The organism is Candidatus Marinarcus aquaticus (assembly GCF_004116335.1).
Taxonomy (GTDB): domain Bacteria; phylum Campylobacterota; class Campylobacteria; order Campylobacterales; family Arcobacteraceae; genus Marinarcus; species Marinarcus aquaticus.
The window spans coordinates 173,014-230,684 of record NZ_PDKN01000001.1; the positions used below are offsets into that span (position 1 = coordinate 173,014).

The window sequence follows — 57,671 nt, forward strand, 5'->3', positions numbered from 1 at the left end:
TGGAAGAAGTCCTGTGGCTTTATAAACTCCATTGCCCATATGCGTAAAAGGTAATTCATAATCGCCCATCATCATATTCGTAGAATAAATATGCAGTTTGAGATCTTTTAACTCTTGATTGGAACTTTTAAGCGTAAACGTCAAGGGTTTCATCAATGGAATCTCTTTAGGGGTGACTTCAAGTTCAAATAGCGTACCATCTTGTATGGTGACTTGACATGCAGACTCTTTTAAATTGCAATTTTTATCTTGCAATACAAATTCACCTTCTCCCCGTAATGAGTTATAAATGGCATTGTAATCAATTAAAAAGTAGCTCAATACAATGGCAAGGACAATGGTAACTTGAAGCAACAGTTTCATTTTATTTCATATTTCCATGAGACATATTTTTGTGATTCATCATGCCATTCATAACTGTTTTAACTGGAACAGTGATGGTTTTTTCATCGCCATTTGAGAAGCCAAGAGTCAATGTTACTTTATCTCCCTCTTTTAATGGTTTTTGTTTTAAATCAATAAGCATGATGTGATAACCACCTGGTTGAAGAAGTGTTTCTGAATCTGCTTTGATATCAATTTGTGGTACTTGGTACATTTTCATGACACCATCTTTCATATCATGTGTATGCAACTCTACAACATTGGCTGCATCTGATTTTGCCCATAAAAGTGCCACATCTTGTTTTGTGTCATTTTCAATTTTCATAAACGCAGCAGAGTTTGGAAGGTTGGGTGGAGTTGCTCTTACATAAGCATCATCAATTTCAATGCCAGAAGCAAAAAGTGAAGCGGTTGCTAACAATAAACTAAAAACAGTTTTTTTCATAGGGATATCCTTAGAGTTTTATTTGGTTGATTATACTTCTCTTGTGTTAAGTAAGTGTTAATTTCTACAAGCAGGACAAATACCTTTTATAATAATATTTTCAACGGTATATCCAGGCAGTTGAATGTTTTGCTCTTTAATGCACTCTATTTTAGAACATGAAGAACAAATAAAGTGAGCATGAGGTGTTTTATGCATTTCGTAGTATCTTTTTTTATCATTGGATTCAAAAGAGTTGATGATACTCTCCTCTTCAAACTTTAAAATATTTCTATAAAAAGTCGCTTTGTCCATTTTCAGTTTGGCTTTTATGTCTTCATAACATAAAGGTCGATTCGCTTGTGTGAGCAGTTCCAAAATGGCAACACGAGCGGTGGTCATTTTTAAATTGCTGTTATCAATGAGTTCTTGTAGTGCTTCCATGAAAAAAGTATAACCAAAGATTGTTTAATTGCAACTAAGTTGCGTTAAAGGGGAAAAGGATTATGATTCAATATTATAATGCAACATAGTTGCAAGGAGTAAATATGAAAAAAATTTCAGTTATTGTTTTATTAATGTTGAGTTTCATCTCACTGCATGCCCTTGAAGTAACCACAAGTATTCTTCCACAGAAATATTTTATAGAGAAAATTGCACAAGACAAAGTCAAAGTCAATGTGATGGTAAAAAAAGGTTTTTCACCTGCTACATATGAACCCAAAACTTCACAAATGAAAAAATTGGCTTCTTCCACACTTTACTTTTCAATTGGTGTGCCGTTTGAACAAGTCTGGTTAGAGCGATTTAAATCGGCAAACAGTTCACTTGTAGTCATTGATACTGCAAAAGGGATTCAAAAACGAACCATGCCAAAGCATACTCACCATGAAGAGGATGCTCATGAAGAGGATGCTCATGAAGGGCATGACCATGATGAACATGCGCATGAAGAGGAGAAAGAGCATCATGATCAGGAACACCATGAAGACGAAGAAGAACATCATGATGCACATGAACATGGTGGTTTAGATCCACATGTGTGGTTGGATCCTATTTTGGTCAAAGTGCAAGCAAAAAATATCTATAAAGCCTTGGTGAAATATGATGCAAAAAACAGTGCGTTTTATCAAAAAAATTATGAAGACTTTATTCAAGAGTTGGACCGACTTTACAGCGAACTTAAAAACGTTTTAAAACCTGTAGAACACAAAGCATTTATGGTCTTTCATCCTTCATGGGGATATTTCGCACAACGGTTTGATTTGGAACAAATTGCCGTTGAAGTTGAAGGAAAAGAGCCTAAACCAAATCAATTGGTTGAACTCATTGAAGAGGCCAAAGAGCATGAGATAAAAATTGTATTTGTGGCTCCTCAATTTTCACAAAAGAGTGCAAAAGTGATTGCTCAAAACATCAAAGGCAATGTGGTTGTAATAGACCCGCTTAATGAAAGTTGGTACACCAGTATGATTGAAACGGCTCAAGCCATTGTTAAATCCTATCAATAGTTTATGTTAAAACTTTTTATTGCTTTTATTCTTACACAAAGTATGCTCTTTGCGTGTGCTTTGTGTAACATGTACTCTCCTGAAACCAAAGTGAGTGTGGAGGTTGTCTCAACCGATAATACTATTGAAAATTTAAAGTTCAATTGGGAGTTCTCAGACCCTTTTACTCAACAACTTATTGAGATATATGACAGCAACTTAAATGGTATGCTTGAAGCAAAAGAGTTGAAGCTTATCGAACAAGCATTGATTGATTATATTCAACCCAAATCTTTTTTAACACATATCTCGTATGGCAACATAATTAACAAAGAAAAATCAGACCCATTCAAAGTGGTTTCGCACCATCTTTATATGAAAGAGAATCTCTTGCAGTTTGCGTACTCATTAAAAGTGAATTATCCCATCTTAAATGATTATGTTTTATTTATAAAAGTCAATGATGATGAAGAGTACTTTTTATTGATAATGGATCCTCATACTCAACGGTTTGAACACACAAGTTCTATCAATCAGATAGTAAGCAAACAAGCCGTACTCTTCTCTATATCGCAACGTACTGCTGTACAAAATCAAACAGCAGCAACAATCAGTGATGAAAAAGTGAAACAAAAACAAGCAGCTTCATCGCAAACGTATCTGGACTACTTTACTAATATCGTCAAAGCCAATCTTCAAAAAGTGAAACAAGGAGATCTCTGGGCACTCATAACTTTAATGTTCATCTCTTTTATTTATGGGGTGGTCCATGCCATTGGACCAGGACATGGAAAGGCATTGACTTTTGCTTATTTCAGTGCCTATAAAAGGTCCTATTTCAAAGCTTTTGTCATTTCACTTTGCACTGCTTTTGTGCATATTGTGGGCGCGATTATATTGGTGATGGTGTCCTATTTTATTTTGAATACATTTTTAAACCGTTTTGTAAGTGACGCACTCTTTTGGTTGACCAATATTTCTGCTGTGATGATTATGGTATTGGCTTTGTATATATTTGTTCTTAAATATAAAAAAAACAGTTGCAGTTGTTGTTCATGTGCTTCACATACGCATGGTGAGAATAAAAAAAGAGATCTCTACTTTGTCTTAACAGCAGGTTTGATTCCTTGTGCAGGTACCGTGATACTATTTATTTATGCTTTTATTTTAAAAACTTATCTGGCAGTCATTTTAGCCGCTGTGTTTATCAGCTTGGGAATGGCGGTGGTGATTTTTGCCTCCTCTTTTTTGGGAGTCAGTCTTCATAAGTTGAGCAACCAATCTCATAAAATCACACGAATTTTAGAGATGGGTTCACCTGTTGTAATGTTTATCTTAGGTATGTTACTGTTGCTTTCAACGTTGCTTTAAAGTGCGATCTCTAAAGCAACAGGGCAGTGGTCGCTTCCAAAAATATCGGGCATGATGTAGGCATTTTTGATTCTGTCTTTTAAGTCATCACTGACAAAGAAGTAATCAATTCTCCATCCCACATTATTGGCTCGAGCATTCGCACGATAACTCCACCAGCTGTAGTGATTGGGTTCATTGCCATTGATGTGTCTAAATGTGTCCACATAACCGTGCTCTAAAAGTTTGTCAATCCAAGCTCTTTCAATGGGTAAAAAACCAGAGGTCTCTTCATTGGCTTTTGGGCGAGCGAGGTCTATTTCGGTATGAGCGGTATTGACATCCCCACACACAATGATAGACTTTCCTTCTTTTCTTAAAGTGTTAATATATTCTAAAAATCTTTCATAAAATTCTAACTTATAGACCAAACGCTCTTCTTTGCTTTGACCGTTGGGGAAATAGACATTAAAAAACGCGATATTCTCAAAATGAAATTCGTTGATTCGTCCCTCATTTAAAATATCTACATGGGGTGTTTCACTTATAAATGTGGGGGTGATATCTGTAAACAGTGCCGTTCCAGATTGTCCTTTTCTGCTTGAAGAGTTGACTTGAATGTGCGCATACTCTTTATTGAAAATAGTCTTGGGTATCTGCTCTTTTTCTGCCTTTATCTCTTGTAGGGCTAAGATATCAATTTGGTGTTCATCAATCCATTTCAATGCCTCTTTCTTATCAACCGCACGAATACCATTGACGTTCCAAGAAACCAGTTTTAAATCCATTATTTACCTTTTTATCTTTTTGCTGTATTATAACAAATGAAGATAATAATCGTGTAAAGGCATATAAATGGACATTAAAAACATTGATAAAATTGAATTAGAGTATTTAAAAGTTGAAGACCATCAAAGCATATGTGAACTGATGCATCACGAGTATCGACACTTAGATGATTCCTCTTGGACACACGAAGAGTTTTCCGCCTTAATCAATAAGTTTCCCAAAGGGCAAGTAGGGATTAAAATTGATGGTGAGTTTGCAGGATTTGCTTTGTGTATTATTGTGAATTACAGTGATTTTGAAGACACACACTCTTACAAGGAGATTACAGCAGATTATACATTTGAAACACATGATGATGACGGAGACATGCTTTATGGTATTGATATTTTTATCAGTAAAAAGTTTCGAGGCTTAAGATTGGGACGACGTTTGTATGATTTTAGAAAAGAGTTGTGCGAAGAGTTGAACTTAAAAGGGATAATTTTTGGAGGACGCATTCCAAATTATGGAAATTATGCCCAAGAGATGTCGCCTAAAGAGTATATTCAAAAAGTAAAAGATAAAGAGATTCATGACCCGGTATTAAACTTTCAACTCTCAAATGACTTTTATGTGAAACGAGTCATTAAAAACTATTTGGAAGGGGACATACAAAGTTGTGAATTTGCTGTTTTATTGGCATGGAATAATATCTATTATACCAAACCACATAAAAACCCCACTTCTCAAAAAACGGTCATACGTTTAGGACTTATCCAATGGCAAGTACGACCTTATAAAGTCATTGATGAGGTACTTGAACAAGCCGAATATTTTGTTAATGCCGTTTCAAACTATCGAAGCGACTTTGCCCTGTTCCCAGAGTTTTTTAATGCCCCACTTATGGCTGCATACAACCACATGGATGAAGCCGATGCGATTCGAGAGTTGGCAAGTTATACGGAGCGTTTTAAAAATGAGTTCTCCGCACTGGCCATTAAATACAACATCAATATTATTACTGGAAGTATGCCTGAACTCATTGATGGAGAGCTATATAATGTTGGGTTTTTATGTAAACGAGATGGAGAAGTAGAGAAGTATGCCAAACTGCATGTCACGCCTGATGAACAAAAAGTATGGGGATTGAAAGGGGCCAATATTCTTAAAACCTATGATACCGATTGTGGAAAAATAGGTGTGCTTATTTGTTATGACAGTGAGTTTCCTGAACTGAGTCGATTGTTGGCCAATGATGGGATGGAAATTCTGTTTGTACCTTTTTTAACCGATACTCAAAATGGCTACTCCCGAGTCAAATTGTGTGCCCAAGCACGTGCCATTGAAAATGAGTGTTATGTTGCCATTGCTGGATGTGTGGGGAATTTGCCAAAAGTTCAAAATATGGATATACAGTATGCTCAAAGTGCGGTTTTTACGCCGTGTGATTTTGCTTTCCCTGCCAATGGAATTAAAGCTGAATCAACGCCAAACACCGAGATGATTCTTATTGCTGATGTGGACTTAGAGCTTTTAAAAGAGTTGCACAGTTTTGGAAGTGTGAACAACTTAAAAGACAGAAGAGAGGACTTATATAAGGTCATACGAATAGAAAAATAAAATCATGAAATTAACTTTATAAGCTTAAAATGGGTTAATTTCTGCTGTGTATAATGCATGAAAAACAAAGATATATTATGAAGTTACATGAATTAAAAGCAGAGAATGATTATTTTAACTTCTCTGATAAGTTTTATCAACAACTGCAAGCCACACCTTTGAACCACGCTCATCTTATTTCATACAACAAACACGCTTTTGATGAGATTGGTTTAGATGAGTCGGAAGGAGACACCAAAGAGTTTGTAGAGTTTATTAATGGAGAGCGACTTTTAGAGAACTGTCAACCTTATGCCATGGCGTATGCGGGGCATCAATTTGGTTATTTTGTGCCACAGTTGGGTGATGGACGAGCGATAAACTTAGGTCGCGTCAAAGGTTGGCATTTGCAAACCAAAGGTTCAGGTCTGACCCGTTACTCACGACAAGGCGATGGACGTGCTGTGTTGCGTTCTAGTATTCGAGAGTATATTATGAGTGAAGCGATGCACGCTTTAGGTATTCCTACTACGCGAGCTTTAGCACTTATTGGTTCAAAACATCGAGTTTACAGAAGTTATGAAGATGTTGAAACGGGTGCCATTGTTATGCGTATGTCACCTTCATGGATACGTTTTGGAAGTTTTGAGTTCTTCGCTCGCCAAAAGGATGCCCAAGAGCATTTGACTCAATTGGCTGAGTATGTGATTGAGCATACCTATCCTCACTTAAAAGAGGAAGAGAAAAAGTATGAAAAACTCTTTTTTGAAGTGACCGATAAAACAGCACAACTGATGGCTCTGTGGCAAACGTATGGTTTCATGCATGGAGTAATGAATACAGACAACATGAGCATTGCTGGATTGACGATTGATTATGGTCCCTTTGCTTTTATGGACTATTTTGATTTGGAGTGTATCTGTAATCACACCGATGCAGAAGGACGATACTCCTATATCAACCAACCCTACATTGGTCGATGGAACCTTGAAGTTTTGGCACACTCTTTGGGAAAAATATGTGATCATGAAGCACTTTTGGAGTACTTAAATACCTATATGTTCACCTTTAAAAAAGAGTATTGGCATCGCATGAGTCTGCGACTGGGATTGGATGATACACAAAGTTCCAACAGTTATTCAACTTTGATTAAAGAGCTTATTGGTGCTTTACAAGAAGCGAAAATGGATTACAACTATTTTTTCTATAAATTGACCCATTTAAGCAGTTTTGAACAAATATCTGAAGTGGTGGACCATGCTGTTTTTCGTGAAAGTTTGACCATTTGGTTTGAGAGTTATAAAAAGGCACTGGAGGCTGAAAACATTACTCTGAAGCAAGCACAACAACGTATGAAAAAGGTCAATCCTTTGTATGTGATTAAAAACTATATGTTGCAAGAAGCCATAGAAAAAGCGACACAAGGAGATTTTTCATTGGTCAATGATCTGTTACACATCGCGCAACATCCATTTGATGAGCATGAAGGGTTTGAGCGTTATAAGAAACCAACGCCTATAGAGTTTGCTAATTTACAGCTGAGTTGCTCATCATAACTCAAAAAGGATAAAGATTACTCTTTATCCCAAGAAATTCGACCTGCACCCATGAACATGATGACAATAGCAGTACCTAAATAGAACATTTGAAGTTCTATGGCCCACGCACCTGTTTGTGTCAATGTTAGAAGATCATTGGCATGCACTAAATAAATAGCAAACAGCATGGTAACAGCAACGATAAAGGCAGCAAAACGTGTTTTTAATCCTAAGATTAACAAAATTGGAGCAATGATTTCTCCGACATATACTCCATACGCTAAAAACTCTGGTAGACCGGCTTGGGTAATTCTTCCCATAATAAAAGCAATACCATGATTGACTTTTGCAATGCCGTGAAACAGCATTAAAGCACCAAGTAAAATTCGCAGTAATAGTTTACCAATGTCAGAGTTTGTAGTCATTCTTCACTCCCCTAGTAGATTATGATGAAAATGTTACCATCTTTTTTATTAATAAAAAGATGATACGTATTATCACTATGTAAAAGTGCTCACATTTTTCTTTTTTTTAAACAATCTGTAAATACGTAAAACTTTTTATTGACCATGGGTCAATATTTATAATAATTTAAGGAACAAATGAGTAAAATTTTTATTGACTGACGGTCGGTCAAGGAATAGTTGAAAAGGATTTTAGTGGCACCAAAAGTAGTAAATAAAGATGAGAGAAGACGAGAAATAGCACTCTCTTGTATCAGTTTAGTTAATCAAGGTATTCGTAAAATCACCGTTTCACAAGTTGCAAAAACAGCAGGTATCGGAAAGGGTACGGTGTATGAATATTTTGAAAATAAAGAAGATATTATTTTTGAAATCATTAATATTCATATTGAAGAACATCATAAAGCATTTTTAGAAACCATTAAAACAGTACAAAGTACTCGAGAAAAAATATTTATTTTTTTACACTTTGTGCTTGATGAGAGTGATGAGACAATGCAACATTTTAAAGGGTATCAAGATTACCTCTCTATAGTGCTGTCAGATAACAATGACATTATGAAAGATTTTAATAGTAAATGCAGAGAATTTTTTACGCAACAACTTAAATTTTTAATTGATGAAGGTATTCATAAAGGGGAATTGATCCCTCAATCAGCTTCAATGGTAAATGGCTTGATCTGTTTTGAAAAAGGAGTTGCTCTGTCTAAAATGATCCAAAAAGATTTTGATGCAAAATCGGTTTGTACCACTTTTATTGACACTTTGTTTAATCTTATTGAGGTCAAACATGATTCCTAAAAAGTTACACAGAGTTGTGTTTGCGTTTATAATGTCGATGTTCATGAGTTTTATTATGAGCTTCATTATTACCTATATCAATATGGGATTTGTTGAACATTTTATTGAAATTTGGTTGGAAGCATTTATAAAAGCGTTTGTATGTGCTTTTCCTTTGGTATTTATTTTTGCACCAATTGCAAATAAACTTGCATTGAAGTTAATTAAGGACGAGAAATGATAAAAAAAATTGGAAGTGGTTTACTTATAGCACTATTGAGTTCAACGCTGTATGCTCAATCATTGGTTGAAGTAACAACGGTAAAAAAAGGGGAAGTAAATCCTCTGCAAACATTTGTAGGTACGCTGTTATTTGATAAAAGTTCAACACTGGCTGCACAAAATGCGGGCGTGGTTAAAACGATTAATTTTGAAGTGGGGGACGAAGTGAAAAAAGGAGAGGTCTTAGTGCAGATTGATTCTGATTTATTGGATGCACAAATCAATGCAGCAAAAGCCAACCTTACAAGTGCGTTGAGTCAAGAGAAAAACTCTTCAAAAGATTTTGCACGTTATGCAAAACTTTTGGAGAGTAAATCTATCACACAAAAAGAGTATGATGATGCGTTAACTCAATCAGATGCTTCATCCAGTAGTGTGAAAGCATTAAGGGCTCAACTCAAAGAGCTTCAAATTCAAAAAAATAGAAAATCGATTAAAGCTCCTTATGATGGTGTGGTTGTTGAAAAATTGATCGATTTAGGGGAGTGGGTTAATGCTGGAACGGCCGTTGCTAAGATGGTGAATCCAACACTGGCAGAAGTGACGTTTAACACTCCTTTGAATATTGTTCAAGGCTTACAAAAGGAGCAAGAGTATGAGATTGTTGTGGGGGATGCCACATTAAAAGGGCGACTGCTTGCAGCCATTCCAAGTGGGGACAGACTCACTCGAACGTTTCCTGTAAAGTTTCAAGTGAAATTGAACAATGGATTTTTCTATGATGGCCAAGAAGCGAAAGTCTCTTTAGCAAAACAAGGCAAAATGGAAGCTTTTATTGTGCCGAGAGATGCCGTGATTAAACGATTTGACCAACAAGTTATTTTCTTGGTCAATGAGCAATCCCAAGCAGCCATGTTGCCTGTAAAAGTAGTGGGATATTTGGGTAAAGATATTGCTATTCTTGCTGAAGGTTTAACGCAAGGTGCAACCGTTGTGAAAAAAGGGAATGAAAGAATTTTCCCCAATTCACCATTAACAATTATCAATAACAAATAGGATATTCAATGGATTTAATTAAATTCTCAATTAAAAATCCTGTCACGATTATTGTGTCGGTTTTAATTGTAGTGATTTTTGGTTTACTGGCATTAACAAAACTGCCATATCAACTCACTCCCAGTGTGACCAAACCTGAGATTAAAATCACAACAATTTGGCCAGGAGCAACACCATACGAGATTGAACGAGAAGTCATTGAAGAACAAGAAGATGTACTGAAAAGTTTGAATAACTTGGTGACGTATGAATCTTCTTCGCAAGATAATCAAGGTGAGATTACTCTGACATTTAAATTGGGTACAGATTTACGTGCGGCATTGCAAGATGTCTCCAATAAACTCAATGAGGTCAGTTCCTATCCCAATGATGCGGAAGAACCCATCATTGAAACAGCAACGGCCAGTCCAGTTATTTGGATGATGTTACAAACCAAAGAGGATAACCCTCGACATATTGATGAGTATAAAACATTCTTTGATGATGAAATTGTACCTGTGATTAAACGTGTAGATGGTGTTGCTGGTACCATGGGCGGAGGTGGACGAGAACAAGAGATGCAAATCGTTTTTGATGCCAATGCCCTTGCAGCTTATAATCTGACCATTAACAGTGTGATTAATACACTGCAAAGTGAAAATGTCGATATTTCTGCAGGGATACAAAATCTAGAACGACGTTCTTATCGTATTCGTACGGTGCATAAATTTAAAACCATTAAAGATATTGAAGAGGTTATTTTAGTCTCTAATAGAGAACAACGTGTACGGGTTAAAGATGTAGCGACTGTTAATTTTGGCTATGAAACCCCAAGTACTGTTGCCATGTTTTTAGGTCAAGATGGGATATTTTTAGGGGTACAACCCAACAGTGAAGCCAATATTGTGGCTTTAACCAATGAAGTAGAAACAGTAGTAAAAGAGCTGAACAGTGGTATTTTAAATGAGAAACAGCTTGAAATTCAATGGATATATGATCAACGACCATATATTGTCGGTTCGGTTGATTTGGTACAACAAAATATCATTATTGGTGGTATTTTGGCTGTGATCATATTAATCACCTTTTTACGTTCAATTTCACCAACGGCAGTTGTCTCTGTGGCCATTCCCATTTCAATCATTGGTACATTTATTATCTTACAAGCATTGGGACGAAGTTTAAATACGATTTCTTTAGCAGGAATCTCCTTTGCCGTAGGAATGCTTGTGGACAGTGCAATTGTGGTGTTAGAAAACATTGACCGACACAGAAAAAATGGAGATTCGATTTCTGAAGCAGCGTATAAAGGTGCCAGTGAAGTGTGGGGTGCGCTTATTGCAAGTGCTTCAACCACGATTGCGGTATTTTTACCCATTGTATTTTTAGAAGATGAAGCGGGGCAACTTTTTAAAGATATTGCCATTGCAGTAACTTCAGCTGTTACTTTTTCTTTGTTTGTTTCCATTGCGGTCATACCAATGTTATGGAAAAAATTTGCAAGCATAAGTGGGAAAGAGCCCAAAGATGCAGGAAAAATTGCCAACTTTGGACACCAAATGGTGGAACTCATTATGTCCATTGTAGAGCGGTCATTAAAAGACACCAAATCCAAAATTATCACCATTGTCTCTTTGGCTCTTTTTTCTGCAGGAACGATTTTTGTGCTTTTTCCTAAATTGGACTATTTGCCACAAGGAAATAAAAATTTGATTTTTAATATTTTGATTACACCTCCGGGTCTTTCATATCAAGAGCGGTATGACATGGGTGCATATTTAATGAAACAGGTTGAACCTCACGTGAATAAAGACGTGGATGGAATCCCTGGTCTTAATCGAGCGTTTTTTGTCTCTTTTGGCGATTTTAACCTCTTTGGAGGAACTTCAATGCATGAAGACAGAGCCAAAGAGCTTATTCCCATGTTTCAGCCTATTATTAACTCTATGCCCTCTATTTTTGGGGTATCGATTCAATCAGGTGTGTTTGAAGATGGTGTTGGGGAAGGAAACACCGTAGATATTGATATCAGTGGTGAGAGTATTAAAGATATTGCCGATACGGGTGCTCAACTTTTTGGAGCAACAATGCAAACACTCAAAGGTGGACAAGTAAGACCCGTACCCTCTGTCGAGTTACTTTATCCAGAAGTGAGAATTCATCCTAACCAAGATGCACTTAAAGCATTGGGAATGAGTTCACGAGAGTTTGGAGTGAACATTGATGTACTCATGGATGGTGCAAAAATTGGTGAATTTGAAGAAGAGGGTAAAAAGAAAATCGACCTTGTTTTAAAAGGGGATGATACCCTTTTAAAAACACCACAAGATATCATGGAAGCTCAAATTGCGGTGAGTGATTCAAGAGTGGTACCTGTATCTGTGTTATCAAGTTATGAAAATACCACAGGTATTTCAGAGATTCGACATTATAACGGAAAGCGAACCATCACCCTTCAAATCACACCACCACAAGGAATGACGATTGATGAAACCATGAAAATTATAGGGGGTATGCTTCAAGGCATGAAAAGTAAAGGTATGATTTCTGACAGTGTTGAGATTGGTATTTCAGGAACTGCAGATAAACTCAGTGAAACCATTGGCATGCTTTCAGGAAACTTTATTTTGGCGTTGTTGATTGTTTATTTACTTATGGCAGCACTCTTTGGAAACTTTTTATACCCAATTGTCATTATGTTTACTGTACCTCTTGCAACGGCGGGTGGTTTTATTGGTCTTGGACTGACCAATCTTTTTATTGCGCAACAGCCTTTGGATGTTTTGACCATGTTAGGATTTATCATTTTAGTGGGAATTGTTGTAAACAATGCCATTTTAATTGTGCATCAAAGTTTGAACTATATTCATAATGAAAACATGGAGCACAAAAAGGCAGTCATAGAAGCAACTAAAACAAGAATTCGTCCAATTTATATGAGTTCCTTGACCTCTATTTTTGGAATGTTGCCATTGGTGCTTGTGCCAGGTCCAGGAAGTGAGTTTTATCGCGGATTGGGTTCTGTTATTACAGGTGGATTGGCTTTTTCAACCATCTTTACAATTTTTGTAACGCCCGCATTGTTGATGTTCTTTATTAAATTGGAACAACGCGTTGCAAATAAGAACAACACGTTTGATGCCAAAGCATTAAACAAAGCATAAAGGAGAATTAAATGTTAAAACAGACAGTTTATGCTTCCATGATTGCATTAAGTATGCATGCATATGCCATAGATTTGAAACAGAGCATTGATATTGCATTGAATCAAAACTATGATATTAAAGAGCAACAGTATGTCAAAGAGGAGAAAAATGCCAATAACAATGCAGCATTTGCTCCATTTTTACCGAGTGTTGATTTGGCGTACAGTTTTGAAAGAAGAGATGAAACGATTGTCAATCAAAGCAAAGAGGACTCAGTGGGAAGTGCAACCGTATCTTATAATTTGTTCAATGGATTTTCAGATATTTTTTCATTGCTGAGTTCAAATTATGTCTATAAGTCATCAAAATATACCTATGAAGCAACCAAACAAGATATTATTTTACAAACCAAACAAGCGTATATTACGGTTTTAAAGCAACAAAAGAATTTAGTGACCAAAGAGGATGCGTTAAAACTCTTTAATAAACAGTATGAAGATGCACGTAATAAGTTTGACCAAGGATTGATTGCACGTAATGATTTATTGGAAGTTGAAGTACAAATGCTTCAAGCCAAACAAGAGGTTATTCGTGCAAAAAAAGAGCTTAAAGTGGCACGATTGAGTTTGAATAATATTTTGAGTAATGCATTGAAAACGGATGAAAAACTTGAAGAACTTCAATATGAAGAGCTTCAATATAACACTACAAAAGAGGACTTTATCAATAAACGAAGTGAAGTGGCGGCATTAAAGATGCTTATGGATAGTTATAATGCGCAAGAGAACTCAGATGCTGGAGCATTTTTACCAAGCATCGATGCTTCTTTTGGTTATTATGAGTATGGGGACGATCGACATATTGATGGCAAAGAGGGATATCCTGAAAATCAGGAAATTGCTAAAGTGACTGCTTCGTGGAATCTATTTTCTGGTGGGAAAGATATCAATACTGTCATTGCAACACATAAGAAGAAGAAGCAAGTCTATGCACAATTGGAGAAGTTAAAACTTCAAATTCAGTTGCAGTATGAACAAGCTTTAGAGGAGTTAGAAGTTGCTAAGCTGAATTACGAAACAGCTCAAGTGGCATTGGAACAAGCAAAAATCAACTATGATATTGTGAACAACCGTTTTGAACAAGGGGTCTCTAAAAGTTCTGATTTGATTGATGCTAACTTTTTACTCAGTCAAGCCAAACAGAATTTTTACAGTGCATATTATGATAAATTCTTAGCTGTGGCAACACTGCAAAGGGTCATGGAGAACGATTGATGTCAGGTTGGACATATTTATTATTAGCAGGTGTTTTAGAGATTGGTTTTGCCTCAACTCTTAAACTCACTGAAGGCTTTACAAAGTTAATGCCCTCTTTGGTTTTTCTGTTTTTTGCGGTATTCAGTTTCTATTTTCTAACCAAAGCCACACAAACTATTCCTGTAGGAACAGCCTATGCTGTTTGGACAGGTATTGGTGCAGCAGGAACAATCATTGTGGGGATATTTTTTTATAATGAACCAGCACATTTGTGGAGACTCTTTTTTCTTTTTACCTTAGTGGCCTCAATCGTTGGTCTAAAACTGGTCTCTTAAAACCAATATGTACATTTCTTGTACATATTGGTATAAGAGTGAAAATGGACGTATCAATCTGTAACAGAAAAATAAAATTGTTATATCTGACTTTTAGATGCAAACAAACACGTATGCTACCATTTACGGCTTCTATATTCACATTATTATTTTTTATGGCTTGTTTGAGCCTCTTTTTTTCTTCGTATCCTTATATAGATTTTGATATAATTTTTACAAATTTTTAATAGAAGGTTTAAATATGGGAAAAATTACTGAAAAAGATATTATTGACAGTATCGCAGATGCCTGTCAATACATCTCATTTTATCATCCTGAAGATTTTGTTAAAGGGATGGTTGAGGCGTATGAAAAAGAGCAAAGTGAATCAGCAAAAAATGCAATTGGACAAATTTTAATCAACTCTAAAATGTGTGCAATGGGACATCGACCACTTTGTCAAGATACAGGAAGTGTCAATATATTTATCAAAGTGGGATTAAAAGCCGATCTTGATATTTCAAGAGATTTAGATGAAATTTTAAATGAAGGTGTTGCTAAAGGGTATACCGATCCAGATAACACACTACGATACTCTGTTGTTGCAGACCCAGCAGGGGCAAGAACAAATACAAAAAATAACACACCGGCAGTTATTCACTACTCAGTTGATGCAAACAGCGATAAAATTGATATCACCGTTGCAGCCAAAGGTGGAGGAAGTGAAAACAAATCTAAATTTACTGTATTAAACCCATCTGATTCAGTCTATGACTGGGTTATGGAAAACGTTAGAAACATGGGTGCAGGGTGGTGTCCTCCTGGTATTTTAGGTATTGGAATTGGTGGAAACCCAGAAAAATCTATGCTTTTAGCTAAAGAGGCATTAATGGGTCATGTTGATATTCACGAACTTAAAGCAAGAGGGGCTCAAAATGCCATTGAAGAGTTAAGACTCAGACTCTATGAAGACATCAACAAAATTGGTATTGGTGCACAAGGTTTGGGAGGACAAACAACGGTTTTAGATGTTAAAATTTTAGATTACCCTTGTCACGCAGCATCACTGCCAGTTGCAATGATTCCAAACTGTGCAGCAACACGACACATTCACTTTGAACTTGAAGGAAGTGGACCAGCTGTATTTAATAAACCAGATTTAGACCTTTGGCCAGATATTGAACTGCCAATGGATACCATCAAACGAGTCAATATTGAAGATATTACACATGAAAATCTTTCACAATTCAAATCAGGGGATACACTTCTTTTATCTGGAAAAATCTTAACAGCACGTGATGCCGCACATAAAAAAATTGTTGAGTACAAAAATGCAGGGAAACCACTGCCAAATGGTGTGGACTTAAGAGACAGATTTATTTATTATGTTGGACCAGTTGATCCAGTTCGAGATGAAGTAGTAGGACCAGCAGGGCCAACAACTTCTACAAGAATGGACAAATTTACCAAAGACATGATGGAAATTGGAATCATGGGTATGATTGGTAAAGCAGAGAGAAAACAACCGACCATTGATTTAATCAAAGAGTATGGTTCTATTTATCTTATTGCTACAGGTGGAGCAGCTTATTTGATTTCTCAATCAATCAAAGGAGCTAAAACATTGGCATTTGAAGAGCTTGGAATGGAAGCAATCTATGAGTTCGAAGTGAAAGACATGCCAGTTACCGTTGCTGTTGATAGTTCAGGTGAGTCAATTCACACAACAGGACCAGCTAAATGGAGAACAATCTAATTACAAAGGCTTAGGCCTTTGTAACTCTCGATTTAATCAAAATATTTAAAATCTTTATCTTCACTGCCATCTTTTTTTCTTTTTTTAAATTTCCACATCGTCACCCCATATTTAATGGTTTGATATGACAATATAATAAAAATTGCAACAAGAATAAATTGAGCAATGATAAAAAGAACTTCCATAATGGTTTACTTCTTTTTATCCATAAAGAAAGGTTCGTGCCAAATAACACGTGTAGGCATGGATGAATTCAATGAGTTTTTATCGGGATATTTATACGCTCCAAATGCACTGTTCTCTGCTTTTTGTTTTTCAAATGAGAATGTATGAGGAGCAAAAATAGCCAATGAAAAAAATGCAACAATAATTGCCAAAAGAACCACAGTTGCCTTATTTTTCTTTATATATGTTTGCAAATCAAACTTTTCTACAGTGAGTGCACCTCGGTTATTTTTAGCAGCTTTTTTCAAAACAGTACCTCCTAAACGGGAGAGTTCCCTAGTTATTTTTATTATGGCGTAAAGATTATTAAATATAAATTAGGTGACAAAACTAGATGATTTAACCCATTACTGAGCAGAGATAGATTATAATATATAAGGAGTAAATAGATGATAACAGATTTTTTGCAAGGTGTAGTTTTGGGCTTTGGAGCGGCAGTTCCATTGGGACCCATTAATATTTTAATCATGAATGAAGCTTTGAAATTTTATAAAAATGGTGTGGCTGTTGGTGTAGGTGCGATGAGTGCAGACACCACATATTTATTAATTATTTTATTTGGATTGACTTATTATATCAATAATGAAACAGTATTGGCATGGTTGGCTTATTTGGGCGCCATTTTTCTACTTTATATGGCTTATTTAATTTATAAAAACAGGGATCGATCGATTAAACGTATTCAAACAGACACCAAAGGCTCTTTGATTAAACACTATATTAAAGGGTATGCGCTTACACTTTTAAGTCCATATACGATAATATTTTGGATCAGTGTGTCAACTTTTAGTGTACAAAGCAGGTATCCGCTTGTAGTAGTGTGTGGAATGCTTTTTGCAATATTAGTTTGGATAACCGTGATGCCTTATTTTATACATAAGACCAAACATCTTATTTCAAACACGCTCTATTCAAAAGTGGCAGTTATCTCGGCATTGATTATGGCTTTTTTTGCTGTGTCAATGGTTGTACATGAGGTTTTCAAAAATTGAATTTTAATTAACAAAATTAATTAAGACAATTTTTATCCTATTTAAAGTACAATTTCAAAATAAAATACTAAAGGTGCCGTAAACCTTTATTATAGGACATGAAAATATGGAAGTATATTTAGACAATAATGCAACGACAATGGTGGACCCAGAAGTTTTTAAAGCGATGGAACCATTTTTTTGTACCATTTATGGGAATCCAAACTCTCTGCATAAGTTTGGTGCAGGCACACATCCAAAGATGGTGGAAGCTTTAAACTATTTGTATGAAGGTATCAACGCTGCTGATGAAGATGACATCATCATCACAGCCAATGCAACAGAGAGTAACAACACTGTTATAAAAGGTGTATGGGTTGATAAAATTTTAAATGGCAATAAAAATCATATCATCACGAGTGAAGTAGAACACCCATCAATCACTGCAGTATGTAAGTTTTTAGAGACACAAGGAGTGAGTGTAACGTATTTGACTGTTAATGAAGAGGGTATTTTAGATGCTCAACAAGTTAAAGACGCGATTCGAGAAGACACGGCTTTGGTTTCAATTATGTGGGCAAACAATGAAACAGGTAAAATTTTTCCAATTGCTGAAATTGGAGCTGTTTGTAAGGAAGCGGGTATTCCATTCCACACAGATGCGACTCAAGCTATTGGAAAAGTTCCTGTGAATGTACAAGCGTGTAATGTAACCTATCTCTCTTTTTCAGCGCACAAATTCCATGGACCAAAAGGGGTTGGTGGTTTGTATGTTCAAAAAGGATATGAATTGACTCCATTGTTACACGGTGGTGAACAAATGGGTGGACACAGAGCTGGTACAGTAGATGTAGCTTCTATGGTTGGTATGGGGCTTGCGATGCACTTAGCAACAAAACCTGAAGCATTGGAGTTTGAAAACACAGAAGTAAAACGACTCAGAGATAAATTAGAAGATGCAATTTTAGAACTGCCAGAAACAGTTGTGATTGGTGGAAAAGATAACCGAACACCAAACACAACACTGATTTCTATTCGAGGGGTAGAGGGTGAATCTATGCTTTGGGATATGAACCAAAAAACAATCGGTGCAAGTACGGGATCGGCGTGTGCAAGTGAAGACTTGGAAGCAAACCCAGTAATGAATGCATTTGGTAGTGACAGTGAATTGGCTCATACAGGGGTTCGATTCAGCTTAAGTCGATTTACAACTGAAGAACAAATAGATTATGCAATTGAAGTGATTAAAAATGCAGTGAAACGATTACGAACAATTTCAAGTTCATATGCGTATACTCCAAAACATCATGTTTCAGAATTATAAGAAGAAAGAGAAAAGGATTTAAATATGGCAAAAGGTGATTTAATCAGCGGTTCAATCTGGGATGAATACTCAAATCAAGTTATTAGAAGAATGGATGAACCGACTCATCAAGGTGAAATTACAGAAGAAATGGCTACAAAAGCGGGTGGTAAATTGATTGTTGCAGATTTTGGTGCAGAATCGTGTGGGGATGCAGTAAGACTTTATTGGGTCGTTGATGAAAAAACAGACAAAATTGTGGACTCAAAATTCAAATCGTTTGGATGTGGTACAGCAATTGCCTCTTCAGATGTTATGGCGGAACTTTGTATTGGTAAAACAGTAGACGAAGCTATTAAGATTACCAACATTGATGTTGAACATGCGTTAAGAGATCATCCAGATGTTCCAGCAGTACCACCTCAAAAAATGCACTGTTCAGTTATGGCATACGATGTAATTAAAAAAGCAGCGGCACAATATAAAGGTGTCGATATGGAGAGCTTTGAGACGGAACAGATTGTATGTGAATGTGCACGTGTTTCACTCTCAACAATTCAAGAAGTGATTCGCTTAAATGACTTAACAACGGTTGAACAAATCACAGACTATACTAAAGCAGGTGCATTTTGTAAATCATGTATCAAACCAGGTGGACACGAAGAGAAAGATATCTATTTGGTAGATATTTTAGCCAATACTCGTGCTGAAATGGAGCATGACAAACTTAAAAATGCAGCGGATGCAAGTGAAGCTGGAAATCTTACATTTGATAAAATGACAATGGTTCAACGAATCAAAGCTCTTGATGAAGTACTTGATGCAGACGTGAGACCAATGTTAATCATGGATGGTGGTAACATGGAAATCATTGATATCAAAGAGAATATTCCTCATTATGATGTCTATATCCGATATTTAGGTGCATGTAATGGATGTGCCTCTGGAAGTACAGGAACACTTTACGCAATGGAGTCTATCTTAAAACAAAAAGTGGATGAGAACATTCGAATCTTACCAATCTAAGTAAGATTAAACATCAAAAGGGAGAATTGAAAATTCTCCCTTTTTTATTGATTTAAATCTAGAAAAAAGAAAATTTTTTGCAGTATACTTTTTTAAATATTGATAAGGAGAGTGTATGCAAGATACAATCAGTTCATTTTTAACTCAAGATCATCGAAGTTGTGATGAGGCATTTGCTGTAATGGAACAAAGCGTTGCAAAAGAGGATTGGCAAGCAGCCAATAAAACTTTTAATGCGTTTGTTGATGATTTGATTCATCACTTTGATATGGAAGAGAAAATTATGTTTCCTGTTTTTGAAGAAAAAACAGGTATGCATAACACAGGGCCAACGGCTATGATGAGAATGGAACATGACCAGATGAGAAGTGTGGTATCACAAATGAAAGAGGATCTACAAACTCAAAATAAAAACCACTTTTTTGGTCTGTCTGAATCTTTGATGATGATTATGCAACAACATAACATGAAAGAGGAGCAGATGCTATATGCTATGGCAGATGCACACATTGGACCACAAGCAAGTGAAGTGGTCTCACAAATGAAGGCATTAGAGAGATAAAATGTTTAACCAAGGATTATCATTAGATCAAGCTCCACCCATATCAGTTCCGTTTCGATTTTTTTTAACGGCACCCATATTTGGTATTTTGCTTGGATTGGTTTTTTTTATGTTCCCCGTTGAAAGTATTATGAATCGTTACACTGCTGTTTCAGTGGGTGTCATACATCTGTTTACGTTGGGCATTTTAACCATGATAATTTTTGGCGCCATGCAACAAATGATGCCTGTGCTCGCAGGTGCAGTGATTAAAAAGCCCAAACTTTTTGCCAATATCGTACATACTTCATTGACACTGGGAACACTGCTTTTCTCAGGCAGTTTTATCTTTGGTATCAAATCTTTTTTGCATGTAGGTGCAACTTTATTGGCGATTGCTTTTTTTACTTTTTTTATCACGGCAACCTATTTGTTGTTTAAAGTAAAATTTTTAACTTCTACAGTTAATTCCATGAAACTCTTTACCTTCGCAGGATTAGTGACTTCCTCATTGGGAATTTATTTGGCGTATGCGCATATCGCAAACGACATCGAACCTTTTCATTATGATGTGGTAAATTTGCACTTGGCCTTTGGTCTTTTTGGATTTGCAGTATTGCTTGTTATGGGTGTTTCCTTTCAAGTTATACCGATGTTTTATGTGGCTTTGGATTTTCCTAAATTTATTCAAAACAGAGCACCTATTTTTGTGGTGGGTTTATTGATTGCATTGGGGATGTTTTTTCTTCTAGATTTAGATATTTATGTTTTAAAATTGCTCTTTACATTGGTGTTTGTACTTTTTTGTTTGCATGCACTGAACAGTTTGAATAAACGACAACGACCTGTTTTTGATGTAACGTTATGGTATTGGAAACTTGCATTGTACTTTTTTATGTTTTCGATGTTAAACTGGCTTTTTGTACCACAAGATTCTTACTTTTTATTGGCCATCATGTTTGGTTTTGGATTTCTTTTTTCGCTGCTTCAAGGTATGATTTATAAAATAATCCCTTTTTTAAGCTGGTTTCATTTAAGTTCAAAAGGGCATATGATGATTCCTACTATGCGTGAAATGATTCATGAAGATATGATAAAACTGCATTTCTTTATTTATGTCTCATCACTTTTTTTCTTTTTATTGGCACCTTTTTTAAATGAGGTATTTTTATTTATTGCGGCACTTCTTTTTATTGTCTCCAATTGTATTTTTCTCATCAATTGTATCACTGGAGTAAAGAAGTATTCAAAAATTGCTCAAACCAATCCCATGGATGCATTTACCCAAGTAAACCCAGAGAAATAAATAATATGTTATAATACGCCAAATTATGAGAAAGGCTTATTATGACTGCATTGGATAAAGAGATCGAACAAATCAAAGGTGACATCTATTCAGATGTACTTACACTTGTAGATAAATATATGAGTATCACAGGATGGGATGTACCTGAAAACGATGAACTTGAAGCGAAAAAACGAATCGTTGAGATCATAAAACAAGCTGTCAATGAAATAGAGGTAGAGTAGTTAATGTCGCAGAATAAAGAACAAATTTTAAAAAACACTAACGCTCAGATTTTAGATGAGTTTAACGCCTCTGTGATGTTTGATAAAGAGTTATATGATCAAGATATTCGAGCTTCCATCGCGCACTCAAAAATGTTGTATGCTCAAGGTATTTTAACGCAACAAGACCAAGCAGATATTGAAAGAGGACTGTTGCAAGTTAAAGCAGAGATAGAATCAGGTCAATTTGAGTTTAAAATTGCCGATGAAGATATTCACATGGCAGTAGAGAGTCGTTTGACTGAAATCATTGGGGATGCAGGAAAAAGATTGCACACTGCAAGAAGCAGAAATGACCAAGTAGCAACAGACTTTAGACTCTATGTCAAAGAAAAAAACATTACTATCATGGCGCAACTTAAAGAGATAGTTGAAACTTTTGTTAAGGTGGCTTCACAACACACTGAATCTTTGATTCCCGGTATGACTCACTTGCAACACGCACAACCTATTAACTTTGGCTATCATATGTTGGCCTATGCCAACATGTTTAAACGAGATTTCGAACGATTTGAAAGTTCTTATAAGCGAAACAACTATTCGCCCTTAGGAAGTGCTGCTTTAGCTGGTACGCCACACAATATTGACCGATTTGCTTCGTGTGAACTGTTGGGATTTGAACAACCAACTATCAGTGCTTTGGATACCGTAAGTGATCGAGACTTTGCATTGGAAATTTTGTTTAATATCAGTACAGCAATGATGCACATCAGTCGTATCTCAGAAGAGTTAATTTTGTGGTCATCGTATGAGTTCCAATTCATTAAAATGAGCGATGAGTACGCTACGACTTCATCAATTATGCCTCAAAAGAAAAACCCAGACGTTCCTGAACTTTTAAGAGGAAAAACAGGACGAGCGTTTGGAAACTTGATGTCACTGCTTACGGTGATGAAGGGTTTGCCATTGGCTTATAACAAAGATACGCAAGAAGATAAAGAGGGCGTTTTTGATTCTGTTAAAACGATTGAGATTTCATTGTCTATTTTAAATGAAGTGATTAAAACCATGAAAGTCAATGTCCAAAACATGGAGAGTGCTTGTAAAATAGGGCACTTAAGTGCAACGGATTTGGCAGATTATTTGGTACAAAAGCAAAACATGCCATTTAGAACGGCATACTATATCACTAAATCTGTGGTTTCCAAAGCAGATGAGCTTTCTAAAGATATGAGTGAACTCAATATTGATGAAATCAGAAGTGCGCATACGGACATTGCAAACATTGATGAAGAAGTTGTTGAGTTCTTGAATTTAAGAAACTCAATGAATGCACGAAACTCTTATGGAGGTACATCCTCCCAACAGACGAAAAGTCAGATTGAAATATTTGAAAAGTGGTTGGAGAGTATAGAATAATCAGGAGAAAGTTCTCCTGATGATACGAGTTTTTAGTTCTCTAAGAACTTCTTCGTCATGGCGTACATTCTTGGAATATCTGTTTTTCCAATGAATCCGTCAACACCAATGGCATTCATTTTACCTACAACTGCATCGGTTGTCATCGAAGAGTTTACAATCACTGGAATTGAGGCAAATTTACTGCTGTCTTTTACAAACGTTGCTACTTGATACCCATCTTTTTCTGGCATTTCAATATCAGTAATGATCAATCCCACTTCATTTGGATCTACAGTATTCAGACGGTTAATAAGCTCTTGACCGTTGTTGAAAATCTCAAATCGTACTTGTACTTTTTGTAAGAATTTTTTAACAATCTCTCGTGCAACTGCAGAGTCTTCAGCTACAAGAACAAGCTTATCTGTGTGGATAGGTTCATTCACATATTTGTTGACTTCATCATCTCCACTGCTTGTCCAACCAATGTCTCTTAAGAGTTGTTCTGCATTAAATACGGTACAAAGTTTATCTTCGTTGTTGACTTTTACATAGGTTGTATAAGTAATCTTAGAGTTTTGTTCTTCAGAGTTTCGTAACTCTTCGGTTGTTTTTTCAACAATATTAATCATATCTTTGATTAAGAATCCCACTTTTTTATGGTTGAATTCACAGTAAATAATCAGTTTATAATCTTTTGTAGATTCAGGTGGTTTTTTACCCAACCAAATATCTAAGTTGATGAGAGTAACAGGTTCCCCACGAATAGTAGCAATACCAGCAACTATGTCTGTATCGGTTGGCGTATCCGTAATAGTTACCTCTTCAGTGATAATAAAAGCTTTGATTTTTGCAATGTTGATTGCGTAGACACTTCCAGAACCTGTATAAAATACTGCAAGTTGCTGAACATTTCTCAAATGCGCTTGCGTCATTTGCTCTACATCTTTACCTATACTCATATTATTCCTTTTGTCATATTAGTTCAATTATATATCTTTTTATCTTATAAATTACTTTTGTTTTTTATTTTATTTTCGAGCCAAGAGTTTTTGAATCGCTATCGATGCCATCATCAATCCAAAAGAACCTGTCACACCTTCAAAACTCCCTTTTTCAATACAATTAGGGGTTTCACTTGAAAAAATAACTTTGAATTTCTTTTTAAAGCCTTGAGCTTTGAGTTCATTTCTGATTTTTCGTATAAATGGGTCATTATAGGTATCCCAAATTGACTTGTACTCAATTTTTGATGGGTCAATTCGTTTGGCACCGCCACTGGTACTGATAATTCGGTTGTAGTATTTTTTGATTAAATGCACTTTGGGTTTAATATCATCAATGGCATCTAAAATCAAATCGTATTGTTTAAAATCGTGTGCATCAATCCAATCTGCATCGAGCTTGGCATGAATGGCTGTTACTTCAGGGTATTTCTCTTTGAGTGCTTCTACTTTGACTCGCCCAATATTGCCTTCACTTCCCAGTTGTCGATTGAGGTTTGACTCTTCATATGTATCAAAATCCACGATGGTAATATCCGTAATACCTGTTCTATAAAGTGCATCCAGTGCAAAACTGCCAACACCACCCACACCTAAAAGTATGAGTTTACTGTTTTGAAATTTTTTGAAATTATCTTCACCAAAAAGTTTTATCGTTCTATCGTATTTTGACACGTTCTATCTCTCTTAAAGCAAATTTAGATTTGCCCTTTATTAATTTTTCGGTATTATATCATAAATAGTTTTGGAGACAGACATGGAAAAAGAACCAATGACGAGAGTCGGATATGAAAAAATTACAACTGAATTAGAATTTTTAAAAAATACAGAACGACCTCAGACAGTGATTGCTTTAGATGAAGCAAGGCAATTGGGAGATTTAAAAGAGAATGCAGAGTATCACGCCGCAAAAGATAAATTAAAATTGCTTGATATACAAATTGCGGAGTTAGGTGCATTGATTTCTAAAGCAGTGATTATTGACCCAGAAAATTTGCCACACGACAGAGTAAGCTTTGGTTCAACAGTCAATTTAATCGATGTTAAAACAGATGAAGAATTCCAATACTCAATTGTAGGTGGAGTTGAGAGTAGTGCTGAAAAGGGATTAATCTCTTTTAACTCACCTTTAGCAAAACAGCTTTTAGGAAAAGAAGAAGGTGATGAATTCACGGCTGAACTTCCTGGGGGAAAGAAAAAATTTGAAGTATTGGACGTATTTTACAAGGAGTTAGAACTATAATGAATGTAGCCATTATTGGTGCCACAGGTTATACGGGCTTAGAACTCGTAAAGATGCTTGTGAACCACCCAAAATTTAATATTACGTATATTGCCAATTCAACAGGAGAGCAACGAGTAGATGAATTGCACCCGTGTTTACAAAATGTAATCAGCATGGATGTACAAAAAGCACAAGCCAAAGATGTTGCAGAAAATGCAGACTTGGCATTTCTTGCACTTCCTCACCAAACCTCTATGGGCTTTGCCAAAGAGCTTTTAGAATTAGGGGTAAAAGTGGTTGATTTAAGTGCAGATTATCGACTTGAACTTGAAACCTATGAGAAAAATTATTGTGCCCATGAAGATAAAGAGCATCTACCACAAGCAGTCTATGGTCTTCCTGAGTACTATAAAGAACAAATTAAAACCACAAATCTAGTGGCCAATCCAGGGTGTTATCCAACAGCAACACTCTTAGGACTTTTACCGTTTGTTCCTTACTTAGATGAAAACATTCCTGTATTTGTGGATGCAAAATCAGGAGTAAGTGGAGCAGGTAAAAAACTGAGTGAAGTAACGGCATTTTGTAATGTCAATGAGAACATCTTTGCATACAATCCGTTCAAACACCGACACATGCCTGAAATCATTGAGAAAGTAAAAAAACTGGGGAATAAAGAGTTAAACATCAACTTTGTACCACACTTAATCAATGCTACACGAGGAATGTTAGTCAGTACTTATGTGACCTTAAAAGAGGATATTGATCCTGTTGAAGTGTTGAAAAATGCCTATAAAGATGCGCCATTTGTTCGAATCAAAGATAAACCAGTGGACATCAAATCAACAGCAGGTACCAACTTTTGCGATATCTTTGTTGCTAAAAATGGAAATGCACTCTTTATCAACACGGCCATTGATAACTTGCTTAAAGGGGCATCCAGTGCAGCAGTTGCTAATGCCAATATTATGTGTGGGTTTGATGAAGCTTTAGGAGTACCTAATATTGCCTATGTGCCTTAATATAGAGGAGAATGCTGTTTTTGTAGCAGATGCACACTTCAACGCTTTGCGCCATGATTTCTCTGTGTTTTTACAAAAAGTAAAAGAGGGAGAAATCAAAACATCTCAACTCTTTTTGATGGGGGATATGTTTGATTTTATCACACAAGAGTCTTTTTATTTTATCAAACAAAACCAAGCCTTGATTGACACTATCAATGAACTTTCACAAAGCATTGAGATGTTCTATTTAGAGGGGAATCACGACTATAACTTAGAGAGACTGTTCCCCAATGTTCAAGTCATTGCTCGAGAGAACCAACCACTTCTAGGCACCTATGATGGTAAGAGTGTAGCGCTTTCACATGGAGATAATTTTGAAAACACTTCGTACAATATTTATTGTGCAATTATACGAAATCACCCGCTTCTGAAATTTTTAAATATGATTGACTTTTCACATTGGTTATCAAAAAAAATTGATTATGCCTTACGTGAAAAGATGATTTGTAGAACCTACACAGGCTTTGATAAAAAGGTGCAAACACGACTAGAAAACTACAACAGTGACATCGTTGTTGAGGGGCACTTTCACCAAGGCAAAGAGTTTGAGTTTAACAACAAACGTTATGTCAATATCCCTTCACTTTTTTGTTCCAAAGAGTATGTGGTATTACAATTACATGAGTTTAAAAAAGTGGCACTGAACTAAAGGAGAAATCATCGCTAAATTTGAAGTAGTCAGTAAATATGAACCTGCTGGAGATCAACCACAAGCCATTGAGTCATTGAGTAACTCTATTTTAGAAGGCAATCAATACAACACGCTATTAGGGGTCACAGGAAGTGGTAAGACCTACACCATGGCAAAAATTATTGAAAAAACTCAAAAACCAACGCTCATTATGACGCACAATAAAACGCTTGCAGCGCAACTCTACAGTGAGTTTAAACAGTTTTTCCCAAAAAATCACGTAGAGTACTTTATCTCATACTATGACTATTATCAACCTGAAGCCTATATTCCAAGAAGTGATTTGTTCATTGAAAAAGACAGTTCAATTAATGCAGAGCTTGAACGTTTGAGACTGAGCGCCACAGCTTCACTGCTATCATTTAATGATGTTATTGTGATTGCTTCAGTATCAGCAAACTATGGGTTAGGAAATCCTCAAGAGTACCAAGCCAATGTTCAAAGACTTGAAGTGGGATTTGAGTACTCCCAACGGCAACTTTTACTTAAACTTGTAGAGATGGGATACAAACGAAACGATAAGTTTTTTGACCGTGCAGATTTTAGAGTCAATGGTGATGTTATTGATATTTTCCCTGCGTATTGGGAAGATGAGTTTTTACGTATTGAGTTTTTTGGAGATGAGATAGAAAGCATCACCAAACATGAGTATTTGACCAATACCAAACTCAAAGATTTAGAAGATATTACGATTTATTCAGTAAACCCTTTTATCGTTTCACAAGATCGATTGGCCAATGCTGTTAAACAAATAGAGAATGAACTGGATGAGAGATTGGCTTATTTTAAAGAAAATGACCAGCTCGTAGAGTATCAAAGATTGAAACAAAGAGTTGAGTTTGATATTGAGATGATAGAGAGCACGGGTATGTGTAAAGGAATTGAAAACTATGCACGTTTATTAACGGATAAAAAACCGGGAGAAACGCCATACTCACTGCTTGATTATTTTCAAATGCTTGATGAAGATTTTTTACTCATAGTTGATGAATCTCATGTATCATTGCCGCAGTTTCGAGGAATGCATGCAGCCGATAGAAGCCGTAAAGAGGTATTGGTTGATTATGGATTCAGATTGCCAAGTGCATTGGACAACCGACCTTTGATGTTTGATGAGTTTATCAATAAAGCACCCCATTATCTCTTTGTGTCTGCCACACCCAATGAGCTTGAAACCTCTATGAGTTCAGTCGTAGCACACCAAGTCATTCGTCCAACAGGTCTGCTTGACCCTATCATTGAAATCAAAGACAGTGAGTATCAAGTTGAGACCTTGCATGATGAGATTAAAAAAGTGGTGGCTAAAAATGAACGAGTGTTAGTGACCGTATTAACCAAAAAGATGGCAGAAGAGTTGAGCTCTTATTATGCGGATTTAGGCCTACGAATTAAGTACATGCACTCAGAGATTGATGCCATTGAACGTAACCAAATCATACGAAGTTTGAGGTTAGGGGAGTTTGATATTTTAGTGGGGATTAACTTGCTTCGAGAAGGGTTGGATATCCCTGAAACCTCATTGGTCGCAATTTTAGATGCGGATAAGGAAGGGTTCTTACGAAGTAGAACGTCACTAATACAAACCATTGGTCGTGCGGCACGTAACCAAAATGGCCGTGTACTGTTGTTTGCTAAGAAAATCACAGACTCCATGCAGTTTGCCATTGATGTTACCAATGAACGACGTGAAATACAAGAAGCTTTTAACAAAGAGCATGGCATTACACCCAAAAGTACGATTCGCTCTTTAGATGAGAATTTGAAAATGGAAGAGTATGACGATGTGGCATTGAAGAAAAACAGACTCGATAAGATGCCAGCAAGTGAGCGTAAGAAGTTGCTCGTGGAACTCAATAAGCAGATGAAGAAGGCGGCAGGCGACTTGAACTTTGAAGAGGCGATACGACTGCGAGACGAAATTGAGAAAATAAAAAAATTATAGGTAGAAATATCCTCTTTTTCAAAATCTCTGCGTTATTGTAAAAATCAAGAGAGTCATTTACTACAAGTAAACTCCTCCCTCGGTTTTTACTGCTGGCCTTGACCTTTTAAAAAATAGGATATTATGTAAGATTAGCTTTTTCTTTTAATCCTTTGATTATATCTATTCTTGATTGGGTCATTTTTGTTTCATCGTACATCTTAGGAATAAATGTTTCCAATGCATATGATAAAACATTTGCACGAGTAGTTTTCATTTTTGAGTTAATTTTTTTATCAATATATGGAGTCAAAGGTACTATTTTTTCTGCATATTTTACTATAGTATCAATTGTTAATGAATTTTTTATAATGCTGTTTAATAGAGCCTTCTCCAGAGCTTCTTCTTCTTCGTACTCTGGAAAATAATATTCTAACAATGCACTTAATGTATCAATATTTAATTTGCTACCAGTAAATTTACCTACTTTCTTAGATTCTTCTACAGTTTTCTGTTGATAATTCTCAGCCTCATTTTTTATTTCTTGGAATTGCATATCTGCATTCTCTAAAAGAGCACTCATCAAATATAGTTTTCTAATAAGATTTGTTGGAAGTTCTTGATTGTTTTTATAACCTAGTTTATGTTCAATTGCAGCCCATGTATGCATTAATGCTGTGCGTATTTGTATTTCTATTTTAATGTCATCTAAGCCTTTGTAATTTGGAGTTACACACCATTCAGGTTTAATTTTTATAATGATGTGGTTTGAACGATAGCCAAACTCATTACTTTCAAGTTTTTCAGATTTATTAACTTTTTCTTCAATTAAAAAATTTTCTTCAATAATGTTCTCTAAATGTTTTATATCTTCAAGATGATATAAAATAATTCTAATTCCACAAAAATCTTCATTTTCTTTAAAAGGGTTATCATATTGTTTTCTTGATATTTTTTCAAAAAATGAATCAAATTTTTTAATTCTAGATTCTATGTTAACAAATGGAATATTATTAGTTTTTAAAAACTCTTTAATTGCCTCACTAACATTTTTTTCTGCACGTTGATAAAGTGGCAAATTTTTATTATATTTATTTTCAATTTCATGTTCTAACATTCTATTCCTTTTGTCACTTTATTGTATTCTAATCTATCTTAAAGAATGTATTTAAACCAGTTTTCAAAATAATACACTAAAATATTCCTCATGAAAAAAGCAACCAAAAAAGAGATAGAAATCATTAAAGAAGCATTTATAGAAAAATACTCTGATGCTGTCACCGAATTGCAGTACAGAAATGACTTTGAACTTCTGATTGCCATTATTCTTTCTGCTCAATGCACCGATAAGCGTGTGAACATTATTACGCCAGCGTTGTTTGAGAAATATCCTACTCCCTATCATTTAGCAGATGCCTCTTTAGAGGAGGTGAAAGAGTTACTGAAAGCCTGTTCATTCTTTAACAACAAAGCTAAAAATATTATTAAGATGGCACAAAGTGTTGTCACATTGCATGATGGAGAAATTCCACATGACACGAAGCAGTTAATCAAACTAGCAGGTGTGGGAAATAAAACAGCCAATGTCTTTATGATTGAAACCGAAGGGGCAAATGTCATGGCAGTAGATACGCATGTATTTCGAGTCTCTCATAGGCTTGGGTTAAGCGATGGTAAGACTGTTGAGCAAACAGAAGCACATTTGGTTAAAAAGCTTAAAGGAGACTTGCATATCTTCCACCAAGCGATGGTTTTGTTTGGGCGATATATCTGTAAAGCAGTCAGTCCAGATTGTGATAATTGTCTTTTCCCTCATGTATGTAAATCTAAAAGTGGGTTCAAACCTCAATAAGACCCACTCTTACTCTAAAAAAATTATTTGAAGCAAATTTTTATCCAAAACTTAAAATATAAAAATTAAATTTCAATGTTTATGGTGCATTGTTCATAATAGTGTTATGATGAAAATGAAACTATGAAAAGGAGTTTAACATGTCAGAAGTAACAAAAATCAAATCTATTCATTTAGCACATCATTTAAGTGAAGATGAAATCGACGTCTCCTATGTAGAAAAACCATATGGGGATTACAGTGACCCAATTATTAAACTGGATATTAAAGAGTTTGATGGAGAAGTTGAAGTGAAAATACCATATTCTAAAGTAGATGAACTCATTCAAGCTCTTAAACGTTCTAAACAAGTTTATGATAAAACAACACATCCCGATGTTCACGCTGAATTAGGTGCAGAAATTGGTGGTGGACAATAATATATGCCTTTTGAGGCATATATTTAGTCAAGCAATTTATGTAAAAATATATCTTTAATGGTCTGGTTCAAACCATTGCAGTTGAACATGATCAACTCACGATAATATTGTTGTAAATGTTGTGTGATAAGTATCGATTTTCCTCCATTTTGAATCATTGCCGTTGTAATGATTTTTTGTAAGAAGTGAAAAAGTTCTACTCTTAATACATCAAGTTCTTCTCCACTGTTGGAAGTTATAAATTGCTGTTTATACTCTTTAAGATGTTGGTGTGCAAAAGATTTTAAAGTAGTGTTGTCTATATGTTTGATGACGCCACAACCTAATCCATATAGACTGTAATGAATTGTTTTTGAAACCGATTTGTTTTTAGTGTAGTTGCCAATAGGGTTAGAAGAGACAATGTTTTTTTCTTTAACAAAATACTCTTTGAGTTGAATGTTGACGGTGTTTAAGCCAAAGCCTACAAAAGTTTGTGGCGCTTCGCTTAAGATAAACCCTTTTTGCGGTTTGAATTTACTCATCACTTCATACTCTTGTCCATTAAAATGAAAACCAATTAAAAGACGCTCAAATATGTTATAACCACTGGCCCATGTGAGTGTACCATTGAGTCTGTAACCTCCGCGACATTTTGTTGCTTCAACTAAAGTTTCAGGTGCTCTTAAATGGTTGATGGCAATGCCACACTTTTTGTGAAAGTAGTGTTTTTTTCGTTTAAAATCATTTTTATTCATGATAGCATTGGCTGCTAAGATTTGTATGGCTAAAAAGGAAAGACTCCCTGAAATGGGTGTGAGTTTTTCAAAGAGTTGGAGTTTGAGTTGATGTTGCTCTTTGGTTTCAAAACCATACAGTGCAAAGAGTCTGTTCTTATACGCAATATCAAAAGCGAGTTTGAGTATTTTGGTATTTGTATCAAGTTGTTCTATTGGCAGTTGCTTGATTTGTTTGAGGGTTTTCTCAATCTGTTTTAAATACTCTTTGTGTGTCATTGTTCCTTACAATTTTCCTCATATTTATCAAAAACATAGGTGTCTTCAATTTTGTTTATGGTTACACCATTTGCTTCACACAGATAACTTTTGTCTTCTTTGTGAATGAGGTATGAAAAGTTATAGATAAACTTATCTTTTGCATTTAACTGTTGGTTGTTTTGCAGTGTATAAGAAAGCTTGTCTATCTCAATATTGTGTGTTTGAAAATAGTGCTCTTTAAAGAGTTTTGGAAAAAACTCCTCTTTTTTATGGTCGTAAAAATTATAGCCCACAATGGTTACAACGACGATCATCATGAGTATCGTAAACTCTTTTTTTTCAAATCGGTCATTGATTTTATAAAGAACAAACACCACCAGTGCCAGTAGTATAATAAAGCCTAAAATATATTGCATCAGTTTTTTCCTGTTAATCTTTTTTTGAACTCTTCGGGTGAGAGGTAACGTGAACGGCTCTTTTGTATTGGAGTCGCTTTGGGTCGGTATTTTTCATTTTGTGGCAGGGAAGAAGAAATAGGTTGAATCGTTGAATCTTCTGTTTGAACTTTCGTAATAAGTTCAGATTTCAGACTCTTTATAACATTCAAAACATTGTTGAGGTGATTATCGGGTACATCCAAAATAATCTTTGCCATAACTGCTCCTGTATTTTCGTGATTATATCATAGAACGATTTAATCCAACATAGAGAAGAATTAACAAACAATTAACATACTTTTGAAATAATTGTCCAAATTATTCAAAGGAAGAAGATGAAAAAACGAGTCTATTTATCTCTCATTTGCACCTCCATATTAAGTGCCAATGAGATTACAACACCAACAGTAAGTGTAAATGAAACAGTGACAAGTGAAGTGGTCAGTAATGTCAGCAGTGAAGATATTAAAAGTGCCGATTTAGCAGAGGCATTAAGTAAAAACCTACCTTCAATCTCTTTGATTCGACGAAGTGGGATTGCCAATGATATTTTGCTTCGAGGACAAAAACGAGATAACATCAACGTGACTATTGATGGGGCTAAGATTTATGGAGCGTGCCCAAATAGAATGGATCCACCAACTTCTCATGTGCTAAGTAACAACGTAGAGAGTGTCGTGGTATCAGAAGGTCCTTTTGATGTAGAAAATTTTGGTACATTAAGTGGGATTGTAAAAGTAGAGACCAAGAAGCCTAAAAAAGGGGTTCAAGGAGACATCAACTTCAACATGGGAAGCTTTGATTATAGAAAAGGAAGTGCTACAGTCAGCGGGGGAAATGATTTTGTAAGAGCTTTAGTATCTGTATCTACTGAAAGCAGTGATCAATATGAAGATGGGAATGGTGATACGCTCTATGAACAACAAAAAAAGCAAGATATAACGAATACTCGACGTTATAGTAAAGATTATGAAGATATGGAAGCGTATGAAAAAAGTACACTTTTAACTAAACTCTATTTTAATCTTACGGATAATCAAGAGATTAATTTCTCATACACAGCTAACCGAAGTGACGATGTATTGTATGCCAATACTCCAATGGATGCTTTGTATGATGATTCTGACATCTATACTATTGGGTATAAAGCAGTTGATTTAGGTGCATTTTCAAAAGAGTTAAATATAGATTACTACTATTCTAAAGTAGACCACCCTATGGCAACGACATACAGAAATAATGGTGCCATGGAGATGACGAACCACATGAAATCAAAAATGCGTGGGTTTAAAGTTAAAAACAGCACGGAGATTTCTGAGTCTTTGTTAACTTATGGGATTGATTTAAGTAAACGAACATGGGAAGGGGAGTACTATAACAAAATGAACCCATACATGGGGGACAGTATTCCAAGCACCGATACTAAAAACAAAGCTTTGTTTGCAAAGTTTGAGACACAATTTGGTGATTTAAGCGTGACAACGGGTGTTCGATATGATGATACAGAGATTGAAACGGCAGGCAATCAAGATGATAATGATTACGATGGATTCTCAGGATACATCATGTCAACGTATGAAGCCAATGAAACCACAAAATATTTTGCAGGAATCGGAAAATCGATGAGAGTTCCAGATGCAAGAGAGTTATACCTCTTAACCAGTGCAGGTGGAGTGACTGGAACACCTGATTTGGATGAAACAAAAAACTATGAGATTGATTTAGGATTTGAAAAAATCATAGGCAATTTCACGATTAAAACCAAAGCATTTTACTCTAAGCTTAAAGATTACATCTATTTGAACACTTCAAATGCAAGCAATAAATTCGAAAATATCGATGCTAAAATCTATGGTTTAGATATCAGTGGGGCGTATTATGCAACCGATGAAATCTCTATTGATTATGGTTTAGCATATCAAAGAGGGAAAAAAGATGAAGCCTTTGATGGTCAAAGTGATACAGACTTAGCAGATATTACACCACTTAAAGCCAACATCGCATTTAATTATGAGTATGAGAAATCAAAATTTTCTGCTGAGGTTGTTGCTGCAAAATCATGGAGCAATTATGATGAAGATAATGGAGAACAAGCATTAGGTGGATATGGAATTTTAAACTTAAAATATAACCAAGAGTTATCAAAACATTTTGATATTACTTTAGGAGTAGATAACGTATTGGATAAAACCTATGCAGTTTCAAATAGCTATGCAGACTTGACGCTTATCAGTGCAGGAACAACAGAAGCAATGCTTCTAAATGAACCAGGACGATACGCTTACTTTAACTTGAAATTCAAGTTTTAATAGAAGCTATCTTGACTAAAAGAGGTTTGCTCTTTTAGTCAAAGTCAATACGCGCTTGCGTTTGACCTGTGGTACCAAAATAGTGGTCCACATCACTTCCAATGGCTTGGAAATCAACGGTTTCAATGGTTTTAAGCCCTTTTACAATCTCTTTTTTCCCTGTAATTAAATCATTGGATTTAATTCCATGTGAAATAGAGAGACTTGCTTCCACAAAAGCAGAGAGTTTATCACACTGTTTGAGTGCTTTTCCATCAATCCCATTGTACTTATCAGAATTATACGCAGCCAAACCATTGTCAACTACTTTGATTCCATTTTGATTAATCTTATCCAAAAACTCATCTTTTACGCCATCATACAATCCTAAATAATAAGCAAATTCTGGACGTATTTTTTCAGGAACACACGGCATGATGTCATCTTCAATTTTGATGATTTCATACTCACTGATGATATCTGAAAGCTCATCTACACTGTATTTCACTGGTGAAATGATGTCTCGTGTGAGTGCTTCTGGAAGGTCATGAAAGAGTGCAGTGAAAAAGTTATTCTCTATTCGTTTATCACAAGCATTCACTTCCAGTGAGTAGAAGTATCCAAAGAGTGCCACAGTGAGCATGTGCCCAAGTACTGAAGTCTCTGGGATTCTTGGTGTTTGTGCCCAACGCTTTTGAAATCGTAAACGTCCACTTAAATCAATAAGCCTAGAGAGCTTTTTATTCAGTGCAATTTTACGTACACTGATGAGTTCATAATAGTCTTCAATCTCCTCTTCAACACTCTTTTTAACATCTTCAATGTCATTTAAAAAAGCACTGGTTTGATAGACAATTGAGAATTCCCATTTTGTAGAGATATATGAAGCGGCTTTTAAAATAAAGCGCTCTTTTTCATACATTTTTGGATCATTGAGATACTCTTCAAACTTATTTAAAAAGTTACCGCTGTCAATATCTTCAATGGAGTCTTTCAGTTTTGAAATCACCCATGCATTGATTTCAGGTGCTTTTTTTTGTAGTGCTTTCCTGAAAACATCGGGTCTGATATCTGTAACAACCACACGTCTTAAGAATTCAAAAATACCTGCTTCAATCAGGTGCGTCATGTTGACACCATCTTCTAACTTAGCAATAAAATAAGCGATGATAAACTTGTGTGCTTGTTTGTCCAACTCAACAAGTTCAACCATTCTTGGATAGTCATTCCACCGTTGAATGGAAGCAGAAGAAAATATATAATCAATAATTTTAGGGTTAAGCATTACTCTTCATCTTCTAAAGGAGCTGAATCTTTTGCAAAAAACATCATCTTCTTACCTAAAAGCATTAAGCCAACAACGGTAAAAACGACTAAATATGCCATCCAATCTTCTCTCATGGCGTGTCCTTTTTTTATTTTCATTATCACATAATATTGATAAATAGGCGCTTACAATAAATTTTTTTTATTTTTGACGCAAAATGAAAAAAATGATGTATTATTCCAAAAAAATATAAGGAAAAAAATTGGCATCTATTCAAATAGGTCAACACACATTAAAAAGTTTTGATATCACAACCAAAGAGACCATGCAACACTATTTAAAAGAGCTCTCTTCAGATATCAGTGACTATACATTTGCCGCAAACTTTATCTGGTTATCAAACTCAACTGGGTTTTTTGCCATCATTGAAGATTGCTTTTGTCTTTTTGCTTTAAGTGGCGGAGAACTTGCAATGTTGTTGCCACCTATTGGTAAAAAAGAGTATCAACACAAAGCAATTTTAGAGTGTTTTAAAATCATGAATGAAAACAACAGTTCCCTTTATTACTCAAAGATTGAGTATGTGGATGAAAGAATGCTTGAAAATTTCGTGGAGTCATTAGAAGAGGGTACGGTTATCTTTGATGCATTGCAAGATTATGTTATTGAGAAAAAGCTGGTGGATTATATTTACAGCAGTGATAAACTCATTGAGCTTAAAGGAAAAGCGTTTCACTCAAAACGAAATGAGATTAATAAATTCAATATTGTCTACTCAGATTATGAGATTGTACGCTTAAATGCTCAAGAGCATAGTGTGCAAATCATGCAACTGTTTAACAAATGGGTCAGTGATAGGATTAAGTATATGCCAAAAGAAGAAGCTGATATTTTCTTAGATGGTATTTTCCAAGAGAAACATGCCGTACAACGAATGTTGAAGTTTTTTGATGAGTTAAACTTGATTGGAATTGTCATTTATATCAATGGTGAGATTAAAGGGTTTACCGTGGGTGAGAAAATCAACGAAACCACTTCAAGTGTGATCATTGAAAAAACAGACTTTGAGGTTCTTGGGTGTGCACAGTTTATTTTCAGAGAGTTTTCAAAACTCTTAAAAGAGTATTATGGAACAGAGTATATCAACATTGGAGATGACATGGGATTTGAAAACTTGAAAAAAGTAAAAATGTCATACCGACCAGACCGATTGATTCCTAAGTATACCATTTACCAAAAATGATAATAGAAAAAACGTACGCTTATGATGTACAAGCGTTACATCAAATTGAGCAAGAGGTGTTTTTAAACGAGCCTTTTGCTTTGAGTCAAGCCTCTTTTTATTATCATGTGAAAAAAGGCATGCTCTATAAAGCAGTATTGGATGGGGTAATCGTAGGATATATTTTATGGTTACGACGAAAAAACTCTTATCGTCTTTATTCTTTGGCCATTAAACCTGAGTATCGAGGTCAAAATATTGCTTCTCAGTTATTAAGTGAAAGCTTAAAAATGTTGGATAAACACACATTTACTTTAGAGGTTCGAAAGAGTAACAGTAAAGCGATTGCTTTGTATGAAAAGTTTGGATTTAAAATAAAAAAAGAGTTGAACTCTTATTATGACAATGAAGATGGATTGTGGATGAAACTAGAGAGATAAAATCTCTTTAGTTTATGCTCTACAACTTCCAAAAAGGTTATTGATTTTCTCTACACGTTTTGTGTGTCGTCCCCCTTCAAAAGAGGCTTTACACCATGCATCAACAATGGCTTCAACCATGCCATAACCACTCACTCGTTCACCTAAGCAAATAACATTGGCATCGTTGTGTTCTCGGGCCATTTTTGCTGAGTATTCGTTATGGCAAAGGGCTGCTCGAATACCATCAAATTTATTCGCAGCCATAGACATACCAATTCCAGAACCACAAATTAAAATACCTTTGCTTCCTTCATTGGCTAAAACTTCTTGACATACTTTTGCAGCAAAATCAGGGTAGTCCACTCTATCTTTTGTGTTGGGACCTAAGTCGATCACTTCATGACCTTTTTTTTCAAAAAGTTCTTTTACATAAGCTTTGATATCAATACCTGCATGGTCTGCACCAATATAATAAGTCATTAATATATCCCTTCTTTGTGTTCTATTTTTATCTCTTTTCCGAACATCTCATCTTCGATGCCCTCAATGCTTCTAAAAATTCGGTTCCATCTGATCTCTTTGTTCTCATCCCATGAGAAGTAGATAAACCAAGGTTTTCCTACAATATGTTTGTATTGTACTGTACCCCAAAATCGTGAGTCGTTAGAGTGGTCACGGTTATCACCCATCATAAAGTATTCCCCCTCAGGTACTTCCACAGGCAACATATCAAAGAGTTGATACGGTGTTAAGCCATCTTTAACCACACTTGGGTCATTGTGAATCCCTGGGTGCTCTTTTTTATATGGGTCCACAATCCACATTTTTCCCATGATAGAAAGAATGCTCTCTTTGTCATAGTTTTTAAGCACATACTCATTTCCCTCTTTTGGGTGTAAAAGCAGATGTTTGTCTTTCATTGCAATCAAGTCTCCACCTGTTGCAACCAGACGTTTAACATAGTGAATGGCTTCATTGTGCGGGTATCTGAAAACTACGATATCTCCTCTTTGAGGTTTATCACCTTCAATTAGGTGTCCATTGTCATTAAAATCAGGCAGTACTTTGATTTCAAGCCAAGGAATTCGTGGTGTTGGAATCCCGTATGAAAACTTCTTTACAAACAACATGTCTCCAATAAGAAGTGTGTTTTTCATACTTCCACTTGGGATAACAAAAGCTTGAGCAACAAAGAAGATGATGGTTAATACAATGATTATCGTCCCCGTCCAAGAAGAGGACCATCGGTAAATTTTATTGAGCATTATTTTTCTCGGCTTTCTCTCATTTTTGCAGCTTTAATGGTGTTCTTTAAAAGCATGGCAATGGTCATTGGTCCCACTCCACCAGGTACTGGAGTAATGTATGAACATTTAGGAGCAACGTTTTCAAAATCAACGTCACCTACAAGTTTACCATTGTCTAATCGGTTAATACCAATATCCACAACAATCGCTCCCTCTTTTACCATGTCCTCTTTAATCAAGTTAACAACCCCAGCTCCCACACAAATAATGTCGGCTTTGCTTGTATGAGCTTTTAAATCTTTTGTGTAAATATGGCAAGTGGTCACAGTGGCATTGGCATTTAATAAAAGCGTTCCCATTGGTTTTCCTACAATATCACTGGCACCCACAACACACACATCTTTTCCTTGTGGGTCAATGTTGTACTCTTTTAAAAGTTCCATCACTCCATAAGGCGTTGCAGGAACAAACGCATCCAATCCAGATGTCATTCGTCCTACGTTGTATGCATGGAAACCATCCACATCTTTTTTAGGATCAATGGCTTCTAAAATTGCAGTTGTGTCAATATGTTTTGGAAGGGGCAATTGCACTAAAATACCATCAATATTTGGATTTTTATTCATCATTGAAAGAATTTCTAAAATAGATTCTTGAGAGATCGTTTCAGGCATTTCATGAACAATAGAGTAAATACCTGCATCTTTACATGCCTTACTTTTCATACCTACGTATGCAGCACTTGCAGGGTCATTCCCCACTAAAATTACAGCAAGTCCAGGTGTGATATTCTTTTCAGCCTGTAGTTTTTGTGTCTCTAGTTTGACCTCTTCTTTGATTTTTTGCGATAATGCTTTTCCATCAAGTATATTCATTCGTTTAAGACCTTAAGTTTTGTTTTTAAGGCAATATATTAACGAAAAAGAGGTTATGAATAGGTTAATAAAATCTTGTGTTAATTTTTTTGAAGTTATAATAGCACTTATCAAACATAACCAAAGGTTCCAATGTATAAATTATTTATGCTGTTTCTGTGTTTACCTTTTTATCTGCAGGCATACTCTGTTATTGATTATTCGTTTATTACCAAGTATGAGTATGGACAAATGTTGTATGAAAATCCAAGAGGAATAGGGTGCAACAAGTGTCATGGCGAAAAAGGTGAAGGAAAACTTATTGCGACGTATAAAGGTGATAAAGGGAATGAGAAACAACTTTATGGTCCTAAAATCAGCAATGTAACATGGGAACAGTTTAAACACAGTTTGAGTCAAAAAGAGAACAAATCTTTGTTCATGCCCACATACTTCTTAACCAACGAAGAGTTGGTCTCCATTCACTACTATATCACCAATTTGAAAAAATAATCACTCATCTGAAAGTTCATCTAAAAATTGTGTGGCTGTTTTATATCCATACAGTGCGTAAATTTCTTCTTGACTTTTTGGATCAATTAAATAGGTTGTTGGAATAAATCTGGGGATAAACTCTTTGGGATACTCTCCTTTTTCACGGTTTATTTTCACAAATACAAAATCTTTTTGAATAAATGCAACTACTTTTTCATTACTCAGAGTTTTTTTTTGCATCTTTTCACACCAAGAACAGTAATCAGAGTATATGAGCATTAAAACACGTTTGTTCTCTTTGAGACCCTTTTTAATTGCTGCATCATAAGAGCTTAGTGTTTCAAGTGGTTGTGCAAACAGTGTTGAAAATAATAGAAACAGAAGAATGAAACCTTTGTACATAAGTTACTCCAATAATAATTATAAATTATATTTCTATCATAGAAAAAGTGAATAAATTTACAGCAATTTTTATAAAATAATGATAAAATCACTTATGAAAAAACGAATGCTCTACTTTGGAATCATCTTTTTTATCATCAGTTCAATTGGATTGTATAAAATCAATGAAACGATTTTTCTCAATGAACAAAAGACGGTGTATGACAATGTGAGTAAAGTTTTAACTTCTACAACGAATAATATCAAACAAGATTTGATTACCATCAGTTCAACGTTGGCTCAAACGACACTGTTACAAGAGTCCATCTTACAACAAAAAACAGAGGTGCTCAATGCCTTTTTAGAGCAAATGAACAATACCTTACGTACCAATTTTCAAAGCAATAAAGTGTTTGTTCAAGTATTAACAAAAGAGTCTTTGTATTGTGCTGCAAACAGCGATGCATATTTTAAAACTCACTTTAAAAGTTATTATGATAAAAATCTTAAAAGTATAAAAAATTCAAAGAGTTCGATGGTAGATATCAATGTTAGAAACTACCTGAACATCAAATCCACCACACCAATTGTAGAACAAGATAAACTGCTTGGTTTTATAGAGGTTTTTGCTTTGTATGATATTGTGGTGCAACATTTACGTGCACATAAAATTGAGTTAATTCCACTTTTAGATAAACAGTGGGTGAATGATGAGTATACGTTTAAAAACAGTCCAACCATTGCAGATGATTTTATTGTGGTCAATGAGAATTATAACAGACACCTTTTACTTAAACTTCAAACACTCTTGCCTAAAGACATGGAACATCTTTTTATGAACGAGTATTTGTTTAAACATGATCTCTTTTTTGCTACATTTGATATACGCAATAATCGTGGTGTTGCCATGGGAAAATATGTGGCAGTTTTAAATTTGCAAGGATTTGAGTACTACAGTGATTCTCAAAACAGTTTTTTAGAAAACATCATAACCATCAACAACAGTTCAGAAGACTTCTATAATTTTGTTAAACATAAAGAAGAGAATATGTTTATGAATATTGAAAAAGGCTACATTAAAAATCTTAAAGATGTGGTGGAGGAACGAGACAAGTCAGAGTTTGAAGAGGTTGCACGAGAAAAACTTTTTAAGCTTTCCAAAGAGGAGTTGATTGATTTTATCATGCAACAGTCCAAACACAGTGAAATACAAGGAGAGATACGATGAAAATATTGCTTTTAGAAGATGAATACAGTCTGCGAAAATCAGTCAAAGAGCTCCTTGAAGATTGCAGTTACGCCGTCTATGATTTTGCCAATGGAAAAGAGGCGTATGAAACCATTTTAAACAGCAGTTTTGATCTGCTTATTTTAGATGTGAATGTCCCTGAACTCAATGGCTTTGAGCTGTTAGAAAAACTCAATAAAAAGGGAGTCATCGTTCCCACTATTTTTATGACGTCATTAACAGAGATTGATAATTTAGAGCGCGCGTATGAGGGTGGATGTTGTGATTATATTAAAAAACCGTTTGATTTAAATGAGTTGAGACTTCGTGTGGCAACGGCACTTCGAACTTCTGTTATACAGACAGGTTGTACACTTGTGCCATTAAAGTGTGGTTATGTTTATGACAGTAAAAATTTTAAACTCATCAAAAATGATGACGAAGTGCAATTGAGTAAAACAGAGAAGATGATTTTAGAGCTGTTCATTAAAAACAAAAATCAAGTGGTTACGCCAGAGATGATCACACAATATGTTTGGGAAGATTATGTGGATCCAGCCAATGTACGTGTACAAATCAATAATTTACGAAAAAAGCTTGATAAAGATTTGATTGTCAATATTCGTGGTTTAGGATACAGACTTGACGTTTAAAATCAATGACAAAACTTTCTCTTTAAAGTATGCGGTATTTTATACGGCGATTGTATTTGGAATTCTCTTTTTCCCTTTGTTTATTTATGCCAATTATATGTTTAAACTTGAAGAAGCAAAAACTGAGATTGCATTAAAGAAAAAAGGGATTCAAATCATCAATGCCATGGAAAAGTATGATGCAAACAACGAAGAGTATTTTACTTTTCCACGTTTTAAAAAGTTTCGATCGGGTATTTATGATGAGAATTTTAATCCCATATTTTCACTTATAGATTCGCGTAATATTGCCTATTTAAGCGCAGGATACAATAAAATTAAAAGCAAACGAGCTTTTGTCTATGAGTTTAAAACCAAACGCTATTTTCAAGCACGATATTTGGTTGTTATGACAGAGTTTGATAATCTCACCATCATAAAAAACATGGTCATTGTTATGATGTCCATTGCTGTAGTGACGTTTGTGTTGTCATTTATTATTTTAAAAAATTTTGCAAAACCTTTTAAACAGATGAATGAGTCATTGGATGGCTTTATCAAAGATTCAATGCATGAGATTAATACACCGCTTTCTATTATAAATATTAATATTGATATGTACAATGAAAAATTTGGAAAAAACAAGTACTTCTCTCGTATAAAATCGGCTTCAAAAATACTCTCAACCATCTATAATGACATGAACTATTTAATCAAAGAACAAACAATTAACTCTGCTCCTAAAAAAGAGCTTGACTTCTCTTTTTTTGTGAGAAAATCGATTGATTATTTTAAAGATATGGCCGAGTTAAAAGGCATAAAAATCATCCCTAAAATAGAAGATGGTCTTTTTATTTTTTTTGTGCCAGCGAAGTTGCAAAAAATCGTGGACAACACCTTATCAAACGCGATTAAGTATGGAAAAGAGGAGAGAGATGTTGTTGTGATGTTGCATCAACGAGGCAATAAAGTAGTACTGAGTATTCAAGACTTTGGTATAGGCATTAAAGAACCTGATAAGATTTTTTCTCGTTATTACCGTGAAGATGATACCAAAGGAGGGTTTGGTATTGGTTTGAATATTGTCAATAAAATCATCAATGATGAAAACATCAAAGTCAATGTTTACTCTCAATTAAATGTCGGCAGTACTTTTGAATATTGGTTTGAACCGCTTCAAAAGTGAACAACTGAGTATTTCCCTTAAACTATCTTTAAAGTAAAATTGAATATAATCCGCAACTTAAATTAAAATAAGGAAACAAAATGTTAGAGGGTATCGCAAGAGATAGTATGACAAAACAAGGTTCAAAATCTTTAAGAAGAGATGGTTACTTAATCGCAAACATCTATGGTAAAGGTTTAGAGAACGTAAACGCTGCATTCAAAAAGAATGACTTCATCAGAGCTGTTAAAGCTAAAACTGAAGTTCCTTTTGATGTAAAAGTTGACGGAAATGTGTATAAAGTAGTAATCCAAGAGTATCAAAAACACCCAGTTACTTCTGATTTATTACACGTTGATTTAATGGTTGCACAACCAGGTGTAAAAGCTACTTATAAAGTTCCTGTTACAACTGAAGGTACACCAAAAGGTTTAAAAAACAAAGGTCTATTTATCTACCATACTCCAAGAGTTGCTGTTAAATGTACACTTGAAAACTTACCTAAATCATTCCATTTACAAATTGCAGGTTTAGATACTGGTGATAACATCTTAGTAAGAGACTTAGAGATGCCAGAAGGTGTTGAGTGTTTCTTAGATCCAAGAGTACCAGTTGCAGGTGTAATTAAAGCAAAATAATGTTTTTAATCGCCGGTTTGGGTAACATTGGTGAAAAATATTCACTGACCAGACACAATATAGGGTTCATGGTTGTCGATGAGGCAACCAGAACGCTCTCACAAACTTCAAATATCAATAAATCCAATTTCAATGCTGATGTCATCAAATCCAATGAGACTTTATATGTTAAACCCACAACCTATATGAATAACTCAGGAATTGCTATTCGAGCGATTAAAGAGTATTATAAAATTGAAAATCAGAACATCATTGTTATTCATGATGATTTAGATTTGCCTTTTGGAGCAGTAAAATTTAAAATTGGTGGTGGTCATGGTGGTCATAACGGATTGCGTTCAACTGATGCACACATTGGAAACAATTATATTCGAGTACGTATTGGTATAGGAAAACCACAAGCGAAAAGTGAAGTGGTGAATTATGTACTCAACAACTTTTCAAAAGAAGAATTAAATCAACTAGAAGGTATAATGTCGCATACTTTAAAGGCAATTGATGCTATCATGAATGGTCTATCAATTGACGAAGTTAAATCAAAATTTACACTAAAGTAAGGCATTGAATCTACTAACCAAATATTTATTAATAAAATACGCCAAAAATTTTATCATTGTTTTAGTCTCACTGGAGCTATTTTTTGTGGGAATTGATTTCTTACAAAACTTTAAAGACATTCCAAACTCTGCCAACTTGCAGTTACTCTATATTCTTTATAATTCATTTTTTACATTAACGTTAACTCTGCCACTCTCATTGGTATTTGCATGGATTTTAACGCTGATAATTTTGATTAAAAACAACGAGTTTGTTGCCTTTTTATCTTTAGGAAATCGTCCCATTTCAATCTATCGACCTGTGATTATCAGTGCGCTTTTTTTATTGGGAATTTTAGTCGGCATGCAAGCTACTCCTTTGGCTTATTCGTATGATCAAAAAAATAAGATCATGGAAGGAGAGTATTTTACAAGTACTAAGTCCGATATATTTTTAAAGTACAATGACTACTTTGTCTATTTTCAACGCTTTTTCCCATTGGATAAGCGTGCGGAAAGCATACATATCTTTAAAATCAATGGGTATGATGTAGTAGAGAGTATTGTGGCGAAAAAAGCCTATTTTCAAAATAATCGATGGTATATCACTGATGCCAAAATCGTTAAAAAACCTGCCACCTTGACATGGGAAGAGGCCAAAATGACGATACAATATGAGAAGTTTTTGCACACTCTTGAAGGGTTTAAACCAAAAATTTTGGATAACGTGTATGAGAGCAAATCAGCATTTTCCATCATTGATGCAGTCTATGCACTTATTTTATTAAAATCACAAGAGGTGAACACAGACTCTATTCGAGCAAGTCTGTATTATCAAGTCTTTATCCCCTTTTTTATTCTTCCTGTGATTGCCATTATTTTTGCATTCACATCCATTAACAGTCGATTTTTTAATGTAGGAAAATTTGCTTCAGTAAGCATCTTTTTTACTCTTATTGTTTGGGGTCTGTTTTTTATGTTGCATAAGTTTTCAAAAGGGGGAATCATTATGCCTGAAATTGCAATTCTTCTGCCTTTACTGTTGTGGTTTATTGCAAGTTATTTCATCTTTAAAAAGCGAATTCATCAATATTGATTTGAGTGAAAATATGGTATATTACAAAGAATTTATTACATTGGAAGTGCATGAGTAAAAACAGAGCGTATGGTATTTGTATCTATAAAATAGAAGAGGATGGGAGTATTAAACTCTTATTGTGTAAATCAATCAAAAGCAGAGATAAATGGGGCTTTTTAAAAGGGTTGATTTTACGATATGAAGAGCCTAAGCGATGTGCTCAAAGAGAGTTTTTTGAAGAGTCAAGTATTTTTGTAGAGATGGATGTTTTTGAAGAGTATTTTGAGCAAAACAATGAGACAAAAGATATCGGTATTTGGTTGGTCAATGCCAATAATGTGGCTGATTTAGAGGACTATTTTTATGAAGACAGATTGGCAACCAACTATCTTTCTTGGGAAAATTCAAAAGTAAAATTCTTTGATATTACAAAGATGCCTAAAATAAGAAGCAAACAAAAACAAATCGCCAAAGCAATTAAAAGTTTTTTGAAAAGTAAGCATCTATCCCATTAGCCAAACCTTCAGCCAGTAATTTCTGATAGTGCCGATTATAAAGACGTCTGGATTCACTAGGGTGAGAGATGTAACCCAACTCTACAAGTATAGCTGGCATTTGAGCTCCTACTAGAACCCAAAATGGACCCTCTCTTACTCCACCATCAACAATTCCAGAATATTTTTGACGTGTTTTATAGAGTAAGTTTTGCTGAATATCAATTGCCAGTTTATTGGATGCTGTGATTTTACTTTGATTTAAAATGGTTAAGAAAGTCATTTGAGAGTTGTAGTTCATCTCATCCATATCGGATTTGTTTTCAAGTTTTGCTACCCTTTTTGCCCGTTCACTTCTGGCTGGACTTAAGAAGAAGGTTTCAATCCCTTTAACTTTATGTGCTTTGTTTTTGGGTACGGCATTGACGTGTATGGAGATAAATATATCAGCATTTTTAACATTGGCAAAATGAGTTCTGTTTTTTAATTGAATGAACTTATCAGATTTACGAGTTAAATATACCGTATAACCTCGTTTTTTCAAATCTTCATAGAGGTATTTTGATACTTTAAATACAGCTACTTTTTCATACCGTTTTTTAGGTCCCACTGCACCTGAATCTTTTCCACCATGTCCTGGGTCAATCACAATGATTTTTTTCTTTTGATTAAAATAGTTATTGGTTAAGCTTGTAGAGAGTTTCTCTTTAAGATGTAAATTAAGTACTTTGATGATGATTTGATTGTTGTTTATGATATAAATGGTTTTTAGATTGTATTCATGTTTTAAGATAATACGTACGGTATTTTTATCTTTTTGTACAATGACAATCTTATCAACTCCATCCATTCTCAGTTTGGTTTCATAGGCGTTTTCAAATACCCCACGTAAATCAAAAATATCTTGATGATCGGTTTTGGTACGTTCCTCAATAAAATCAATGTCTCGTTTACTGACCACACGGTTGTAGTTGATGATAATCGCATTCTCTTTGGTATAGACTGAACTGATATCATGTTGTTGAGAAACTTTTACTTTTTGTATCGTTTTAGATTGCGTGGCTTTGGTGATTTTACTATCAGTGATGTTGAGCTTTTTAAGCTCATTTTGGTACTTTGTAGTGTTAATATTGAGTTTTGCCCCAATGGAAATAAGACGTTTTAAATAGGAAGCTTCTTGTTCTTTATTGCTGTTTAACACCGCACGCAAGTAGTCCATTTTTAAAGAGTTGTACTCCTCTTTGAGCTCTTGCTTTGTTGCAGCGTTAAGATTAAAAACAATAATAAAAATAAGAAGTAAAACTCGTTTTAAAATCTTATTCTCCTTGTGTGAGTTTTTCCATGAGTTCTTTAACTGAAATAATTTTCTCTACTTTATAGCCTGTTGCACCTGTAAAGAACAGACCTGTCTCTACATCACCTTCATACGCAGCACTGAGACGATCTGCAATACAATAACCCACAGCTTTTGCCTCTTCTCCTCGATTGCATGGTGCAACACAGTTAGAGATACAGGCTACTTTAGGCGCTTCATTGTTTTCAATGAGTTTTTGCAAGTTGGTCATTACACCTCGTGCAGGAAGACCTACGGGAGATTTAAGCAGTTTGATATCTCCCTGTTTTGCATCAAGCAACACCTTTTTTAAATTGGCATGTGCATCACACTCATACGTTCCAATAAATCGTGTGGCCATTTGAACACCTGCACATCCCATTGTTAAGAATTTATCGATGTCATTTTTATCCCAAATTCCACCCGCAGCAATTACAGGGATATCTCCCCAATTTTTTGCCTCTTCAATCACCGGTGGCACAATCTTTTCAAGTTGGAACTCCTCTTTGAAACAGTCATCATAAGAGAAACCTTGGTGTCCTCCACTTAATGGACCTTCCACAATCACTGCATCAGGAATTTTTCCGTATCGTTTCCATTTTCTACAAATGAGCTTCAAAGCTCGTGCACTTGATACAATAGGGATAAGTGCGACATCGGGATAGTTTTTTGTAAATTCTGGCATATTTGTTGGAATACCCGCACCCGTGATGATAATATTCACACCCGCTTCACATGCATCTTCTACAATTCGACCATAATCATTGCACGCATAAAGAATGTTGCATCCTAAAGGGGCATCACCACACACTTTTCGTGCATTTTTTACAATCTCAAAAAGCGCATCTCTTGAGTAGAAGTTCATGGTATCAACGGGTTTATCTTTTGCCAGTTTTTTTGCAAACTGTTTATCTTTGTAATACCCTGTTCCAACACCACTGATGACACCAAGGCCACCTTCTAAACTCACATGACCAGCTAATTGATCCCAACTGATTCCGACACCCATTCCACCTTGAATGATGGGGTGTTTAATTTCATATTTTCCTATTTTCAACTTAGCCCTTCACAATTACTTTGACGAAATTCTTTTTACCTTTTTGTAAGATAAACTCGCCTGTTTCTAAATTTAATTTATCATCAACCACTTTTTCTTGGTTGATTTTGACTGCACCCGCTTTGATATCACGCCGTGCTTGAGAAGTTGATGGTTCAAGTGCAGTATCGACCAATACTTGGCATATCCAACTGCCACTTTCAACTTCTACTTCTTTTAATTCTGTTGGTATATCTTTTTGTGCGAAAACTTTTTTAAACTCTTCACACGCTTTTTCGCCTGCTCCTTGACCATGGTAACGATCAACGATTTCCATTGCAAGTGCATCTTTGACTGTTTTTGGGTGTAAAGAACCATCTTCAACCCCAGTTTTTAGAGCTTCAATCTCTTTTAATGACTTGCTTGAAAGCAGTTCATAATATCTCCACATTAATTCATCAGATATAGATAATACTTTACCAAACATATCATTAGGTTCATCTGTAACACCAATATAATTTCCTAAAGATTTACTCATTTTTTGAACACCATCTAAACCTTCAAGGATTGGCATCATTAAAACGGCTTGCTGTTTGTTACAGTTATATGCTTTTTGCAGAGTTCTTCCCATAAGTAAGTTGAATTTTTGATCGGTACCACCAATCTCAACATCTGATTTTAGATGAACTGAATCATACCCTTGAAGCAGTGGATAAGTAAACTCACTCACGGCAATTGGAGTGTTTGCAGCATATCGTTTTGCAAAATCATCACGCTCTAACATTCGTGCAACCGTTAAGTTTGATGCCAGCGCAATCAATCCACCTGCACCTAAATCGTTTAACCAGTGTGAGTTAAATACCACTTGCGTTTTAGACTCATCCAAGATTTTAAATACTTGCTCTTTATAACTTTGAGCATTGGTTAATACTTGCTCGTTGCTTAATACTTTCCTTGTTTCACTTTTACCTGTTGGATCACCAATACTTGCAGTGAAGTCCCCAATTAAAAACTGCACAATTCCTCCAAATTTTTGAAAGGTTGCCAGTTTTTGTAAAAGAACCGTATGTCCTAAGTGTAAGTCAGGTGCTGTTGGATCAAATCCCGCTTTGACATAAAATGAAGTACCATTTTCAAAATAGTTTTTTAGTAGTTTAGTAATGGCCTCTTCATCGATAATTTCAAAGCTTCCCCTTTGTATCTCTGCGAGTGCTGTTTTTATTTGTTCTTCCATAGTATCCTCAAAATATTTATTATTTATATGCATCTTTTTTCGAAAAGAAATCCATTACTTTCACTTTTCGTTGAATCAGTTTTTTCACCTCTTCTAAGTTGCCATTATTGATTTCAAATTCAATATCACAAAATTGAACGTATGAGTGTTTCTCACGACCATACTCTACGCCTAAGATGTAGATTTCATATTGTGCCATATACGAGAGCAGTTTGGCTAACTCTCCTCGTGTTTTTGGAAGGCTGACGACCATTTTGTATTGGTACACGGTATCTTGTGTCCAAGAACAAAACAGCATGGGGTGATGCGTTTTGATTTTTGCATAGGCTTTATCACACATTTGATGATGAATGATGGCTTTATTCCCCTCTTTAAAAGCCACAATCTCATCTCCAAATTTTGGGTGACAACAGTGCTCAAATAATACTGAATTTATACTAAAATTTGAATATATTAAGATGTTGTCAAATTTATACTCTTTGATTTTACGTTTACTCAGTGTCAGTCGTGCCACAAAGCTTTTCGTTTTAGAGATATTGGTCTCAATTTTACGCTTGACATGTTTTAAATAATCAATCGTTGTTGGGATTTTATGTAACAGTTTTTGTGGAAACTGCTCCGTGATTTCATTGGTATAACGTGAAAAAATGGTATCAATGATATTTTTTCCACTGAGTTCATTGATCTCTTTTTGTCGATGAGAACATAACAGCTTGATATGTTTTTTCGCTCGACTGGTTTTAACCATATCAATCCATGAACACCTTGGAATGGTTTGCTCTGCAGTATGAATGGCCACAATGTCTGAGCTTTGAAGTTGTGTAAGTAATGGTTTTTTCACTTTATTGATATAGCACTCAACAGCTTTGTTTCCTACATCTGTGTGCACGGCAAAGGCGTAGTCATATGCTGTGGCTCCACGAGGAAGGGTATAGGTGTCTCCTTTGGGAGAATAGACCACAATGTCCTCAGAGAAGAGGTCTTGTTTGGTTTCACTATAGAACTCTTCGATGTTTTTATTTGAAAATTCTAAGGATTTCAGCCAGTTAAGATTGGGTGATTGTGAAACGCCGCTTTTATACTTCCAGTGCGCTGCAATTCCATATTCTGCTACTTTGTGCATGTTAAAGGTTCGAATTTGTACTTCATAGATTTTAGAGTTGTAAAACACGGTGGTATGAATGGTTTGATATCCATTCTCTTTAGGGGTTGCTACATAGTCTTTAAATCGTGCGATAAGTGGTTTATACTCCAAGTGCATCAAGCCTAAAACTTTATAACAATCAATCTCATCCTCAACTAAAATTCGAATGGCCAAAAGGTCCAATACTTCATCGATATTGACCCCTTTTCTCTGGATTTTCATGTAAATCGAGTAGTAGTGTTTGATTCGACTGAGAATTTGAATTTTACTGGGGTCAAAACCATTTTTCTCTAATAAGTCCATGGTATTGGAGATAAATTTATTAAAAGTCAGCTGTATTTTGTGTTGGTGCGTTTTAATAAATGTATCGATTTTTTCGTACTCATTGGGATAGATGTAAAAGAAACATAAATCTTCTAGGGCATTCTTAATGGCGGAAATACCTAAACGGTGTGCAATAGGTACATATACGACCAATGTCTCTTCTGCAATACGAAGTTGTTTTTCTTTGGGCAGAGCTTGCAGGGTGAGCATATTATGAAGACGGTCGCACAGTTTGACAATCAAAACTCGAACGTCATCAATGGAAGCAATAAGCATCTTTCTAAAGGTTAACGCAGAACTGATGAGTCGTGTATTCGTACTGTCTGAGGGTGCGAGTTCATGCTCTCTGATTTCAACAATTTTGGTTAAACCATCCACCATATGTGCGATGTCTTCACCCCATTGTCTTTTGATGTAATCCAAAGAACAGCTGGTGTCCTCGACAATATCATGCAACAAGGCTGTTGCAACTACAGACTCCTCTTTATTAAAGTGTGCTGTAACAGCAGCTACTAAAATTGGGTGCACAATATAAGGCTCACCACTTTTTCGGTATTGACCCTCATGCGCTTTAATACAGAAGTTTAAAATCTCTTGCAGTTTATCACTGAAGGTGATTTCTGATTTTAACTCTTCTAAAGCCTTTTCAATGGTATTGATTTTTTCTATTTTTTTTAAAAATGGATCCATAAATTGTATCTGTAGATAGGATATAAAAGGAGTTTGAGGCTCCTTTTAAAGACTATTTTTTATTTACGAGAGAGTCGATTACTAAAAGACCATTTGCAATTTCGTCAATCGCAATGTCAGTGTATTTCATGTTTTGAGTGTTTTTTTCAAGAAGCGGTTTTGCCCCTTTGCTCAGTTCGTCTGCTCTTTGTCCTACAGCTAAAGATAAAATATATCGGTCATTGTTTACTCGCTCTAGTGCTCTTGACATTCTTTCTTCTAATCTCATTGTTTCCCTTTATTATGGTATAAATTTATTTTACGATTGAACACTTACTGAAATCACCGTTAACAATTTTAAGTAAGTTTCCTTTTTCATTCATGTTTGCAACAACAATTGGTAGTTTGTTGTCTTTTGCTAAGGCAATGGCTGTGTCGTCCATTACTTTAATATGGTCTTCTAATGCTTGGTCATAACTGATGGTATCAAGTTTAACTGCATCGTCATATTTCATTGGGTCTTTGTCATAAACACCATCCACTTTGGTTGCTTTAATTAACATCGCTGCATCAATCTCTGTTGCTCTTAACGTTGCAGCTGTATCAGTAGTAAAGTATGGATTTCCTGTACCTGCACTGAAAATAACCACTCGGCCTTTTTCTAAGTGTCGACGCGCTTTTTTTACAATGAATGGTTCGGCAATTTGTTCCATTTTAATGGCGGTTTGCAAACGTGCATTTAACCCTTTATGTTCTAAGGCTTCTTGCATCGCTACACCGTTTACAACGGTTGCTAACATTCCCATATAATCAGCACTTGTTCTTTTAATCACACCATCAGCTGCTGTTGTGACACCTCTGATGATATTTCCACCTCCAATAACAATACCCACTTCAATATTGTTATCGACCAACTCTTTAATCTCTTCTGCGATGTAATCTAAAATTTGTGTATCAATGCCATAGCCTTCTTCACCAGCTAAAGCTTCACCAGAAAATTTAACAAGTACTCTTTTATTCATTGATATCCTTTAGTTAATTGTGCGATTATACCCAAAAAAATATTAATATTGAGTTAAGAAAATCACATTATGCCAAAGCCCATTCATAAAAGGGCGCAACCTGAATTTTTAGTGTATTAAAATCGATGAGATTTTCATTATTAATGGTCACCACTTGCACTTCTTTGATGTTCAAATCTTTTTGTACTGTGGCAATCTTTTTTTTCAGTGATGGCACAATAAGTTCGTTGAAAAAAGGAATCGAAAGAATCAAGAGTTGTGCTTTGGGAATATAAAAATCAATTTGGTCCAAATAATAGATTTCATCATATCGTGAATGCAACTCTAAAAAAAGCATATTGGTAAACTCATTTTTAAACTTTTTATGGTGAGAAACTGCGGTTAAAAATCCATGATTGTAGCTGTATATCTTTTTTGTGGCTTTGGCTTGGTTGTATTTTTGTATGAAAAAAATCACTTCGTTTTGTTCATAAAATTGACACAAAGCATAAAAACGATCTTTAGATATTTTAATGTGCTCTTTGAGTTGCGTAAAGAGTTGGTGCAGTGAACGTTTCTCATCCATGCTTTCAAACAGCAATTTTAACAAGGCAATTTGCGTTGCGTCTGAACAGTGCTCTTTTAAAACCGTTTGTAACTCCTCTTGCTTTTTGGTTTCATCTGTGTGCACCGTTTGTGGCAGATTTCCATATTTAAAGAATTGATTAAACGAGTGTGTGATGTTTTGATGTCGTGTTTCATGGAGTAAAAACTCTTCAAATTCCAATGCATTGAGGTGTAAGTGCTTAAAGCGTTTGAAGTTTATAGGTGTTTGTGTGGTGATGATGACGGAATCACACATGGGAAAATCAAAACTGAAATCGAAGTTTTCTAAAATAAGCACTTTGATTCTGTTTTTTTTCACAAAAGTTTGAAGGTGTTGTTCTATTTGAGTTTTATTGTTTCGTATGTCATTAAAATCAATATAGAGATAATCTTTACTCTCAAAATTAGAGAGATAATCAAAAATCAAATAACTCTTTCCACACTTAGGAGGTCCTGTAAGTATGGTTTTGGGGTGAGTGATTCTGACTTTTCTCTCTAAAAAAGTAATTCTATTGAACTCCAGTTCATAACACGCTTCTAAAGTGTTCATGCTATTTGTGAGTTAACCTCACTGCCTCTTTGATGGCATTGAGATAGCTTTTGGCATTGGCTTGTTTTTTATAAGCAATATCAAATGCTGTACCGTGGTCAACAGAAGTTCTAATAACGGGGAGGTTCAAACTCACATTGATGCTTTGCTCAAAATACAGAGCCTTAAGAGGAATGAGCCCTTGGTCATGATACATGGCAATATAATAGGTATGGTTTTTTCGATTAAACTTTGTAAAGGCTGTATCTGGAACCATGGGTTGAGTGAAAACTTCTTTTTTGAGTTTTTTATTGACTTGATTCACAGCTTGAATAATCAACTCTTCTTCATTTCCTAACACCCCATTATCGCTGGCATGAGGATTCAGACCAAGCACAGCTACTTTGCTTTTAGGGTGAATGCATTTATGAAAATCAAGTAAAAACTGCGTGAGCTGTTTGAGATTAAACTGTTTGGCCACATTTTTAAGTGCCATGTGTTCAGTATAAAGTGCCACAAACATTTTAGAACAACCCAACATCATGATGGCATCTTTTTTAAAGTGTTTTCGCAATACTTCCGTGTGCCCTTTAAAGTCAATACCCGCTTTGCTCCATGCCTCTTTATTAATTGGCAAAGTGACCATTGCTTTTGTAATACCATCTTCAGTGAGTTTAATGGCATCATTAAAAGAGTCAAATGAGTATTGTCCTGCTTTTGCATCAACTATACCAGGTTCAATGACAAACTCCCCTTTGGTTGCAAAGAGTTTGAAATCTGTTGGAATTTTTAGGTTTAAAAGTGCACTCGCTTGTGAGAGCATCTCTTTGTTGATACAATAGATGGGTTTACACCACTCTTTGATTTTTTTGTGTTTACGCAAAGCAAGCTCGATGCCCACGCCATTTAAATCCCCAATACTGATAGCCACATGTGGTTTCATACTTACCCTTTGATGAGTGCTTTCATATCTTCAATGGCTTGTGCAAGACCAGTGAAAACAGAACGAGCGATGATGCTTTGCCCTATGTTGAGCTCTTCTATTTGTTTAATTGATGTAATAAGGGATACGTTTTGGTAGTTTAAGCCATGACCTGCAGCCACTTTCAATCCCAATTGATGTCCCAGTTTAGAAGCATGTTTGATTTTATTGAGACTTTTGTCCAATAAAATGTGCAGTTCTGAACGACTCAGCTCTAACTCTTTGATGGAGTGGTGCGTGTTTTGAAGTCCTGAAAACAGCATGGCGTAAAGGTTTGCAAACGTTCCTGTGTGCAGTTCTATCCACTCCACTCCCAGTTTTTGTGAGAGTTCAACACACTCTTTGTTGGGGTCGATAAACAACGACACTTCAATGCCTTGTTTATGAAGTTTTTTGACCACTTTTTTGATTCTTTCAAAGTTATTGGCCAAATCAAGTCCCCCTTCAGTGGTTATTTCTTCACGGTTTTCAGGTACAAGTGTGGCTCTGTGTGGGTTGAGTTTACATACAATATCAATGATATCATCATTGATTGAACACTCCAAATTAACGGGAAGTGCAGATTGTTTGATGATTTGTTTGGCATCATTGTCATGAATGTGACGACGGTCTTCTCGTAAGTGTATGGTGATTTGGTTGGCACCACTTAATTTGCATATTCCTAAAGCATCCAGTGGATTGGGGTCATTAATCTGTCGAGCCTCTCTTAAAACGGCAATATGGTCTATATTTACACCCAATAGCATCATCTCATCCTTTAAACTCTTTTTGATATAATATCTAAACTTATATAAAATATTTGGAGAAGCTTTGAGAGTCGGTAACCGCTTAAAAAAATACATCATTTATATCATGAGTTTAAGTGTGATATGCAGCTCTTTGATTTACACCTACATCTATCTTCCAAAATCGCTGGAAAGCTTTGATAATCGTCTTCGAGACTTTATGTTTATTATGCGTGGTGAAATTCCGCAAAACGATACCACCGTTATCATTGATATTGATGAAAAATCTTTAAATGAAGTAGGGCAGTGGCCTTGGAGTCGAGATATTTTAGCTCAACTTCTTACAAATTTAACCCAAGCAGGTATTGGGGTGATTGGATTTGACATTGTCTTTCCAGAAGAGGACAGAACTTCTCCTCATAAAGTACTGAAAAATCTCAATATCAAACAAAATAAAATTGTCAATTATGATGAAGTATTTGCACAAGTGATTGCCAATACTCCTACGATTTTAGGGTATCAGTTTCAGCTCGATAAAAAAGAGTTTATGAACACAAAAGCCCCAGAGATTCCTGCTATTTTTATTGAAAAAAATCGTGATTTAGAACAAGACTATTTGCTCAATGCAAAAGGAACAGTAGTCAATACTCCTATCATTCAAGACAATGGATACTCCAGTGGTTTTTTTAATAATGTTCCTGATCCTTCGGGTATCATTCGTTCTGTTCCTCTGCTCATACGTTATGAGGAACAACTCTATCCCTCTTTGGCATTTGAAGTGTTACGTGCAGCATTAGGCATCAACAAAGTATTTGTAAACTACAATGAAATTGGTGTGGAGTCTATCAGTTTGGGAGATATGTTTATTCCTACGGATCGTTTTGGGCGTATCATTGTGAATTTCAGAGGAAAAGAGAAAACTTTCCCTTACTACTCAGCAGTGGATATTTTAAACAATAAAATTGACCCAGCACTTCTAGAAGGCAAAGTGGCACTTATTGGCACCAGTGCCGCAGGTCTTTTTGACTTACGAGCCACCCCTTTTGAGTCGG

At 35.4% G+C, this 57,671-nt stretch carries 64 protein-coding genes (2 of these 64 only partly in view); 36 read left to right on the top strand and 28 right to left on the bottom strand.

Annotated elements, in window-relative coordinates:
* The 3 genes in view from CRV04_RS00835 to CRV04_RS00845 are tightly spaced (at most 57 nt apart) and all read right to left on the bottom strand, a layout consistent with a single transcriptional unit that may run on beyond the window.
* Positions 1-363, bottom strand: partial view of a hypothetical protein gene (locus CRV04_RS00835; RefSeq protein ID WP_128994721.1) — the 5' portion only. 99 nt of this gene lie to the left of the window's left edge; only the first 363 of its 462 coding nucleotides appear in the window; its start codon is at positions 361-363; the stop codon falls past the left edge of the window.
* Position 364: 1 nt separating this feature from the next.
* On the bottom strand, positions 365-829 hold the full coding sequence (locus CRV04_RS00840; protein ID WP_128994722.1) for a copper chaperone PCu(A)C: 465 nt from the start codon (positions 827-829) through the stop codon (positions 365-367).
* Between the two features lie 57 nt (positions 830-886).
* Complete coding sequence (locus CRV04_RS00845) at positions 887-1,252, bottom strand: Fur family transcriptional regulator (protein ID WP_128994723.1); 366 nt, start codon at positions 1,250-1,252, stop codon at positions 887-889.
* 104 nt (positions 1,253-1,356) lie between these two features.
* On the opposite strand from CRV04_RS00845, the gene CRV04_RS00850 reads away from it, so the two are divergent.
* On the top strand, positions 1,357-2,319 hold the full coding sequence (locus tag CRV04_RS00850; RefSeq protein WP_128994724.1) for a metal ABC transporter solute-binding protein, Zn/Mn family: 963 nt from the start codon (positions 1,357-1,359) through the stop codon (positions 2,317-2,319).
* A 3-nt stretch (positions 2,320-2,322) separates the two neighbouring features.
* Positions 2,323-3,669 carry a nickel/cobalt transporter gene (locus CRV04_RS00855; RefSeq protein WP_128994725.1) on the top strand — a complete coding sequence of 449 codons (1,347 nt, stop codon included), beginning with the start codon at positions 2,323-2,325 and terminating at the stop codon, positions 3,667-3,669.
* On the opposite strand, the gene CRV04_RS00860 is transcribed toward CRV04_RS00855, so the two are convergent.
* Positions 3,666-4,436, bottom strand: coding sequence for an exodeoxyribonuclease III (locus tag CRV04_RS00860; RefSeq protein WP_128994726.1), 771 nt, complete (start codon positions 4,434-4,436; stop codon positions 3,666-3,668). The genes CRV04_RS00855 and CRV04_RS00860 overlap by 4 nt on opposite strands.
* A 67-nt stretch (positions 4,437-4,503) precedes the next feature.
* Here CRV04_RS00860 and CRV04_RS00865 point away from each other — a divergent pair, with 67 nt between their 5' ends.
* A complete protein-coding gene (locus tag CRV04_RS00865; protein ID WP_128994727.1) occupies positions 4,504-6,036 on the top strand; it encodes a carbon-nitrogen hydrolase family protein in 1,533 nt (510 codons plus the stop codon).
* Between the two features lie 77 nt (positions 6,037-6,113).
* Complete coding sequence (locus CRV04_RS00870) at positions 6,114-7,571, top strand: protein adenylyltransferase SelO (protein WP_128994728.1); 1,458 nt, start codon at positions 6,114-6,116, stop codon at positions 7,569-7,571.
* A 17-nt stretch (positions 7,572-7,588) separates the two neighbouring features.
* On the opposite strand, the gene CRV04_RS00875 is transcribed toward CRV04_RS00870, so the two are convergent.
* A complete protein-coding gene (locus CRV04_RS00875; RefSeq protein ID WP_128994729.1) occupies positions 7,589-7,978 on the bottom strand; it encodes a DoxX family protein in 390 nt (129 codons plus the stop codon).
* A 234-nt stretch (positions 7,979-8,212) separates the two neighbouring features.
* On the opposite strand from CRV04_RS00875, the gene CRV04_RS00880 reads away from it, so the two are divergent.
* The 7 genes from CRV04_RS00880 (at position 8,213) to CRV04_RS00910 (ending at position 16,526) form a co-directional block, all read left to right on the top strand.
* Positions 8,213-8,818: a TetR/AcrR family transcriptional regulator gene (locus CRV04_RS00880; protein WP_164969085.1), complete on the top strand. Its 606-nt coding sequence runs from the start codon at positions 8,213-8,215 to the stop codon at positions 8,816-8,818.
* On the top strand, positions 8,808-9,038 hold the full coding sequence (locus CRV04_RS00885) for a DUF2798 domain-containing protein (protein WP_128994731.1): 231 nt from the start codon (positions 8,808-8,810) through the stop codon (positions 9,036-9,038). The genes CRV04_RS00880 and CRV04_RS00885 overlap by 11 nt, the downstream gene beginning before the upstream one ends.
* A complete protein-coding gene (locus tag CRV04_RS00890) occupies positions 9,035-10,075 on the top strand; it encodes an efflux RND transporter periplasmic adaptor subunit (protein ID WP_128994732.1) in 1,041 nt (346 codons plus the stop codon). The genes CRV04_RS00885 and CRV04_RS00890 overlap by 4 nt, the downstream gene beginning before the upstream one ends.
* Before the next feature lie 8 nt (positions 10,076-10,083).
* Entirely contained in the window at positions 10,084-13,218 is a 3,135-nt protein-coding gene (locus tag CRV04_RS00895; protein WP_128994733.1) for an efflux RND transporter permease subunit, read from the top strand.
* Between the two features lie 11 nt (positions 13,219-13,229).
* The gene (locus CRV04_RS00900; protein WP_128994734.1) at positions 13,230-14,474 is read left to right on the top strand and encodes a TolC family protein; all 1,245 of its coding nucleotides are present in this window, start codon (positions 13,230-13,232) and stop codon (positions 14,472-14,474) included.
* Positions 14,474-14,791 (top strand): DMT family transporter, encoded by a 318-nt coding sequence (locus CRV04_RS00905; RefSeq protein WP_128994735.1) that lies wholly within the window; start codon positions 14,474-14,476, stop codon positions 14,789-14,791. Before CRV04_RS00900 ends, CRV04_RS00905 begins: the two co-directional genes overlap by 1 nt.
* Before the next feature lie 241 nt (positions 14,792-15,032).
* Positions 15,033-16,526, top strand: a complete 1,494-nt coding sequence (locus CRV04_RS00910) for a fumarate hydratase (protein ID WP_128994736.1) — start codon at positions 15,033-15,035, stop codon at positions 16,524-16,526.
* A gap of 32 nt (positions 16,527-16,558) precedes the next feature.
* Here CRV04_RS00910 and CRV04_RS12810 read toward each other — a convergent pair whose 3' ends face one another.
* Positions 16,559-16,711, bottom strand: coding sequence for a hypothetical protein (locus tag CRV04_RS12810; RefSeq protein WP_164969086.1), 153 nt, complete (start codon positions 16,709-16,711; stop codon positions 16,559-16,561).
* Between the two features lie 6 nt (positions 16,712-16,717).
* Complete coding sequence (locus CRV04_RS00915) at positions 16,718-16,999, bottom strand: hypothetical protein (protein ID WP_164969087.1); 282 nt, start codon at positions 16,997-16,999, stop codon at positions 16,718-16,720.
* A gap of 141 nt (positions 17,000-17,140) precedes the next feature.
* Here CRV04_RS00915 and CRV04_RS00920 point away from each other — a divergent pair, with 141 nt between their 5' ends.
* From CRV04_RS00920 to argH, 7 genes are all read left to right on the top strand, one after another.
* Positions 17,141-17,743 carry a LysE family translocator gene (locus CRV04_RS00920; RefSeq protein WP_128994738.1) on the top strand — a complete coding sequence of 201 codons (603 nt, stop codon included), beginning with the start codon at positions 17,141-17,143 and terminating at the stop codon, positions 17,741-17,743.
* A gap of 106 nt (positions 17,744-17,849) precedes the next feature.
* Complete coding sequence (locus CRV04_RS00925; protein ID WP_128994739.1) at positions 17,850-19,046, top strand: NifS family cysteine desulfurase; 1,197 nt, start codon at positions 17,850-17,852, stop codon at positions 19,044-19,046.
* Positions 19,047-19,070: 24 nt separating this feature from the next.
* Positions 19,071-20,051: an iron-sulfur cluster assembly scaffold protein gene (locus CRV04_RS00930; RefSeq protein WP_128994740.1), complete on the top strand. Its 981-nt coding sequence runs from the start codon at positions 19,071-19,073 to the stop codon at positions 20,049-20,051.
* Between the two features lie 115 nt (positions 20,052-20,166).
* Positions 20,167-20,613 carry a hemerythrin domain-containing protein gene (locus tag CRV04_RS00935; protein ID WP_128994741.1) on the top strand — a complete coding sequence of 149 codons (447 nt, stop codon included), beginning with the start codon at positions 20,167-20,169 and terminating at the stop codon, positions 20,611-20,613.
* 1 nt (position 20,614) lies between these two features.
* Positions 20,615-21,898, top strand: a complete 1,284-nt coding sequence (locus CRV04_RS00940; RefSeq protein WP_128994742.1) for a hypothetical protein — start codon at positions 20,615-20,617, stop codon at positions 21,896-21,898.
* 41 nt (positions 21,899-21,939) lie between these two features.
* Positions 21,940-22,122 (top strand): hypothetical protein, encoded by a 183-nt coding sequence (locus CRV04_RS00945; protein WP_128994743.1) that lies wholly within the window; start codon positions 21,940-21,942, stop codon positions 22,120-22,122.
* A 3-nt stretch (positions 22,123-22,125) separates the two neighbouring features.
* The gene (argH, locus tag CRV04_RS00950) at positions 22,126-23,520 is read left to right on the top strand and encodes an argininosuccinate lyase (RefSeq protein WP_128994744.1); all 1,395 of its coding nucleotides are present in this window, start codon (positions 22,126-22,128) and stop codon (positions 23,518-23,520) included.
* A 32-nt stretch (positions 23,521-23,552) separates the two neighbouring features.
* Here argH and CRV04_RS00955 read toward each other — a convergent pair whose 3' ends face one another.
* Both CRV04_RS00955 and CRV04_RS00960 read right to left on the bottom strand, forming a co-directional pair.
* Positions 23,553-24,461: a chemotaxis protein CheV gene (locus CRV04_RS00955; RefSeq protein WP_128994745.1), complete on the bottom strand. Its 909-nt coding sequence runs from the start codon at positions 24,459-24,461 to the stop codon at positions 23,553-23,555.
* Between the two features lie 69 nt (positions 24,462-24,530).
* Positions 24,531-25,178 (bottom strand): tRNA threonylcarbamoyladenosine dehydratase, encoded by a 648-nt coding sequence (locus tag CRV04_RS00960; RefSeq protein WP_128994746.1) that lies wholly within the window; start codon positions 25,176-25,178, stop codon positions 24,531-24,533.
* A gap of 82 nt (positions 25,179-25,260) precedes the next feature.
* On the opposite strand from CRV04_RS00960, the gene greA reads away from it, so the two are divergent.
* From greA to uvrB, 4 genes are read left to right on the top strand one after another with little or no spacing between them, the layout of a single operon-like run.
* The gene (gene greA / locus CRV04_RS00965; RefSeq protein WP_128994747.1) at positions 25,261-25,746 is read left to right on the top strand and encodes a transcription elongation factor GreA; all 486 of its coding nucleotides are present in this window, start codon (positions 25,261-25,263) and stop codon (positions 25,744-25,746) included.
* Positions 25,746-26,750 carry an N-acetyl-gamma-glutamyl-phosphate reductase gene (gene argC / locus CRV04_RS00970; protein WP_128994748.1) on the top strand — a complete coding sequence of 335 codons (1,005 nt, stop codon included), beginning with the start codon at positions 25,746-25,748 and terminating at the stop codon, positions 26,748-26,750. The genes greA and argC overlap by 1 nt, the downstream gene beginning before the upstream one ends.
* The gene (locus tag CRV04_RS00975; RefSeq protein WP_128994749.1) at positions 26,740-27,441 is read left to right on the top strand and encodes a UDP-2,3-diacylglucosamine diphosphatase; all 702 of its coding nucleotides are present in this window, start codon (positions 26,740-26,742) and stop codon (positions 27,439-27,441) included. The genes argC and CRV04_RS00975 overlap by 11 nt, the downstream gene beginning before the upstream one ends.
* Positions 27,442-27,451: 10 nt before the next feature.
* The gene (uvrB, locus tag CRV04_RS00980) at positions 27,452-29,425 is read left to right on the top strand and encodes an excinuclease ABC subunit UvrB (protein WP_128994750.1); all 1,974 of its coding nucleotides are present in this window, start codon (positions 27,452-27,454) and stop codon (positions 29,423-29,425) included.
* A 121-nt stretch (positions 29,426-29,546) separates the two neighbouring features.
* Here the strand turns inward: uvrB and CRV04_RS00985 are convergent, their stop codons facing one another.
* Complete coding sequence (locus CRV04_RS00985) at positions 29,547-30,521, bottom strand: GTP pyrophosphokinase (protein WP_128994751.1); 975 nt, start codon at positions 30,519-30,521, stop codon at positions 29,547-29,549.
* Between the two features lie 90 nt (positions 30,522-30,611).
* On the opposite strand from CRV04_RS00985, the gene nth reads away from it, so the two are divergent.
* Together nth and CRV04_RS00995 are read left to right on the top strand one after the other, a co-directional pair.
* On the top strand, positions 30,612-31,256 hold the full coding sequence (gene nth / locus CRV04_RS00990) for an endonuclease III (protein ID WP_128994752.1): 645 nt from the start codon (positions 30,612-30,614) through the stop codon (positions 31,254-31,256).
* A 140-nt stretch (positions 31,257-31,396) separates the two neighbouring features.
* Entirely contained in the window at positions 31,397-31,675 is a 279-nt protein-coding gene (locus CRV04_RS00995; protein ID WP_128994753.1) for a hypothetical protein, read from the top strand.
* A gap of 23 nt (positions 31,676-31,698) precedes the next feature.
* On the opposite strand, the gene CRV04_RS01000 is transcribed toward CRV04_RS00995, so the two are convergent.
* From CRV04_RS01000 to CRV04_RS01010, 3 genes are read right to left on the bottom strand one after another with little or no spacing between them, the layout of a single operon-like run.
* Positions 31,699-32,670: a hypothetical protein gene (locus CRV04_RS01000; protein ID WP_128994754.1), complete on the bottom strand. Its 972-nt coding sequence runs from the start codon at positions 32,668-32,670 to the stop codon at positions 31,699-31,701.
* Positions 32,667-33,068 carry a nucleoside-diphosphate kinase gene (locus CRV04_RS01005; RefSeq protein ID WP_128994755.1) on the bottom strand — a complete coding sequence of 134 codons (402 nt, stop codon included), beginning with the start codon at positions 33,066-33,068 and terminating at the stop codon, positions 32,667-32,669. Before CRV04_RS01005 ends, CRV04_RS01000 begins: the two co-directional genes overlap by 4 nt.
* Positions 33,068-33,307 (bottom strand): hypothetical protein, encoded by a 240-nt coding sequence (locus tag CRV04_RS01010; RefSeq protein WP_128994756.1) that lies wholly within the window; start codon positions 33,305-33,307, stop codon positions 33,068-33,070. Before CRV04_RS01010 ends, CRV04_RS01005 begins: the two co-directional genes overlap by 1 nt.
* Before the next feature lie 117 nt (positions 33,308-33,424).
* Here CRV04_RS01010 and CRV04_RS01015 point away from each other — a divergent pair, with 117 nt between their 5' ends.
* A complete protein-coding gene (locus tag CRV04_RS01015; RefSeq protein ID WP_128994757.1) occupies positions 33,425-35,398 on the top strand; it encodes a TonB-dependent receptor in 1,974 nt (657 codons plus the stop codon).
* A 34-nt stretch (positions 35,399-35,432) separates the two neighbouring features.
* Here the strand turns inward: CRV04_RS01015 and CRV04_RS01020 are convergent, their stop codons facing one another.
* Both CRV04_RS01020 and CRV04_RS12815 read right to left on the bottom strand, forming a co-directional pair.
* On the bottom strand, positions 35,433-36,662 hold the full coding sequence (locus CRV04_RS01020) for an HD domain-containing protein (RefSeq protein ID WP_128994758.1): 1,230 nt from the start codon (positions 36,660-36,662) through the stop codon (positions 35,433-35,435).
* A complete protein-coding gene (locus CRV04_RS12815) occupies positions 36,662-36,802 on the bottom strand; it encodes a hypothetical protein (protein ID WP_164969088.1) in 141 nt (46 codons plus the stop codon). Before CRV04_RS12815 ends, CRV04_RS01020 begins: the two co-directional genes overlap by 1 nt.
* A gap of 104 nt (positions 36,803-36,906) precedes the next feature.
* Between CRV04_RS12815 and CRV04_RS01025 the strand changes: the two genes are divergently transcribed.
* Positions 36,907-37,887, top strand: coding sequence for a DUF2156 domain-containing protein (locus CRV04_RS01025; RefSeq protein WP_128994759.1), 981 nt, complete (start codon positions 36,907-36,909; stop codon positions 37,885-37,887).
* Positions 37,884-38,306 (top strand): GNAT family N-acetyltransferase, encoded by a 423-nt coding sequence (locus tag CRV04_RS01030; protein WP_228126426.1) that lies wholly within the window; start codon positions 37,884-37,886, stop codon positions 38,304-38,306. The genes CRV04_RS01025 and CRV04_RS01030 overlap by 4 nt, the downstream gene beginning before the upstream one ends.
* Before the next feature lie 12 nt (positions 38,307-38,318).
* Here the strand turns inward: CRV04_RS01030 and rpiB are convergent, their stop codons facing one another.
* Genes rpiB through folD form a run of 3 tightly spaced genes read right to left on the bottom strand, consistent with a single transcriptional unit; the run spans position 38,319 to position 40,410 of the window.
* A complete protein-coding gene (rpiB, locus tag CRV04_RS01035; RefSeq protein WP_128994760.1) occupies positions 38,319-38,768 on the bottom strand; it encodes a ribose 5-phosphate isomerase B in 450 nt (149 codons plus the stop codon).
* Entirely contained in the window at positions 38,768-39,553 is a 786-nt protein-coding gene (lepB, locus tag CRV04_RS01040; protein WP_128994761.1) for a signal peptidase I, read from the bottom strand. Before lepB ends, rpiB begins: the two co-directional genes overlap by 1 nt.
* Entirely contained in the window at positions 39,553-40,410 is an 858-nt protein-coding gene (gene folD, locus CRV04_RS01045; RefSeq protein ID WP_128994762.1) for a bifunctional methylenetetrahydrofolate dehydrogenase/methenyltetrahydrofolate cyclohydrolase FolD, read from the bottom strand. The genes lepB and folD overlap by 1 nt, the downstream gene beginning before the upstream one ends.
* A 132-nt stretch (positions 40,411-40,542) precedes the next feature.
* Between folD and CRV04_RS01050 the strand changes: the two genes are divergently transcribed.
* The gene (locus CRV04_RS01050) at positions 40,543-40,902 is read left to right on the top strand and encodes a c-type cytochrome (RefSeq protein WP_228126427.1); all 360 of its coding nucleotides are present in this window, start codon (positions 40,543-40,545) and stop codon (positions 40,900-40,902) included.
* Here the strand turns inward: CRV04_RS01050 and CRV04_RS01055 are convergent, their stop codons facing one another.
* On the bottom strand, positions 40,903-41,286 hold the full coding sequence (locus CRV04_RS01055; protein WP_128994763.1) for a thioredoxin family protein: 384 nt from the start codon (positions 41,284-41,286) through the stop codon (positions 40,903-40,905). It lies immediately after the preceding gene.
* Between the two features lie 94 nt (positions 41,287-41,380).
* Between CRV04_RS01055 and CRV04_RS01060 the strand changes: the two genes are divergently transcribed.
* The 7 genes from CRV04_RS01060 to CRV04_RS01090 all read left to right on the top strand — a co-directional run bounded on the left by CRV04_RS01060 (position 41,381) and on the right by CRV04_RS01090 (position 47,057).
* Positions 41,381-42,493, top strand: coding sequence for a hypothetical protein (locus CRV04_RS01060; protein WP_128994764.1), 1,113 nt, complete (start codon positions 41,381-41,383; stop codon positions 42,491-42,493).
* Positions 42,490-43,146 (top strand): response regulator transcription factor, encoded by a 657-nt coding sequence (locus CRV04_RS01065; RefSeq protein WP_128994765.1) that lies wholly within the window; start codon positions 42,490-42,492, stop codon positions 43,144-43,146. Before CRV04_RS01060 ends, CRV04_RS01065 begins: the two co-directional genes overlap by 4 nt.
* A complete protein-coding gene (locus tag CRV04_RS01070) occupies positions 43,136-44,311 on the top strand; it encodes a sensor histidine kinase (protein WP_128994766.1) in 1,176 nt (391 codons plus the stop codon). Before CRV04_RS01065 ends, CRV04_RS01070 begins: the two co-directional genes overlap by 11 nt.
* An 80-nt stretch (positions 44,312-44,391) precedes the next feature.
* Positions 44,392-44,928 carry a 50S ribosomal protein L25/general stress protein Ctc gene (locus CRV04_RS01075; protein ID WP_128994767.1) on the top strand — a complete coding sequence of 179 codons (537 nt, stop codon included), beginning with the start codon at positions 44,392-44,394 and terminating at the stop codon, positions 44,926-44,928.
* The gene (pth, locus tag CRV04_RS01080) at positions 44,928-45,485 is read left to right on the top strand and encodes an aminoacyl-tRNA hydrolase (protein WP_128994768.1); all 558 of its coding nucleotides are present in this window, start codon (positions 44,928-44,930) and stop codon (positions 45,483-45,485) included. The genes CRV04_RS01075 and pth overlap by 1 nt, the downstream gene beginning before the upstream one ends.
* A gap of 4 nt (positions 45,486-45,489) precedes the next feature.
* Positions 45,490-46,560, top strand: a complete 1,071-nt coding sequence (locus CRV04_RS01085; RefSeq protein WP_128994769.1) for an LptF/LptG family permease — start codon at positions 45,490-45,492, stop codon at positions 46,558-46,560.
* A gap of 50 nt (positions 46,561-46,610) precedes the next feature.
* Positions 46,611-47,057, top strand: a complete 447-nt coding sequence (locus tag CRV04_RS01090; RefSeq protein WP_128994770.1) for an NUDIX domain-containing protein — start codon at positions 46,611-46,613, stop codon at positions 47,055-47,057.
* Here CRV04_RS01090 and CRV04_RS01095 read toward each other — a convergent pair.
* The 9 genes from CRV04_RS01095 to CRV04_RS01135 all read right to left on the bottom strand — a co-directional run bounded on the left by CRV04_RS01095 (position 47,020) and on the right by CRV04_RS01135 (position 56,640).
* On the bottom strand, positions 47,020-48,255 hold the full coding sequence (locus CRV04_RS01095) for an N-acetylmuramoyl-L-alanine amidase family protein (RefSeq protein WP_128994771.1): 1,236 nt from the start codon (positions 48,253-48,255) through the stop codon (positions 47,020-47,022). The genes CRV04_RS01090 and CRV04_RS01095 overlap by 38 nt on opposite strands.
* 97 nt (positions 48,256-48,352) lie before the next feature.
* The gene (locus CRV04_RS01100; protein WP_128994772.1) at positions 48,353-49,426 is read right to left on the bottom strand and encodes a nitronate monooxygenase; all 1,074 of its coding nucleotides are present in this window, start codon (positions 49,424-49,426) and stop codon (positions 48,353-48,355) included.
* A gap of 1 nt (position 49,427) precedes the next feature.
* On the bottom strand, positions 49,428-50,639 hold the full coding sequence (tyrS, locus tag CRV04_RS01105) for a tyrosine--tRNA ligase (protein WP_128994773.1): 1,212 nt from the start codon (positions 50,637-50,639) through the stop codon (positions 49,428-49,430).
* 19 nt (positions 50,640-50,658) lie between these two features.
* Positions 50,659-52,797 (bottom strand): RelA/SpoT family protein, encoded by a 2,139-nt coding sequence (locus CRV04_RS01110; protein WP_128994774.1) that lies wholly within the window; start codon positions 52,795-52,797, stop codon positions 50,659-50,661.
* A gap of 52 nt (positions 52,798-52,849) precedes the next feature.
* Entirely contained in the window at positions 52,850-53,065 is a 216-nt protein-coding gene (locus CRV04_RS01115; RefSeq protein WP_128994775.1) for a DNA-directed RNA polymerase subunit omega, read from the bottom strand.
* 25 nt (positions 53,066-53,090) lie between these two features.
* Positions 53,091-53,798: a UMP kinase gene (gene pyrH / locus CRV04_RS01120; protein ID WP_128994776.1), complete on the bottom strand. Its 708-nt coding sequence runs from the start codon at positions 53,796-53,798 to the stop codon at positions 53,091-53,093.
* 67 nt (positions 53,799-53,865) lie between these two features.
* Entirely contained in the window at positions 53,866-54,933 is a 1,068-nt protein-coding gene (locus tag CRV04_RS01125) for an AAA family ATPase (RefSeq protein ID WP_128994777.1), read from the bottom strand.
* 1 nt (position 54,934) lies between these two features.
* Positions 54,935-55,855 (bottom strand): 4-hydroxythreonine-4-phosphate dehydrogenase, encoded by a 921-nt coding sequence (pdxA, locus tag CRV04_RS01130; protein WP_128994778.1) that lies wholly within the window; start codon positions 55,853-55,855, stop codon positions 54,935-54,937.
* Positions 55,856-55,857: 2 nt separating this feature from the next.
* Complete coding sequence (locus CRV04_RS01135; RefSeq protein WP_128994779.1) at positions 55,858-56,640, bottom strand: pyridoxine 5'-phosphate synthase; 783 nt, start codon at positions 56,638-56,640, stop codon at positions 55,858-55,860.
* Positions 56,641-56,704: 64 nt separating this feature from the next.
* On the opposite strand from CRV04_RS01135, the gene CRV04_RS01140 reads away from it, so the two are divergent.
* Positions 56,705-57,671 carry the start of a CHASE2 domain-containing protein gene (locus CRV04_RS01140; protein WP_128994780.1) on the top strand. The gene runs 1,205 nt beyond the window's last position, so the window shows 967 of its 2,172 coding nt (coding positions 1-967); its start codon is at positions 56,705-56,707; the stop codon falls past the right edge of the window.

Coding starts and splice junctions, on each gene's coding strand:
- CRV04_RS00840 (WP_128994722.1), bottom strand. CDS start 829: ATGAAAAAAACTGTTTTTAGTTTATTGTTAGCAACCGCTTCACTTTTT.
- CRV04_RS00845 (WP_128994723.1), bottom strand. CDS start 1,252: ATGGAAGCACTACAAGAACTCATTGATAACAGCAATTTAAAAATGACC.
- CRV04_RS00850 (WP_128994724.1), top strand. CDS start 1,357: ATGAAAAAAATTTCAGTTATTGTTTTATTAATGTTGAGTTTCATCTCA.
- CRV04_RS00855 (WP_128994725.1), top strand. CDS start 2,323: ATGTTAAAACTTTTTATTGCTTTTATTCTTACACAAAGTATGCTCTTT.
- CRV04_RS00860 (WP_128994726.1), bottom strand. CDS start 4,436: ATGGATTTAAAACTGGTTTCTTGGAACGTCAATGGTATTCGTGCGGTT.
- CRV04_RS00865 (WP_128994727.1), top strand. CDS start 4,504: ATGGACATTAAAAACATTGATAAAATTGAATTAGAGTATTTAAAAGTT.
- CRV04_RS00870 (WP_128994728.1), top strand. CDS start 6,114: ATGAAGTTACATGAATTAAAAGCAGAGAATGATTATTTTAACTTCTCT.
- CRV04_RS00875 (WP_128994729.1), bottom strand. CDS start 7,978: ATGACTACAAACTCTGACATTGGTAAACTATTACTGCGAATTTTACTT.
- CRV04_RS00885 (WP_128994731.1), top strand. CDS start 8,808: ATGATTCCTAAAAAGTTACACAGAGTTGTGTTTGCGTTTATAATGTCG.
- CRV04_RS00890 (WP_128994732.1), top strand. CDS start 9,035: ATGATAAAAAAAATTGGAAGTGGTTTACTTATAGCACTATTGAGTTCA.
- CRV04_RS00895 (WP_128994733.1), top strand. CDS start 10,084: ATGGATTTAATTAAATTCTCAATTAAAAATCCTGTCACGATTATTGTG.
- CRV04_RS00900 (WP_128994734.1), top strand. CDS start 13,230: ATGTTAAAACAGACAGTTTATGCTTCCATGATTGCATTAAGTATGCAT.
- CRV04_RS00905 (WP_128994735.1), top strand. CDS start 14,474: ATGTCAGGTTGGACATATTTATTATTAGCAGGTGTTTTAGAGATTGGT.
- CRV04_RS00910 (WP_128994736.1), top strand. CDS start 15,033: ATGGGAAAAATTACTGAAAAAGATATTATTGACAGTATCGCAGATGCC.
- CRV04_RS12810 (WP_164969086.1), bottom strand. CDS start 16,711: ATGGAAGTTCTTTTTATCATTGCTCAATTTATTCTTGTTGCAATTTTT.
- CRV04_RS00920 (WP_128994738.1), top strand. CDS start 17,141: ATGATAACAGATTTTTTGCAAGGTGTAGTTTTGGGCTTTGGAGCGGCA.
- CRV04_RS00925 (WP_128994739.1), top strand. CDS start 17,850: ATGGAAGTATATTTAGACAATAATGCAACGACAATGGTGGACCCAGAA.
- CRV04_RS00930 (WP_128994740.1), top strand. CDS start 19,071: ATGGCAAAAGGTGATTTAATCAGCGGTTCAATCTGGGATGAATACTCA.
- CRV04_RS00935 (WP_128994741.1), top strand. CDS start 20,167: ATGCAAGATACAATCAGTTCATTTTTAACTCAAGATCATCGAAGTTGT.
- CRV04_RS00940 (WP_128994742.1), top strand. CDS start 20,615: ATGTTTAACCAAGGATTATCATTAGATCAAGCTCCACCCATATCAGTT.
- CRV04_RS00945 (WP_128994743.1), top strand. CDS start 21,940: ATGACTGCATTGGATAAAGAGATCGAACAAATCAAAGGTGACATCTAT.
- argH (WP_128994744.1), top strand. CDS start 22,126: ATGTCGCAGAATAAAGAACAAATTTTAAAAAACACTAACGCTCAGATT.
- CRV04_RS00955 (WP_128994745.1), bottom strand. CDS start 24,461: ATGAGTATAGGTAAAGATGTAGAGCAAATGACGCAAGCGCATTTGAGA.
- greA (WP_128994747.1), top strand. CDS start 25,261: ATGGAAAAAGAACCAATGACGAGAGTCGGATATGAAAAAATTACAACT.
- argC (WP_128994748.1), top strand. CDS start 25,746: ATGAATGTAGCCATTATTGGTGCCACAGGTTATACGGGCTTAGAACTC.
- CRV04_RS00975 (WP_128994749.1), top strand. CDS start 26,740: ATGTGCCTTAATATAGAGGAGAATGCTGTTTTTGTAGCAGATGCACAC.
- CRV04_RS00985 (WP_128994751.1), bottom strand. CDS start 30,521: ATGTTAGAACATGAAATTGAAAATAAATATAATAAAAATTTGCCACTT.
- nth (WP_128994752.1), top strand. CDS start 30,612: ATGAAAAAAGCAACCAAAAAAGAGATAGAAATCATTAAAGAAGCATTT.
- CRV04_RS00995 (WP_128994753.1), top strand. CDS start 31,397: ATGTCAGAAGTAACAAAAATCAAATCTATTCATTTAGCACATCATTTA.
- CRV04_RS01000 (WP_128994754.1), bottom strand. CDS start 32,670: ATGACACACAAAGAGTATTTAAAACAGATTGAGAAAACCCTCAAACAA.
- CRV04_RS01005 (WP_128994755.1), bottom strand. CDS start 33,068: ATGCAATATATTTTAGGCTTTATTATACTACTGGCACTGGTGGTGTTT.
- CRV04_RS01010 (WP_128994756.1), bottom strand. CDS start 33,307: ATGGCAAAGATTATTTTGGATGTACCCGATAATCACCTCAACAATGTT.
- CRV04_RS01015 (WP_128994757.1), top strand. CDS start 33,425: ATGAAAAAACGAGTCTATTTATCTCTCATTTGCACCTCCATATTAAGT.
- CRV04_RS01020 (WP_128994758.1), bottom strand. CDS start 36,662: ATGCTTAACCCTAAAATTATTGATTATATATTTTCTTCTGCTTCCATT.
- CRV04_RS12815 (WP_164969088.1), bottom strand. CDS start 36,802: ATGAAAATAAAAAAAGGACACGCCATGAGAGAAGATTGGATGGCATAT.
- CRV04_RS01030 (WP_228126426.1), top strand. CDS start 37,884: ATGATAATAGAAAAAACGTACGCTTATGATGTACAAGCGTTACATCAA.
- rpiB (WP_128994760.1), bottom strand. CDS start 38,768: ATGACTTATTATATTGGTGCAGACCATGCAGGTATTGATATCAAAGCT.
- lepB (WP_128994761.1), bottom strand. CDS start 39,553: ATGCTCAATAAAATTTACCGATGGTCCTCTTCTTGGACGGGGACGATA.
- folD (WP_128994762.1), bottom strand. CDS start 40,410: ATGAATATACTTGATGGAAAAGCATTATCGCAAAAAATCAAAGAAGAG.
- CRV04_RS01050 (WP_228126427.1), top strand. CDS start 40,543: ATGTATAAATTATTTATGCTGTTTCTGTGTTTACCTTTTTATCTGCAG.
- CRV04_RS01055 (WP_128994763.1), bottom strand. CDS start 41,286: ATGTACAAAGGTTTCATTCTTCTGTTTCTATTATTTTCAACACTGTTT.
- CRV04_RS01060 (WP_128994764.1), top strand. CDS start 41,381: ATGAAAAAACGAATGCTCTACTTTGGAATCATCTTTTTTATCATCAGT.
- CRV04_RS01065 (WP_128994765.1), top strand. CDS start 42,490: ATGAAAATATTGCTTTTAGAAGATGAATACAGTCTGCGAAAATCAGTC.
- CRV04_RS01075 (WP_128994767.1), top strand. CDS start 44,392: ATGTTAGAGGGTATCGCAAGAGATAGTATGACAAAACAAGGTTCAAAA.
- pth (WP_128994768.1), top strand. CDS start 44,928: ATGTTTTTAATCGCCGGTTTGGGTAACATTGGTGAAAAATATTCACTG.
- CRV04_RS01090 (WP_128994770.1), top strand. CDS start 46,611: ATGAGTAAAAACAGAGCGTATGGTATTTGTATCTATAAAATAGAAGAG.
- CRV04_RS01095 (WP_128994771.1), bottom strand. CDS start 48,255: ATGGACTACTTGCGTGCGGTGTTAAACAGCAATAAAGAACAAGAAGCT.
- tyrS (WP_128994773.1), bottom strand. CDS start 50,639: ATGGAAGAACAAATAAAAACAGCACTCGCAGAGATACAAAGGGGAAGC.
- CRV04_RS01110 (WP_128994774.1), bottom strand. CDS start 52,797: ATGGATCCATTTTTAAAAAAAATAGAAAAAATCAATACCATTGAAAAG.
- CRV04_RS01115 (WP_128994775.1), bottom strand. CDS start 53,065: ATGAGATTAGAAGAAAGAATGTCAAGAGCACTAGAGCGAGTAAACAAT.
- pyrH (WP_128994776.1), bottom strand. CDS start 53,798: ATGAATAAAAGAGTACTTGTTAAATTTTCTGGTGAAGCTTTAGCTGGT.
- CRV04_RS01125 (WP_128994777.1), bottom strand. CDS start 54,933: ATGAACACTTTAGAAGCGTGTTATGAACTGGAGTTCAATAGAATTACT.
- pdxA (WP_128994778.1), bottom strand. CDS start 55,855: ATGAAACCACATGTGGCTATCAGTATTGGGGATTTAAATGGCGTGGGC.
- CRV04_RS01135 (WP_128994779.1), bottom strand. CDS start 56,640: ATGCTATTGGGTGTAAATATAGACCATATTGCCGTTTTAAGAGAGGCT.